This window comes from Brachyspira sp. G79, assembly GCF_002379365.1.
Lineage (GTDB): Bacteria > Spirochaetota > Brachyspiria > Brachyspirales > Brachyspiraceae > Brachyspira.
The window spans coordinates 2,386,745-2,444,415 of record NZ_JQIU01000008.1 but is presented as its reverse complement, the minus strand read 5'-3'; the positions used below and the strand labels follow the sequence as shown (position 1 = coordinate 2,444,415).

The 57,671-nt window shown below is 27.7% G+C and carries 39 protein-coding genes, 4 tRNA genes, 3 pseudogenes and 1 CRISPR repeat array (1 of these 47 cut by a window edge); of the genes and pseudogenes, 26 read left to right on the top strand and 20 right to left on the bottom strand.

Annotated elements, in window-relative coordinates:
- The 6 genes and pseudogenes from KQ44_RS12185 to KQ44_RS12160 all read right to left on the bottom strand — a co-directional run.
- Window positions 1-316, bottom strand: the 5' portion of a protein-coding gene (locus KQ44_RS12185) for a sodium:alanine symporter family protein (RefSeq protein ID WP_096737633.1). Its footprint begins 1,058 nt before the window's first position; only the first 316 of its 1,374 coding nucleotides appear in the window; the start codon lies at window positions 314-316; its stop codon lies off the left edge, out of view.
- A gap of 80 nt (window positions 317-396) precedes the next feature.
- A pseudogene (gene alr / locus KQ44_RS12180) lies at window positions 397-1,505 on the bottom strand (alanine racemase).
- 169 nt (window positions 1,506-1,674) lie between these two features.
- Complete coding sequence (locus tag KQ44_RS12175) at window positions 1,675-4,548, bottom strand: methyl-accepting chemotaxis protein (protein WP_096737632.1); 2,874 nt, start codon at window positions 4,546-4,548, stop codon at window positions 1,675-1,677.
- Window positions 4,549-4,670: 122 nt separating this feature from the next.
- On the bottom strand, window positions 4,671-5,519 hold the full coding sequence (flgF, locus tag KQ44_RS12170) for a flagellar basal-body rod protein FlgF (RefSeq protein WP_096737631.1): 849 nt from the start codon (window positions 5,517-5,519) through the stop codon (window positions 4,671-4,673).
- A gap of 20 nt (window positions 5,520-5,539) precedes the next feature.
- Window positions 5,540-6,817: a UDP-N-acetylglucosamine 1-carboxyvinyltransferase gene (gene murA / locus KQ44_RS12165; protein ID WP_096737630.1), complete on the bottom strand. Its 1,278-nt coding sequence runs from the start codon at window positions 6,815-6,817 to the stop codon at window positions 5,540-5,542.
- 368 nt (window positions 6,818-7,185) lie between these two features.
- Window positions 7,186-8,793: a peptide ABC transporter substrate-binding protein gene (locus KQ44_RS12160; RefSeq protein ID WP_096737629.1), complete on the bottom strand. Its 1,608-nt coding sequence runs from the start codon at window positions 8,791-8,793 to the stop codon at window positions 7,186-7,188.
- A gap of 204 nt (window positions 8,794-8,997) precedes the next feature.
- On the opposite strand from KQ44_RS12160, the gene KQ44_RS15235 reads away from it, so the two are divergent.
- Window positions 8,998-9,495, top strand: coding sequence for an AAA family ATPase (locus KQ44_RS15235; protein ID WP_240516635.1), 498 nt, complete (start codon window positions 8,998-9,000; stop codon window positions 9,493-9,495).
- Window positions 9,496-9,680: 185 nt separating this feature from the next.
- Complete coding sequence (locus KQ44_RS15230; RefSeq protein WP_240516634.1) at window positions 9,681-10,070, top strand: hypothetical protein; 390 nt, start codon at window positions 9,681-9,683, stop codon at window positions 10,068-10,070.
- A gap of 106 nt (window positions 10,071-10,176) precedes the next feature.
- Here the strand turns inward: KQ44_RS15230 and KQ44_RS12150 are convergent, their stop codons facing one another.
- From KQ44_RS12150 to KQ44_RS12120, 7 genes are all read right to left on the bottom strand, one after another.
- Window positions 10,177-11,352, bottom strand: coding sequence for a hypothetical protein (locus KQ44_RS12150; RefSeq protein WP_096737628.1), 1,176 nt, complete (start codon window positions 11,350-11,352; stop codon window positions 10,177-10,179).
- A gap of 77 nt (window positions 11,353-11,429) precedes the next feature.
- Window positions 11,430-11,503, bottom strand: a tRNA-Arg gene (locus KQ44_RS12145).
- 45 nt (window positions 11,504-11,548) lie between these two features.
- Window positions 11,549-12,274, bottom strand: coding sequence for a hypothetical protein (locus KQ44_RS12140; protein WP_096737627.1), 726 nt, complete (start codon window positions 12,272-12,274; stop codon window positions 11,549-11,551).
- 242 nt (window positions 12,275-12,516) lie between these two features.
- Window positions 12,517-13,227 carry an outer membrane beta-barrel protein gene (locus KQ44_RS12135; protein ID WP_096737626.1) on the bottom strand — a complete coding sequence of 237 codons (711 nt, stop codon included), beginning with the start codon at window positions 13,225-13,227 and terminating at the stop codon, window positions 12,517-12,519.
- 91 nt (window positions 13,228-13,318) lie between these two features.
- Window positions 13,319-13,394 (bottom strand) — tRNA-His (locus KQ44_RS12130).
- 81 nt (window positions 13,395-13,475) lie between these two features.
- Window positions 13,476-13,549, bottom strand: a tRNA-Arg gene (locus tag KQ44_RS12125).
- Window positions 13,550-13,551: 2 nt separating this feature from the next.
- Window positions 13,552-13,625 (bottom strand) — tRNA-Pro (locus KQ44_RS12120).
- A 152-nt stretch (window positions 13,626-13,777) separates the two neighbouring features.
- Between KQ44_RS12120 and KQ44_RS12115 the strand changes: the two genes are divergently transcribed.
- Together KQ44_RS12115 and KQ44_RS12110 are read left to right on the top strand one after the other, a co-directional pair.
- Window positions 13,778-15,718, top strand: coding sequence for a fructose-1,6-bisphosphatase (locus tag KQ44_RS12115; RefSeq protein ID WP_096737625.1), 1,941 nt, complete (start codon window positions 13,778-13,780; stop codon window positions 15,716-15,718).
- A gap of 362 nt (window positions 15,719-16,080) precedes the next feature.
- Window positions 16,081-17,925: a methyl-accepting chemotaxis protein gene (locus KQ44_RS12110; protein WP_096737624.1), complete on the top strand. Its 1,845-nt coding sequence runs from the start codon at window positions 16,081-16,083 to the stop codon at window positions 17,923-17,925.
- A gap of 115 nt (window positions 17,926-18,040) precedes the next feature.
- On the opposite strand, the gene KQ44_RS12105 is transcribed toward KQ44_RS12110, so the two are convergent.
- Together KQ44_RS12105 and KQ44_RS12100 are read right to left on the bottom strand one after the other, a co-directional pair.
- Entirely contained in the window at window positions 18,041-18,364 is a 324-nt protein-coding gene (locus tag KQ44_RS12105; protein ID WP_020004673.1) for a cell division protein ZapA, read from the bottom strand.
- Between the two features lie 24 nt (window positions 18,365-18,388).
- Entirely contained in the window at window positions 18,389-19,447 is a 1,059-nt protein-coding gene (locus KQ44_RS12100) for a hypothetical protein (protein WP_096737623.1), read from the bottom strand.
- 115 nt (window positions 19,448-19,562) lie between these two features.
- Between KQ44_RS12100 and KQ44_RS12095 the strand changes: the two genes are divergently transcribed.
- From KQ44_RS12095 to KQ44_RS12085, 3 genes and pseudogenes are all read left to right on the top strand, one after another.
- Window positions 19,563-20,708 (top strand): hypothetical protein, encoded by a 1,146-nt coding sequence (locus KQ44_RS12095; RefSeq protein ID WP_096737622.1) that lies wholly within the window; start codon window positions 19,563-19,565, stop codon window positions 20,706-20,708.
- 130 nt (window positions 20,709-20,838) lie between these two features.
- A pseudogene (locus tag KQ44_RS12090) lies at window positions 20,839-21,040 on the top strand (ATPase); the annotation flags it as partial.
- 388 nt (window positions 21,041-21,428) lie between these two features.
- On the top strand, window positions 21,429-22,256 hold the full coding sequence (locus tag KQ44_RS12085; RefSeq protein ID WP_096737621.1) for an EFR1 family ferrodoxin: 828 nt from the start codon (window positions 21,429-21,431) through the stop codon (window positions 22,254-22,256).
- Between the two features lie 208 nt (window positions 22,257-22,464).
- On the opposite strand, the gene KQ44_RS12080 is transcribed toward KQ44_RS12085, so the two are convergent.
- Together KQ44_RS12080 and KQ44_RS12075 are read right to left on the bottom strand one after the other, a co-directional pair.
- Window positions 22,465-23,118, bottom strand: coding sequence for a DNA-formamidopyrimidine glycosylase family protein (locus KQ44_RS12080; protein ID WP_096737620.1), 654 nt, complete (start codon window positions 23,116-23,118; stop codon window positions 22,465-22,467).
- A 129-nt stretch (window positions 23,119-23,247) separates the two neighbouring features.
- Complete coding sequence (locus tag KQ44_RS12075; RefSeq protein WP_096737619.1) at window positions 23,248-24,186, bottom strand: UDP-glucuronic acid decarboxylase family protein; 939 nt, start codon at window positions 24,184-24,186, stop codon at window positions 23,248-23,250.
- A 295-nt stretch (window positions 24,187-24,481) separates the two neighbouring features.
- On the opposite strand from KQ44_RS12075, the gene cas6 reads away from it, so the two are divergent.
- The 15 genes from cas6 to KQ44_RS12010 all read left to right on the top strand — a co-directional run bounded on the left by cas6 (window position 24,482) and on the right by KQ44_RS12010 (window position 48,046).
- A complete protein-coding gene (cas6, locus tag KQ44_RS12070; protein ID WP_096737618.1) occupies window positions 24,482-25,240 on the top strand; it encodes a CRISPR-associated endoribonuclease Cas6 in 759 nt (252 codons plus the stop codon).
- A 27-nt stretch (window positions 25,241-25,267) separates the two neighbouring features.
- Window positions 25,268-25,735: a hypothetical protein gene (locus KQ44_RS12065; RefSeq protein WP_096737617.1), complete on the top strand. Its 468-nt coding sequence runs from the start codon at window positions 25,268-25,270 to the stop codon at window positions 25,733-25,735.
- A 121-nt stretch (window positions 25,736-25,856) separates the two neighbouring features.
- Window positions 25,857-27,023 carry a Cas8a1 family CRISPR/Cas system-associated protein gene (locus KQ44_RS12060; protein ID WP_096737616.1) on the top strand — a complete coding sequence of 389 codons (1,167 nt, stop codon included), beginning with the start codon at window positions 25,857-25,859 and terminating at the stop codon, window positions 27,021-27,023.
- A gap of 22 nt (window positions 27,024-27,045) precedes the next feature.
- On the top strand, window positions 27,046-27,939 hold the full coding sequence (gene cas7i, locus KQ44_RS12055) for a type I-B CRISPR-associated protein Cas7/Cst2/DevR (RefSeq protein WP_096737615.1): 894 nt from the start codon (window positions 27,046-27,048) through the stop codon (window positions 27,937-27,939).
- Complete coding sequence (cas5, locus tag KQ44_RS12050) at window positions 27,932-28,672, top strand: CRISPR-associated protein Cas5 (RefSeq protein ID WP_096737614.1); 741 nt, start codon at window positions 27,932-27,934, stop codon at window positions 28,670-28,672. Before cas7i ends, cas5 begins: the two co-directional genes overlap by 8 nt.
- Window positions 28,669-28,899 (top strand): hypothetical protein, encoded by a 231-nt coding sequence (locus KQ44_RS15225; RefSeq protein ID WP_240516633.1) that lies wholly within the window; start codon window positions 28,669-28,671, stop codon window positions 28,897-28,899. Before cas5 ends, KQ44_RS15225 begins: the two co-directional genes overlap by 4 nt.
- Window positions 28,900-29,105: 206 nt before the next feature.
- A complete protein-coding gene (gene cas3 / locus KQ44_RS12045) occupies window positions 29,106-30,959 on the top strand; it encodes a CRISPR-associated helicase Cas3' (protein WP_240516632.1) in 1,854 nt (617 codons plus the stop codon).
- Window positions 30,960-30,963: 4 nt separating this feature from the next.
- Window positions 30,964-31,470 (top strand): CRISPR-associated protein Cas4, encoded by a 507-nt coding sequence (locus KQ44_RS12040; RefSeq protein ID WP_240516631.1) that lies wholly within the window; start codon window positions 30,964-30,966, stop codon window positions 31,468-31,470.
- 27 nt (window positions 31,471-31,497) lie between these two features.
- Window positions 31,498-32,490: a type I-B CRISPR-associated endonuclease Cas1b gene (gene cas1b / locus KQ44_RS12035; protein WP_096737613.1), complete on the top strand. Its 993-nt coding sequence runs from the start codon at window positions 31,498-31,500 to the stop codon at window positions 32,488-32,490.
- Between the two features lie 6 nt (window positions 32,491-32,496).
- Window positions 32,497-32,781 carry a CRISPR-associated endonuclease Cas2 gene (gene cas2, locus KQ44_RS12030; protein WP_096737612.1) on the top strand — a complete coding sequence of 95 codons (285 nt, stop codon included), beginning with the start codon at window positions 32,497-32,499 and terminating at the stop codon, window positions 32,779-32,781.
- Window positions 32,782-32,881: 100 nt separating this feature from the next.
- Window positions 32,882-40,879: a CRISPR direct-repeat array (repeat unit 31 nt; unit sequence ATTTCTAATCTAACCATACTGGAATGTAAAT).
- A 367-nt stretch (window positions 40,880-41,246) separates the two neighbouring features.
- Complete coding sequence (locus KQ44_RS12025; protein ID WP_096737611.1) at window positions 41,247-42,431, top strand: cyclic nucleotide-binding domain-containing protein; 1,185 nt, start codon at window positions 41,247-41,249, stop codon at window positions 42,429-42,431.
- Window positions 42,428-42,937: a cyclic nucleotide-binding domain-containing protein gene (locus tag KQ44_RS15220; protein WP_240516630.1), complete on the top strand. Its 510-nt coding sequence runs from the start codon at window positions 42,428-42,430 to the stop codon at window positions 42,935-42,937. The genes KQ44_RS12025 and KQ44_RS15220 overlap by 4 nt, the downstream gene beginning before the upstream one ends.
- A gap of 23 nt (window positions 42,938-42,960) precedes the next feature.
- Window positions 42,961-43,593, top strand: a complete 633-nt coding sequence (locus KQ44_RS15215) for a cyclic nucleotide-binding domain-containing protein (RefSeq protein ID WP_240516629.1) — start codon at window positions 42,961-42,963, stop codon at window positions 43,591-43,593.
- Between the two features lie 269 nt (window positions 43,594-43,862).
- Entirely contained in the window at window positions 43,863-46,637 is a 2,775-nt protein-coding gene (locus tag KQ44_RS12015) for a TreP protein (RefSeq protein WP_096737610.1), read from the top strand.
- 293 nt (window positions 46,638-46,930) lie between these two features.
- Window positions 46,931-48,046 carry a cell surface protein gene (locus tag KQ44_RS12010; protein ID WP_096737609.1) on the top strand — a complete coding sequence of 372 codons (1,116 nt, stop codon included), beginning with the start codon at window positions 46,931-46,933 and terminating at the stop codon, window positions 48,044-48,046.
- Between the two features lie 505 nt (window positions 48,047-48,551).
- Here the strand turns inward: KQ44_RS12010 and KQ44_RS14335 are convergent.
- The 3 genes from KQ44_RS14335 to KQ44_RS12000 all read right to left on the bottom strand — a co-directional run bounded on the left by KQ44_RS14335 (window position 48,552) and on the right by KQ44_RS12000 (window position 53,050).
- A complete protein-coding gene (locus KQ44_RS14335; RefSeq protein WP_013114021.1) occupies window positions 48,552-48,647 on the bottom strand; it encodes a MetS family NSS transporter small subunit in 96 nt (31 codons plus the stop codon).
- A 23-nt stretch (window positions 48,648-48,670) separates the two neighbouring features.
- Entirely contained in the window at window positions 48,671-50,176 is a 1,506-nt protein-coding gene (locus tag KQ44_RS12005) for a sodium-dependent transporter (protein WP_096737608.1), read from the bottom strand.
- Between the two features lie 1,023 nt (window positions 50,177-51,199).
- Window positions 51,200-53,050 carry a methyl-accepting chemotaxis protein gene (locus KQ44_RS12000; protein ID WP_096737607.1) on the bottom strand — a complete coding sequence of 617 codons (1,851 nt, stop codon included), beginning with the start codon at window positions 53,048-53,050 and terminating at the stop codon, window positions 51,200-51,202.
- A 202-nt stretch (window positions 53,051-53,252) separates the two neighbouring features.
- On the opposite strand from KQ44_RS12000, the gene KQ44_RS11995 reads away from it, so the two are divergent.
- From KQ44_RS11995 to KQ44_RS11980, 4 genes and pseudogenes are all read left to right on the top strand, one after another.
- Window positions 53,253-54,245 (top strand): hypothetical protein, encoded by a 993-nt coding sequence (locus tag KQ44_RS11995; protein WP_096737606.1) that lies wholly within the window; start codon window positions 53,253-53,255, stop codon window positions 54,243-54,245.
- Window positions 54,238-55,533, top strand: a complete 1,296-nt coding sequence (locus tag KQ44_RS11990) for a replication-associated recombination protein A (RefSeq protein WP_096737605.1) — start codon at window positions 54,238-54,240, stop codon at window positions 55,531-55,533. The genes KQ44_RS11995 and KQ44_RS11990 overlap by 8 nt, the downstream gene beginning before the upstream one ends.
- A gap of 218 nt (window positions 55,534-55,751) precedes the next feature.
- On the top strand, window positions 55,752-57,032 hold the full coding sequence (serS, locus tag KQ44_RS11985) for a serine--tRNA ligase (protein WP_096737604.1): 1,281 nt from the start codon (window positions 55,752-55,754) through the stop codon (window positions 57,030-57,032).
- A gap of 308 nt (window positions 57,033-57,340) precedes the next feature.
- Window positions 57,341-57,607: pseudogene (locus KQ44_RS11980) on the top strand (PD-(D/E)XK nuclease family transposase); the annotation flags it as partial.
- Window positions 57,608-57,671: the final 64 nt, after the last annotated feature.

Below are 57,671 nucleotides of genomic sequence, written 5' to 3'. Positions count from 1 at the left end.
CTGCAAACCACATCCAAAATAAAGCCCCGGGCCCACCCGCTACAATAGCAGTGGTAACTCCTGCAATATTTCCTGTTCCTACAGTACTAGCTAATGCTGTACTAACTGCTTGGAAAGGGGTAATATTATCGTCTGAGTCTTGTTTTTTTGCTAATGCTCCGAAAGTATGTTTTACCCATAAAGGAATTTTGGTTATTTGTAAAAAACCTGTCCTAATACTTAAGAAGATTCCTGTTCCTACAAGTAATGTAAGCATTACAGGACCCCAGACAAAACTATTAATGATGCCGTTAATTTTTGCTATCATTTCTACCATAATACTCTCCTTTTTTTAATTAATTTATTTTTTTATATATTTTTAGTATAACTCCTTGTTAAAAATATTATTATTTTTTATCAACCATTTTTATAAACTCTAGTAACTCTCTCTCCTATATTAACTAATACTTCATGACTTATACTGTCTATTCGTTTAGCCAAAGTATTTGCATTAAGCCTTTTATCATTACCAAATATCAAAACTTCATCTTCAGTTTTGATATCATTATTACCTATATCTATAATGATAGAATCCATACATACTCTTCCGCGTAAAGGATAATATCTGCCATTAATTTTTACCTCCCAATTATTAGATAATTTCCTTGATACTCCATCTGCATAACCTATTGGCACAACCGCTATATTAGTATCTCTGTCAGCTGTCCATGTCATGCCATATGAAATACTTTCCCCTTTTTTATTTTTCTAATTAAAAGCACTCTTGATTTCAAATTGAGTATAGGTTTAATACCCAAATCATAAGAGTCATCACAAATATATCCATATAATATAATACCAGCTCTTACCATATCAAAATATGTATTTTTATATGATACCAAAGCAGCAGAATTGGCAGTATGAGCATTATTTATTACTATCCCATTATTTTTTAAAGTGCCTATTACACCATTAAAAATCTCTATCTGTCTTTTTGTAAATTCAATGGAATAATCATCATTCATATCCGCGGCTGCATAATGTGTATTTATACCTTCTATACTTAAAGTACTGTAAGATAAAACTTTTTTAGCCAAGTCCAAAACGTCTTCAGGTCTTGCCCCCATTCTGTTAAGTCCAGTATCTACTTTTATATATAATTTCAAAGAACCGCCGTATTTTTTTAAATATCTGTCATAATACTCCAAACATTCGTCATTACTTATAATAGGAATTAAATCATACTTACATGCTAATTCTGCTTCATATTTAAAATGCTGAAACAGGACAATTATAGGAAGTTTAACTCCTGCTTCTCTTATTTTTATACCCTCTTCTACTGTGGCAACTCCCAAAGCATCTGCCCCAAATTTTTCTGAAGCCTTTGAAATCTCTGCTATACCATGCCCATATGCATCAGCCTTTACTATATTTAGTAATTTTACTCCGTTTGCTATAGAACGTATAATTTCAATATTGTTCTTTAATATTGATAAATCCACTTCTGCTATAGTATAATTAGACATAATTATTTTCCAAACCTTATATTTTTTAGTATAACTATTTTTTTTATTTTGTCAATTAAAGTAATTTTTAATCAGCAATTATTGTGATTTTTTTCTATTTAAAGCATACAAAAAAGTGAGATATTATATATAATATCCCACTCTATAATATATAATATTAAAATATTGATTACATTGTAAACATTTCAGGATTTTTATAATCGTCCTTTAGCATCTGTAAAACATCTTCATCACTTTTAAACTCTTCGTTATCTTTTTTAAATTCCTCTTCAAGACTTTTTAACTCCATATCCATTTTCTTATCTACTGAAATGTCCTCACTATCATTAGATTCTTTATTATTTTCTTCCACATTATCAGCATTAGTAATAAATTTGCTCATAAGATCATTAAACTTACTGAATATTTCATTTAACTTACTTGTAGCATTATAAAACTCTTTATTTCCCTCAACAGTTTTTACAGAAAGCTCATTCAAAAAGCTCATAGCATGTACAACTTCCTTTGCCCCAGAACTATTTGCTTCAATAATATCAGAAACTTCTCTAGTAATCTGGTCAAGCAAAGTAATTTGGCTATCCACAACATCACCACTATTCATCTGTTCTTTTACACTTTCTTTTACACCTGTAGTAATATTATTCAAATGCCTTATAGTTTCAAGTATATCTCTTCCGCCAACTTCAAGCTCGCTGTTTGCTGTATTAATCTCAGAAACAACTCTAGCAGTATTTTCTGACATATCAAGTATATTATCCAAAGACTTACCACTATTGCTTGCAAGTTCCACAGTCTCTTCTATTCTCTTTGTAATAGCTTTAATGATGTTTGTAATAGATTTAGTATTATCAGCAGTATGCTCTGCTAAAGATCTAATTTCATCAGCAACAACAGAGAAACCCCTTCCTTGTTCTCCAGCATGTGCTGCTTCAATAGCTGCGTTCATAGCTAGAAGGTTAGTCTGTTCAGCAATACCCTGAATAACGTTAACAATCTCCTTAATTTGATCAGAACTCTCCTCAATACCCCTTACAGCTTCAATAACCTCATCTACTGTATCACCGCCATCATGGGCATCAACAAGCAATTTTTTTGAGAAACTATCTGCCTTATTAACACTTTTAGCAACTGAAGTAATATTTGATATCATCTCTTCAATAGAGGCAGAAGTCTGTTCTACTGCTGATGACTGACGCTCCATATTATCATTAATTTTATAAATTGTTTGTAATAATTCTTCTACAGCAATAGAAGCCGATGAGAATGCATGTCTTTGCTGATCTGTTGAACTTGTTACATTCTGTATAGAAGTAATGATATTATTAACACTAGCTACACTCTCAGTAATGCTTGAGCTTTGATCATTAATTCTATTAGTATTCTCATCTATAACTTTCTCTATTACTTTTATCTCATCAAAAACTTTATAGCTTTCCTGTTTTAATTCCCCTATAAGATTATCCAAACTTGATAAAAACAAATTAAAATTATAAACCAAAATACCTACTTCATCATTATTTTTTGAAGGTATCCTTTTTCTTAAATCTCCATTTTTACCTATAAGCTCTCTTGTAGAGACATTTGCTTTGCTTATAGATATTAAAAGAAGTTTTAATATAAGCAAATATATAACAAATAATAATATAAATAGACATATATGAATAGAAGTATACCAGAATATATCTCTATCTATACTAGATTCTTTAATTATACTATTGATATCTTTATAAAATAAACCAACTACATTAAGGTCTGGTATATAAGAAGCTATAACTATAGATCTATTACCATCTATAGGAACTATAGGAAATATTTGAAAAACTTTAGTTCCAACTGCACCTTCAAAGTTTTGAATATTTGTACTTAATTCTAGTGATGATGATAATATAGAAGAAGAACTTTCTGCTATATATCTGCTGTCAGAACATAGTATTATATCTTTATTTTCTAATCTATACAATAAATGAGACCATTTAGAGAGTATATCATTATTTTTTATAAGTCTGGAAACACCTGCTATATTATTTTCAGCTATAAAATATCCAATATTATTTCCAAATAATTTTAATTTAACATAATACGAAATAAATATATTATTTCTGTCATATACATTAACATTCAAAACCATATCATTATCTTCAATATCGCTTTGAAGGAAATTATGCATATACAATGCATCAGAACTTCTAGTTGTATATCTATCTGTACCAGCTTCTTTAGCAACAGTTACAGAATAAGGTAAATCTGTATTAAGATAATCGGCTTCAATATTTAATGAAATGTTATCATATATATTTTTAAGAGTATTATTAAAATATGTAAGCCTATTAAGAAAGTCTGTCTGTATTATTTCTTTACTTATAATATCTCTGCCATCATACATATTTAAGATAAACTCTTTATAAGCATTCATATCATTTTTTATATTATTATTAAAGGAATTAATTCTACTGTCCAAATATAATACTTCATTTAAAGTATCACTGCTAACCTTATTAATATATGAGCTTTCTTCTAATGTTATATAATTTAGCAGGAATGCAAATATTAAAATAGAGAAGAACATATATACTATAAAGCCTAATTTTGCTATAAGAGGTATATAAAAAGTAACAACATTCTCTTCTAATTCAAAATTATGAGAAAATATTTTAAATATAAGCATAAACACACATGCCAAAAGAGACGCATTAATAGTAGCAGCAAATATGGCCATTATAGTAGTATAAAGGAAAAGTTTGTTAATAATAGAGTAAATACCAATTTCTACTATACTTCCAGCTAATGAAACTATAAAAAATACTAGAATTAGTCTAAGTGCCAATTTTACTTCTATATTGGATTTCCATCTTTTTAAATATTTAAAAAAGAAAATAAAGGAAACTATAGCAAATATTATTTTTATTCCATAAATCTGCGGAATTTCTTTATATATAAAAAACAAAATAACATTCCAAACTACAATATCTATTAATAAGTAGATTGGAATAGTAAAAACTTTAATTCTGCTTATAACATGTTGTTTAATTTTATCTACACCCATAATATCCTCTATTTTCAAATAATAATATAGAAAAAAACACTTCTATACAGAATACTATTATATATTATCATTTATTTTTTATCAAAGTTTATTTACCAAAAAATGAGGTCTATATATAGAGATTATACTCTTCCTACTTCATTTATTACTCTTCCTACCAAAGTATCATGTGTGGATATAGTTTTAGAGTTTAACTCATAAGCACGCTGTACTTCTATCATTCTTACCATTTCATTTACTGGATTAACATTGCTCATCTCTAAAAATCTTGATAATACTTTAGGTCTGTCTACTCCTTTTTGTGCTATATAGGCAGGACCGCTTATATCCGTATCTACCCAGAAAGATTCCCCTTCTTTCTTTAAATATCTTTCATTATCAAAACGTACTATTTTTAGAGTATCAAGTATCTCTTCATCTTCCCATTCATTATCATTAAACTGTACAAACGTATTGCCGTCCTGATATCTTCTATTAATACTTACTCTGCCGTCTTCATCTATATTAAAGTTATTAGTTTTTATCTGTATATATCCGTTTTCACCCATAACTTTATAGCCATGTTTAGTTACAAGATAATGATCTTTATCTATCAAAAAACTGCCATTTCTCGTATATCTTTCACCATGAGGTGTTTCTACAGCAAAAAATCCTTTATCCCCCAAAGCTATATCAAGCTGATTACCAGTTTCTCTTAATGAACCTTGTTCCCATTCTGTGAAAACTTCATTAACTTCCACACCTGTTCCCATTCTTCCAACATAAGGTCTTACATCAGTAGAACCAAGCGGAAATATTACCACTCCGTCATCTTCAGTTCTTGCTGCCATCATCTCTGGAAAAGATTTGAAACTTACTGTATCTCTTTTAAATCCAGGTTTATCAACATTAGCCAAGTTATTAGCTACAACATCAAGTCTTGCCTGTTCGGCCATCATGCCGCTTGCACCTGTATAAACGCCTCTTACCATTTTATAATCCCCCTAATTTATTATAATATATCGTCTTTTTCTCTTTTTGTATCTATATTAATAGTTTTTAATTTTTCTTCCAAATTTTCATAGCCTCTTTCTATATGATAAATCCTATGAACATTTGTAGAGCCTTCAGCTATAGCACCAGCAGCAACCAAAGCAGCACCAGCACGCAAATCGCTTGCCTGTACATCAGCTCCTGAGAGTTTTTTTCCGCCATGAACCACTATATCAGAAGTATTAAGCTCAATATCTGCTCCCATACGTACAAGCTCTGGAACATGGCTAAATCTGTCTGGATAAATACCCTCTATAAGTTCGCTTTTACCTTTAATTGTACAAGCTAATGTTGTATATATTGCCTGCAAATCTGTTGGAAATCCCGGATAAGGCAAAGTTTCTACTTTAAAAGGCTTTAATTCTCTATTAGATGCATCAATCTCTATAGTAGTATCTGTAGTTTTTATATCGCAGCCTATATCTGAAAGCAAATCAAGTACAAAGCTCAAATGTTTAGGCTCTGCATTTTCTAATTTTAACTTTCCTCTTCCAGCTGCTGCTATTGCTAAAAAAGTACCTGTTTCTATTCTATCTGGTATAACTGTAAACTCAGCACCATGAAGATAATCAACTCCTTCTATAGTAATAGTATCAGTACCTCCTCCTGTTATTTTTGCTCCCATAGCATTAAGCAAATCTACAAGATTAACACATTCAGGCTCTTTTGCAGCATTTCGTATAATAGTAGTACCTTTTGCCAAAGAAGCCGCCATCATAACATTGTCTGTTCCCAACACTGTAGGTCCAAACTTACCAGATAAATCCATATCAGCACCTATAAGATTATTTTCTACCTTAGCGTCAATATATCCTGCTGTTATATCTATTTTAGCTCCTAATGCCTCCATTCCCATTAAATGCAAGTCTATTGGTCTTGGTCCAAAAGCACATCCGCCTGGATATGATACTCGGCAATGCTTTCGTTTGGATAGGAGAGGCCCTAATACTATGATAGAGCCTCTCATCTTTTTTACAAGTTTATAAGGAGCTTCTTCACTTTTTCCGTTATGAGATATTATTACAGTAGTATTATTCTTAAAATCCACTTTCTTACCTAAAGGCTCTAATATATCTATTAGAACATGAACATCAACTAAATCGGGTACATTATGAAGTATTACAGGCTCATCTGTTAAAATAGAAGCAACAAGCAGAGGTAATGATGCATTTTTAGATCCTGATACCTTCAATACTCCCCCAATATTATCTGAACCTTCTATAACATATTTATACATATATTTTCCGCCTTTAAAGAATAAAAATTCTGCTTTCTATATATTCGGTATTATACAAAATTGCTTAATAATTTTTGTTCATATATTATGTAAATTATTAGGTATTTATGATTAAAAATTGTAAAAAATATTATAAATATTTCTTGCTTATTTCTATATTAAATTTGTTTCAAAAGTACTTAAAAAGTATAAGATATAATGTTTTATATGTTGTATAACTTCATTATTTTAGTATATAAATACGCATCTTTTGCTTAGTAGATGCCTTACTATGGAATGGAAAAATAAGCGGGTACGTACCTGCACTTCGCAGGATAGTACCCGAAAATATTAAAAACATAAAAAATAATTTTTGACAAACTTAAAAATTATTTATCTAACTTTGCATAGAAGAATTTATGAGATCCTAAAGGATCAAAAACAACATCTGATAATTTTTTACTAATTATAATAGGATCAGTATAAAAATAAATTGGTATTAATCCCATATCATTCATAAGTATATCTTCAGCTTCATGCATAGCTTTCATTCTTATATTTTGATCTATAGTAGACATAGCTAATTTTAATTTATCATCATAAGCCTTATTTGAATATCCTCCGTTATTTTGAACACTGTAGCTTAAAAATACTCCCAAAAAGCTCATAGGATCATTATAATCAGCAATCCAACCATGACGGGCTATAACAAAGTTTTTATGTTGTCTTGTGTCTTGGAAAGTAGCCCATTCTTCCTGTGATATAGTAGAGTCTATACCCAAACCTTCTTTCCACATCTGCTGTACGGCTTCAAATATCTGTATATGTTCTCCAGAATTGGATTTAAACTCTATTACTGGGAAACCTGCTCCATTAGCATATCCTGCTTCTTCCATAAGTTTTTTAGCCTCTTCAAGATTTTTCTGATAATCTTCAGCTTTTACACTATAATAATCGCCTCCTACTTTTCTAAAATCTCCATTATCAACATCGCTTACTCCACTAGGAACCCAAGCACTTGCAGGAAGCTGTCCGCCTCTTGTTACTTGTTCTGTCAAATAGTTTCTGTCTATCGCTAATGTTAATGCTTTACGCACTCTTTCATCTTTTAATGCCTCATTTGTGATATTAAGACAATAATAATATGTACCTAAGTATGGTGAGATATGCATTAAGCCTTCGCTTTTTAAGTTTTCAATATCTTGAAGCGGAGGATTATTAGCAAAATGTATAGAGCCTTCTTTTATACCAGCAACTGCTGCTGTACCGTTTTGCATAAGGATAAACACCAATTTTTCAGGTATTATGTTCGATGCATTCCAATAATTAGTATTTTTTGACATTATTAATCTGTCATCAGTTCTTCTTTCTATCATCACAAAAGGACCGTTTCCTATATAAGTTTCAGGAGATAAAGTCCAGTTATCGCCGTTTTCTTCTATTATATCTTTTCTAATAGGGTAGAAAGTAGGAAATGCTGCAAGCTCTAAAAAATAAGCTGTAGGGGCATTTAATTTCACTTCTAAAGTATTTTCATCTATTGCTTTTACCCCTAATTCAGAAACTTCTTTTTTACCAGAATTAATATCCATAGCATTTAATACAGGTTCAAACTGATAAGCATATTCGCATGCTGTTACAGGGTCTACTGCTCTTTGCCAAGCATAAACAAAATCTTTGGCTGTTACTTTTTTGCCGTCTGACCATTTGGCATTATCTCTTATATGAAATGTATAAGTTAAACCATCTTCACTTATATCCCAGCTTTCAGCAACACCGCCTACTATTTTATTATCCTTATCTCTTGTAGCTAGTCCTTCAAAAGCATGCTGAATATAAATACTGCCGTCAACTGTAGAGTTTAAAGCAGGGTCTATAGTTTTGGGTTCTGGACCAACATTAATATATATTGCTCCTTCATCAGTTTTATTTCCGCCGCATGATAATACAAATATCATTAGGGTAAAAGAGAGTATTAATAATAATTTACGCTTCATAATAATGTCCTATGATTTTTTTATTTATAGGAAATTATATTTTATATAATATATTAGTCAATGATTTTTTGAATTAATATTATTACATTTAATATTTATAAAAATAACCTGTACACAACCTTGATAATATTATTAATAATACTTTACAAAATTCTTTTATTTTTGTTATTAAATTATGAACAAAATAAACAATAATAAATAATTATGCTAAAAAAATTTACTATTTCAAATTACAGATCATTTTATGATGAAGCAGAACTTAATTTAACCGCTGATAAAGATACTATTTATACAAAAAAAATAAATAATGAATATATATCAAAATTATGTATTCTTTACGGTTATAACGGATGCGGTAAGAGTAATCTGCTTAATGCTTTAAAATATATTTTTTATTCCAACAATGGATATATAGCATCAAGTGATGACAGCATAAAAAGGCTTTCAGATCCAAATATGATTTATGGTAAAAATAAGAATAGCCGTTTTTATTTGGAGTTTTATTCTTATGATGATTATGAAATATGCAGCTATGAACTAGTATTGGATAATAGTAATAAAGGAATAGATTTAGAAAGATTTACAAAAAATAATGCTATAATATTTGAAAGGAAAAAAAATACTATATCGGACGGACTATTTGATTATGATGATAGTATACCAGACACAAATACTTTTTTAAGTTTTTTAATAATAAATTAAATAATATAAATGAAAAAGCAGACAGATACAGAGAGGAAATTAATTATTATATATCATTATTTAAGAATCTATGTTTTTTATTTCCATTTACAAATGAGGCAGATTTTTCTTCTTATGCCATAATAGAGATCTTTGAATATTTTAGTAAATATAATATATGGGATACTTATAAAAAATTACTTTATATGACGGATATTGATGACTTAAATATAGTTGATAGTATAAATGCAAGCGAGTTTTCTTTTATGCTTGATAATAAGAGATTAGTTTCAAGTCATGACATTTACAGCAATGACTTTGACGAGGTAGAGTCTGAGGGAAGTAAAGTATATGCTATTAATTTGATATATATATTAAGCTCCATTATAAACGGTACATTATCTATAGTTGATGAGTTTAATGGAGTGCAGTCTGAATTATTGGAGTTTACTATCAGACTATTTAAAAAAGGGGCATTTAATAATATAGAGAGAGAAACTTCACAACTTATACTATCAACCCATGATATAACACTTATGAGTATTGATGATACTGAACTTTTTAACTATTTTTTAATTAATAAAAAAATAATATGACAAGTATATATAGAACTGATGAACTTAAAAAAATTAATAGAAGTTTAGATATTAGTAATTTAGAGAAAGAATATAGAAAAAACCATCTTGGAATATCGAGATAATATTAGAATTTGTATATATAGAGTGATCCTCTATTATCATAAAGTGCTTCAGAAGAATTAATTTTAAAAGCGGTATTGCAGTCTTCTATTGACTTATCAAAATATTTTTTATCTCCTGAGTTTTTATATTTATTGAAATAAATAGCACTTCTGTTGTTTAAAGCGTAAATATTATTAAAATCAATTTTTATAAGCTCATCATAATCATTTAAAGCCCTTTCAAACAAATTCTCATCTCCGCTTATCTTATATTTTACAGAGTATAAAGTAGCTCTATTATTAAGAAGTTCTGGATCTAAATGATTTGAAGACAAGGCATCATTAAATATTATCAAAGCAGTTTCATAATCATCTTCTAATTTTTTAAGTTCATATTTTATGGAGTATAGTATAGCTTTATTATTAGATACATTTTCATTATGATTATATAGAGACAAAGCATATTCAAAATATTTGTCAGCTTTTTTAAAATGTTCTTCTTCATTATCTCTGCTGTATATTTTAGTATGAAGTACTCCAGCCCCATTTAAAGCCAAATAATTTCTGTCATCTAACTGAAACATTTTCTCTAATATTTCCAAAGCCTGTTCATCTCTTGAACTTTTAATTTCTTTAACAAGATTTTTATACATAGCCTCAATTTCTGCTTTAATATTATCGCTTGAAGATGAATCTATTACATTATTTATAGATTTTACCTGAGGCTTATCAACAGTTTTATTATTATCGGTTACCGAACCTGCATTTACATTACCGCTGCTTACAAAATTATTATTTGTAAAATTAAGTACTAATGTAAGTATAAACATAAGTACTGATATAAATAAAAGTCCGTAAGTAGTATTTCTTATATTTGTTCTGATTGTATAATCTATTGAAAATTTAAGAGAATTAAAATGAGGAGTAACCCCTAATCTTACCTGTTCTTTTACAAGGTTAGTAAATTCATTTGCTATAGCATAATTGTTTAACTCATCTTTAAAGTAAAGTGTCATCATATCCATGTATTTGCTTTCCATTCTTAAAGAGAGTGAATTGGTAAAGTTTTCTAATTCTTTATTTATTCGGTTTTTAGTTCCGACACTGTATACATTAAAAGTAACTGAGAATATTAAAAGTATTATAGGGAATAATATTAAAATAGCAAAATTAAATTTTTTTAAAGTTTTTTCTTTCATTCCATTAATACCTTTATCTCCATATAATAATTAATTTTATCACAATTTAAGAAATAATCAAATATATATTTTATAAACGCGTCTGAGAGGACTCGAACCCCCAACCGACGGAACCGAAATCCGCTGCTCTATCCAATTAAGCCACAGACGCTAATTATGTATTTATATACAAGTATCGGCAATTATGCACTATAGTTTACAATTTAGGAGCAAACCTCAAGCCAAACTGCAAACCTATATCAAATGTATCAACTTTTGTTTCATATGTATCATAGAAATAAGAACTGTAAACAATATTTTTCTTATTAACACTGAAATCATATCCTAAATAAGCACCTACATTAAAAGCAATTTTATCATTAAAATAAATAGAGTATTCAAATGTAACTTTTAAATAAGGTATAACATCGCTTTCTAACAGTTGATTTATATCATCTCCATAAAGATTTTCATTATATGATACAGTTGTTTCAGTACCACTAGAAGTTCTATCAGTTCGTTCATATTTGTGTGTTAATGCCAAAGGTATTTTAGCACCAATACCTATACCCAAAGAAAAAGCCCCAAAATTAAATTTAGGAAGCACTCCAAGCTGAAATCCATGTATATATAAGCTGTCAGTTATATTAATAGTTGTACTTAATACTGATGAGGAACTAAAAATTTTATAGCTGTCATAACTATATCCTATATCACCAAGTATACTAAAAGCCCATTTGTTAAAGATAAACATATATCCAAGTTTCACATTGACACCTGAATCGAAACCTATTTTTGCAGAAATATCATCTCCTGTACCTCCACCAAAAGACATACCTACTGGTACATTCACTATAGCTTCAAAACTTCCTTTTGCAAAAGAATATGAACTAAATACTAATAAAGCACATAAGACTAGTGAAATTTTTTTTATATATTTCATAAAATACCTTAATTAATATATTAATAATATACTGAAATTTTTTAAGTTTGTCAACTGGAAGCTATGTTATTATTTTCATTTAGGAACTATTTTTGTAAGTGCCAATATGAAATTAGTAATAAATAGTACTAATTTGTTTTATATGTAGGACAACATATTTTTATTTATAATAATTTAAATTTGGTATTTTGTATTTTTATAATGAAGAATGCTCCACTATAAAGTCAGACTAAATTAATTTTTTATAATTTAGGAGCAAACCTTAATCCTAACTGCAAACCTATATCAAAGCTGTCAATCCCAGTATACTCTCCGTCTATAGTACTTTTATTAGCCAATCCGAAATCATACCCTAAATAAGCCCCCACATTTAGAGCTATTTTAGAAGTGAAGAAGAAAGAATAATCAAAAGTAAGTTTAATATATGGTATTACATTTTTATCATAACCATTTTCTATATCATTTCTATTTAATTTTGAACTTATAGTTGAACTATCCTTAATCCCTAATATTGTATAATCAGTTTTTACTTCATTAACTGCAGATATAGGTATTTTTACACCAGCCCCTAAGCCTATAGCAAATTGTCCTATATTTATTTTAGGCAGTATTCCTATTTGAAAGTTATGAGTATATATACTTCCATATACTTCCATTTTATTATTATTATTTATTCCTGAAGACATATACATTCTATAGCTGTCATAACTATATCCAATCTCCCCCAAAATACTAATACCTATCTTACCCAAACCGATCATATAGCCAAGCTGAGCAGTTATACCAGAATCAAAACCAGCTTTTCCTTTTATTGATTCTACATCATTATAAGTTCCAACGGGTATTCCTGCGGATAGTCCCAAAGGCACATTTACTATGGCTTCAAAACCGCTTGCAGCAAATGCGTTGATACTACTTGTTATTAGAAGAAGTATTAGAATTATTTTTTTCATATAAGACCTCTGTATAAAACAATTATTATACATATGGTACATTAATGATAGGGAAATATCAAGAACAAATATAATTTTTTGAGAAAGATAAGGGCGAAAGACGGGACTTGAACCCGCGACATCCAGATCCACAATCTGGCGCTCTAACCAACTGAGCTACATTCGCCATTTAAACATTAAAAAGAGTTATTATTTTTATCATATAAAAAACTATAAACGCTGACAAAAGTGATAAAGACGTTTATATACGCGCCAGACAGGAATCGAACCTGTAACCTACTGCTTAGAAGGCAGTTGCTCTATCCAATTGAGCTACTAGCGCATTCGGGATGGTGAGACTCGAACTCACAACCCCCTGCTCCCAAAGCAGGTACGCTAACCAATTGCGCTACATCCCGTAAACTTTTATGTTTGATTATTATATATCAATATAATTTTTTGTCAACATATTTTATACATTTTAATTTATTTTAAGTTTAATTATAGATTTTATATCTTTTTTGGTATATAATACTCTTATATAGTAAAAGCATTTCTTGGAGGTATTTTTATGAGGGATAGAGATTATTTAGAATTATTATCGCAAAAATATCCTACTATAGATGACGCTTCTGTTGAAATTATAAATTTAGAAGCTATTTCAAAACTTCCAAAAGGAACAGAATATTTTTTAAGTGATATTCATGGAGAATCGGACGGCTTTGATTATCTGCTTGGAACTTCTTCTGGGGTTATACGTGAAAAAATAGAGATTCTTTTTAGAAATACTTTGCCTGAGCATGACAGAGTAGAGCTTCAAATATTAATTGTAGATACAAAAAATGTGGTTAATAATAAATCATCTGAAAAAGAATTTGCTGATTGGTGCAGAATTACTATATATAGACTTATTAGAATATGCAAACTCGTTACAAGTAAATATACAAGATCCAAAATTCGTAAGAAAATGCCTTCAAACTTTGCATACATATTAGATGAACTGCTTCAAACTGATTCTGAAGAAAACAAAGAAAATTACTACTTCTCTATAATAAATTCCATTATAGAAGTTTCTGCAGCTGATAAATTTATATCCGCACTTTGTCAGCTTATACGCCAATGCAGTGTAGATAGACTTCATATAGTAGGAGATATTTATGACAGAGGGCCCCACCCTGATAAAGTAATGGAAACTATAATGACTTTTAATGAAGTTGATATTGCTTGGGGTAATCATGATATACATTGGATGGGGGCTGCTAAAGGAAGTTTGATTTGTGTTGCTAATGCTGTACGTTTGGCTATAAGATATAATAATTTTGATTTGCTAGAATACAGCTATGGAATTAATTTAAGGTCTTTATCCTCTTTTGCAAATGATGTTTATAAAGATGACCCCTGTGAAGTATTTAAGCCAAATACATTAGACAAAAATATTTATGATGAGGTTGATAAAGATTTGGCGGCTAAAATGCATAAGGCTATATCTATAATACAGTTTAAATTAGAATGTCAGCTTATAAAAAGACACCCTAATTATGGAATGGATGACAGAATACTGCTTGATAAAATAGATTATGATAAAGGGACTATTACAATAGAAGGAAAAACTTATGATCTTAAAGATAAAAATTTCCCTACTATAGATAAAAATAATCCTTTTGAGCTTAGTGAAGGTGAAAATACATTAATACAAACCCTAGCATTCTCTTTTGCAAACAGCCATACTTTACAAAGGCATATTAATTATATGTATGCTAAGGGAAGCATATACAAAATATTTAATGGAAATCTTCTTTATCATGGATGCATACCTACAAAAGAAGACGGTTCTTTTGATGAGGTTTATATAGATTCTCAGTATTTGTCTGGAAGAAGATATTTAAAACAAGTAGAAGATAAAGTAAGAAAAGCATTTTACTGTGAAGTAGGAAGCGAGGAACAGCTAAATGCACTTGATTACTGCTGGTATTTATGGTGCGGACCTAAATCCCCTCTTTTTGGGAAAAATAAAATGACTACTTTTGAAAGGTATTTTATAGATGATAAAGAAATACATAAAGAAAGCTATAATCCATATTATTACTATGTAGATAAAAAAGAGTACTGCGAAAAGATATTAAAAGAATTTGACCTTGATATTGAGATGTCTCATATAGTTAATGGACATGTTCCAGTAAAAACTCATAAAGGCGAAAGCCCTATAAAAGGAGGCGGACTTCTTTTAGTTATAGATGGAGGACTTTCAAAGGCATATCATAAAAGCACTGGAATAGGAGGATATACTTTAATATCAAATTCAAATATGATGATGATCGCTGAGCATAGACCTTTTAATGAGGTTGTGGAATCTGGATTTAAATTAAGTCCTAGGTCTATAATTGTAGAGCGTTTTATAAGACGTATTACAGTTGGCGAAACTGATATAGGTAAAGAGCTTTCAAAGCGTATTGATGATTTGCATGAGCTTTTATCAGCATACAGAAGCGGTATAGTAAAAGAAAAAATGTAATTTAATAATTGGTATATACCTAAAAACTATAGTTTGTCAAGCCGTCATCAAACAACTATATGAACAGGCTTATTTTAATATAAAAAATAAAATAACACAATATATAAAACATTTATATAATAATTAACATTCAATAATAAAGCTGACAAATCGCATATTAATAAACTTAAGTGCTATATAACATATAAAATTAATGATAATTTTACAAAAAATATTTATTTTTTAAAAAAATCAAAAAAAAATTATAATTCTTATTGACTTTGATAATTTTATTGTTAAATTAATTTTGTATTTCTTTACATACAGGTGTAATAGATTTCATTGAAAAATAAAAAATATTATATATAGAGGTTTTCCACACCATGAAAAAAATTCACAGTTTATCATTTAAAGTACCAATTATAATAAGTTCTATTATTTTTATTACTATAGCTACTTTAGCTATAATCTCAATATGGTCTTCTTCAAGAGCTATAAGGAAATCTGCTTTAGAAGGATTCCAAGCTACAGTATCAGGATATTCTTCTATGATAGATATGGTTATGCACGAACAGCTTCTTGCAATATCTACATATGCCCAATCTGGAGCAGTGATTAATGCGGTATTAAATCCTTTAGATGAAACTATAAAAGCAGAAGCAATAAAAAGACTAAAAGATTTCGGCTCTGTTAATACATACTCTATTAATATAGGCGTAGCAGATATTAACGGAAATATTATACTTGATAATGTTAATCCTAAACTTGAAGGCGTATCTATAGCAAGTGTTCACCCTGAATTATTTAATAGAATGAAATCTAATAACTATAATTATACTTATGATAATGCCACAAGTGTATCATCTACAACAGGCGGTCAGGCACTTTTACTTTGCGGAGGATTAAGAAACTCAGCAAAAGAACTTATTGGTATTATATATATAAATTTAGACTTAGCTAAAGTAAATAATGACTTTATAGGCAATCTTAATATAAACGGACGCATTACAGTTGCAAATAATGATGGAAACGTAATATTATCATCTGACAAGGAAAGAATAGGAGATAAACTTCCTGATGTTTATAGCGTAATAAAGACAAGTCATACTGGAATTATAGAATCTTATGATAATGAAGGAAGTCAAGGCAAACGTTCTGCCGCTTATGAAAATATACATACTATGCCTTGGTCTGTGATATTTGCTAAATCAGACAGTGAAATATACAAAGAAATAAAATACACTATTATACGTACAGCAATTATAGGTACTTTATTTATAATAGTATGTACTTTAATAATAGCATTATACATAAAAAGCATAACAAAGCCTTTAAATGAGCTTGTATCTATTTCAAGAGAAATTTCAGATGGAGATTTAACTTCAACTCATAGAAATATAAATCGTAAAGATGAATTAGGAGTTTTGGCTAATTCTTTCTTTGATATGAGAGATAGACTATCTGATATAATAGTAAAAGTGAGAACTTCAGCAGATGAAATAAGAATGAATGCCAAAGAGCTTTCCCAAGGCAGTGCAGACTTATCAAAACGTACAGAAGCACAGGCTGCAAGTTTGGAAGAAACTGCTTCATCTATGGAACAAATGGCTTCTACAATAAAATCATCTGCAGATCAGTCTATTGAAGGAAATAAAATGATGATAGATTCAAGAACTTCTATTCAAAATGCAGGAGAGATTATACTAGATACAACAAAAAATATAGAAGAAGTTTATGATGCAAGTACAAAAATAAAAGATATTACCAAAATAATAGAAGACATTGCTTTTCAAACTAATATACTTGCTTTGAATGCCGCAGTAGAGGCAGCAAGAGCTGGAGAACAGGGAAAAGGATTTGCTGTTGTAGCAAGCGAGGTTAGAAACTTGGCTCAGACTACTCAGTCATCTGTTAAAGATATTACGGATTTAGTTGATAATGCATATGATAAAATTAATAAAGCAACAGAATCAGCAAGAATATCTCAAGAAATATTCAGTGATCTTCAAGGTAAAATAGAAAATACAGCTAAAATTATGCAAGATATAAGTTCAACTGCAGTAGAGCAGCATGAGGGTGTAGAACAGGTTAATAAAGCTGTTACTGATATGGATACTGTAACTCAGCAAAATGCTGCTTTAGTAGAACAGGCTTCTGCTTCTTCTACATCTTTACTTAATCAGGCTGTAGAATTGGTTGATGCTATGAGTTTCTTTAAAGTAAATTAAGTAAGCAATCCGAATTTAAATAAAATATTTTTCATTGTTTTAAAAATAAAAAAGGCTTGCATTTTCCTGCAAGTCTTTTTTTATTTGCATATTACTAAAAAATTATATTATAAAATTATTCTTTAGAATTTTCTTTAGTTTCATCTATAAGTTTAATTAATTTATTTGATCTTGAAGCTATACTTTCTTTTAAAGCTAATAAAGTATCTTTTCCAGCCTTACTGTTAGCTATTTCTCTTTTAAGTAGGTCTGCTATATTAAGACAAGCAAGTATCGCTATAGTATCTCTAGGGTAATTTGAACCATAATGCTCTGCTATATCATTCATACTCTCATCAACAAAATCAGCAACTTCTTTTAAATATTCAGCATTCTCTTCGCTTGATTTTATATTAAGAGTTCTGCCATATATTGTAACCTCTAAAGTATTATTATCCATTTTATCTACCTATTTTCTACAGAATTATTTTGATTCATTATCAAAGAAGAACTCTTCCTCATCATCATCGCCAAACATATATTGATCATCTTCGTTTATATCAAACTCATAATTATCTTCTTTATTCTCATTACCCTCATTATCTGCATTATCATCACTGCTTTTGCTTGCTTCTTCTTTTACTTCTTCTTTTACACTTTCTATCTCTTCGTCCCAACTCGCATCAGAAGCATTTGAAAAAGGATCTTCCTCTTCTGTAACTTTAACAGCAGATACTTCTATTTTTTCTTTAACTATTTCTTTTGCATCTTCTTTAATAGATTCTTTTGAATGATTAGGTACTTCGCTTTCCTTATACTCTTCATAATAATCAGAATCATTGCTGCTGAAAGGATCTTCTTCTTCAGTATTTTGTACTTCTTCTACTTTAATCTCTTTAACTTCCTCTTTTTTTATTTCTTCTGGTTTTGACTGCACTGCTTCTTCTTTAACTTCTTTGATTTCTTTAACTTCTTTAATTTCTTCAATCTCTTTTACTTCTTTATTATTTTTAATAGCTGTATTTGCAGTATGATGAGCTTTTTTTAATCCAGCATTTCTTACACTGTCTATTCTGTCTATTAATATACCTAGTTTTTCTTCTAATTCTTTATTTTCTTTTGTAAGAGTTTCTATAGTTCTATTTGCTGTTTCTAGTAATTTTTTTATGCTGTCATTTTCTTCTATAAGTGTTATAGAATCTTTTTCAGTATTTTCCAAATTTGATTTTAATGTATCTCTTTCTCTTTTAGTAGTTTCTAATTCTATTCTTGCTGCTTCAAGCTGTTTTATAAGATTTTCTCTTTCTTCTCTTATAGAATTATAATTATCATTTGCATTTCTTTTATCAGCTTCTAGTATAGTTTTCTCTTCTTTAAGAGAATTAAAATTATCTTTAAGCTGATTTAATGAATTAGTTAAATCTTCCTTTTCTTTCCTTAACTGATCTATAGTCTGCAGTAATTCTTTATTATCAAATGAAATTATTTGATACTCATCTAAAAAATCCTTTAATTTTTCCTCTAAAATATTAAATTCTTTCAATTTTTAACTCCCCAAAAAACTATTAAAAAATTATATCACATATAAATTCAATTGTCAATTTTTTATTTATATGATAAAATGATATTATAATATTAAAACAAATAAAAATAATTATATGAAAAATATTTTAAGATTTATAATTTTTAACTTAATTATTATAAGTTATTCAGAAGTATATGCACAATCTCCATATACAGAAAAAGATCAGAGATTATTAAAAGGCATAATAACAGTTTGGCCTTATATAGGGATAGAACCTATAAGACCTACAGAAAGTTATATGCCCATTGATTATATACATGAAAGCTATAAAAGAGAGACTGCTTTAAAAACTTCTTTTTCTTCAAGACTTTTATATGAACTTTCTACTATAGAACTTCATATGGATACACTAATCGGAGTAAACTTAAAAGACGGTCATTTCAGTATGCCTAATATGTACTTATCAGTTGGAAAAACATTTAATTTTGATTGGTACTTTTCGGCAACTCCTTTTGCAACTATGACTGCCAAATTTGATGTATTTGATAAAGACAATGCTTCAGGAAGTATAGGATTATATGATGCTGGAATAGAGACTGTTACATTAACTAGAATACTTCTTTCTTTTAGAATGAAGGCTGTAAATGATATTAACGGCTCTACATTTATGCTGCTTCCTTCAGTTTATGATAGTGAATCTGCCGCTTCTCAGCCGCATTGGTATTTGCCTAGAGTAAATAATGAAATGGGTTTTAGAGCTGGACTTATAGGATATTATTATGAGATATCATATTCTCAAGGGTATTCAAAAGATTCAAATCCATTGGCTGTACTTCTTAAAGTTCATGGAGATTATTTCAAAGCTCAGTTTTTATATCAGTACAACAAAAAAAATTCATTATCTCCCGAAAGATTTGAAACTCATTATAATAATATTAATAACTATGACAATAAAACACATCATCTCGTGCAGCTCTCTGCTATGGGAAAACTCCCTCTGCTTGACAGACAATTATGGATTAATATGCTTGGAGAATACACTTGGAGAGACAATGATGCCCATTATTTAAGATTTGAAATAGGGGCTGAATGGAAAATGCTTAATCTTGCTTTAAGACCAATGTTTTATATACCTGTAAATAAAGATGAAAAGTTTAATAGTAAAAAAGACTTATTTTGTTTGGAATACAGTGCTTATATAAAATTTAACCCTATATATTTCGGATTTCAGGGTTCTACAGATGGCAGATATTATATAGCTATGAAGGCTGTATTTTAATACCAATAAATTGTATTTTTATAAAAATTCATTCTTATAAAAGTTTAATTAGCATTTTTGGGCTTATTTTACCAAAAAAACTTGTTTAACTAATATTTATTATTATAATTTTGGAGTATAATATAAACGAATGAATGATTATTTTGCACGCTATCTTTTAGGTTCTCTTGGCAATGAGGATATACTTGAGAATATAGTAAATGCCGTACTTGATGTAAAAGCCATTACAAATGACAGTAGAAAAGTTATTATAGAAATACAGCTTTCTGGAAATATAGACTTTTTGAAATATACATTATATATCTAAGAACATAGTAAGCGAAGTGAAGAAAAAGAGCCTTATGATATAAAATGCATAAGCTAATAAAAAATGTATGAATGCTTTATATAGCGAATATGAGGTTTATAATGAGAACTTTTTTATAATGTCAGAATTTAATTTTAAAATAAGCATAAAGAAGGAATAAGATTAGAACAGCAGAAGTTTTAACCATGCTACTGCAAATATTATTAGTGAAAATATAGGTTTAATATAGAAGAACTAAAAGGCTTTTTCAAAAAAATATATTGTTACAAATAGATATTTTAATTAAATAAATAAAAACTTAAATTAAGAACAAAAACTACTTTTTATTTTTTTACTACTTTACTATTGACATATAAAAATAAATTTACATAATATATATCATACAGTTAAAATACTTGAAGGGAGTATATCATATGTTTGTAAATAAAGTATATTCAATATATTACAGTGCAACAGGCACAACACAAAAGATAGTTTCTTTTATAGGAGAAAATATTGCAAAACAGTTAAATGTTCCTTTTGAAAAAATCAATTTCTCTTTACCAAAAAACAGAGAACAAGTATTGGAGTTTAAAGATGGAGAGCTTGTAGTATGTGGAAGTCCTACATATGCAGGAAGAATCCCTAATGTTATGCTTCCTTTTTATAAAAATAATATTAAAGCAAATGGGGCTTTGGCTATACCAGTAGTTTTATACGGAAACAGAAATTTTGATGATTCTTTAATAGAGCTTAGAAATACTATGGAAGATAATGGCTTTCATACAATAGCTGGTGCTGGATTTATAGGAGAGCATGCATTTTCATATGTACTTGCCGCACATAGACCCGATGAAAAGGATATGGAAATAGCTTTAACATTTGCAAATAAGGCTGTTGAAAAAATAAAAAATAATGAAGAAATACCTTCTGAAGCTATAAAAGTACGAGGAAATGAACCTATACGTCCTTACTATATTCCTAGAGATGAACATGAACATGCTATTGATATACTTAAAGTAAAACCAAAAGTAGATACTTCTAAATGTACCAACTGCAAAACTTGTGCTCATGTATGTCCGCTTGCTTCTATAGATTTTGATGATATTACTAAATATGTAGGTAAATGCATAAAATGCGGAGCATGCATAAAAAAATGTCCTGAACATTGCAGATATTATGATGATGAGGGATTCTTATACCATCAGCATGACCTTGAAAAACAGTTTGAAAGAAGAGCTGAGCCCGAATTGTTCTATTGATTTTAAATCAATAAAATTTTGAAACTTCCTATGATTATAATATATTAATGAAAAATACCCAATGGATTTTTATTTATTCATTGGGGTATTTATTATTTTTATGATGATTAATTAAGTGTATTATTGCAAATATTAAAAATATAATTATATTTGTTTATTAAAAGATATAAAAAATTATAAACAAATAATTTTGATACTATAAAATCTATTATTCTTCAGAAATATCGCTATCCTCTTCTTCTGTATTTCCAGATGCCTCTCTTAGAACCTGCTTTATAGCATCAAATATTTCTCTAGCTTTGACCTTAGTTATTTCTGAAGTTTTAGTTTTTTTAGTAATGGAAGATTTTTTTAATATCATATCTCCATATACATTGCCTATTCCACTTAATATTAGAGGATTTTTTATTAATTTCTCTACAGTAGTATCATTATCAGCAAGTAATTGACAGAATAAATTATAATTAAACTGCTTAGTAAGAGGGTCGTATCCTATTTGAGGCATTGTAGTAGAATCTTTCCATATAGGTATTATTTTAGTTATTTCTTCTTTATTCTTACTGTCATCTACAACAAAAAAGTTCCCATGATCTGTTTCTAATTTAATGATACTGTTATCATATGTATCATCTTCTGTAAGTACAAAAGAACCATTAGGACCTAAATCTACAAGCATAGCATCTTGAGAAAATTGAAAATGCATATAACCGCCGTATCTTAGAACATCTATAATCTTCTGCCCCTCTATATCTTCCATTTCTTTATATTGTTTATCTATAGCTACTATTTTATTAATATAAGAATAGCAAATCTCACCTTTAATAGAGTTTATCAATGTAATTAAATTTGGTAGTTCTTTCATTTATGATCATTCCTATTTATATTATGTTTACTTATATTTTAGCATGAAAGAAAAAAAAATCAAATTTACAATCAAATAGCAGTATGATTATAAATTTGATTTACATATTTTTATATATAATTTAAAATCTTATTTATTTTTTAAATAGTTATCAAAATACTCAATGGTTTTTTTAAGTCCAGCTTCTAGTTTATAATTAGGAGTCCAATTGAGTTTTTCTTTAGCTAAAGTTATATTAGGCTGTCTTTTTACAGGGTCATCTTTAGGAAGGTCTTTAAACACTATTTCAGATTTTGAATTAGTCATGTCTATTATCTTTTGAGCAAACTCTAAAACTGTCATCTCATAAGGATTACCTAAATTAACAGGCCCTATAAAGTTTTCACTGTTCATCATTCGTACAGCCCCATCTATTAAATCATCACAATAGCAGAAACTTCTTGTCTGACTTCCATCTCCATAAACTGTTATATCAACATTTTTTAATGCCTGTATAATAAAATTAGATACTACCCTTCCATCATTTTCATTCATTCTTGGTCCATAGGTATTAAATATTCTTATAATTTTTATATCAGTATTATACTGTCTATGATAATCCATCATCAAAGTTTCAGCACTTCTTTTACCCTCATCATAGCAGCTTCTTATTCCATTAGGATTGACATGTCCCCAATAACTTTCCTTCTGCGGATGTTCTAAAGGATCTCCATACACTTCGCTTGTTGATGCCTGAAGTATTCTAGCATTGCAGTTTCTTGCCAAATCAAGCATATTAAGTATTCCAAAAACACTGGTTTTAAATGTATGTACTGGATTTCTTTGATAATGTATGGGAGAAGCAGGACATGCAAAATTATATATTTCATCACATTCTATATGTATAGGCTCTGTTATATCATGTCTTATACTTTCAAAATTTTTATTATCTATTAAATGTTTTATATTTTCATTAGAACCTGTAAAAAAATTATCAATAGATATTACATAATTTCCTTCTTTTAATAATCTTTCACATAGATGCGAACCTAAAAAACCAGCTCCGCCTGTTACAATAATTCTTTTCATTAAATTATTCCTCTTAATATATTTTTACAACTATAATATAACAATATATAAATATTTCAATAAAAAAACATAATGAAAATATTTATTTTTATTATAAAAAATTATTTTGTTTAATAAAAGTATTTTCAACACTATAATCTTACAAAATATGAACTATATATTGATTACAAAACAAAAATACAATATATAATAAATTATACTGTATTTTTTATTGACAACAGCAATTATTTTTACTATATTAGTTACTGATATTTTAAGTAAATAATAACATATTAATGACTTAAAGGATATTTTTATGCGTATAAATCTTAATTTTGAACTTGAAAATAACATAATAAGCAAAGAATACAGATTAACAATCATAAGCTTCATTAAAAATGCATTAAAAATTTATTCACAAAATACATACGATATACTTTATAAAGATAACACAAAAATGAAGGCATTTACATTCGGAGTATTTTTGCCTGATGCTAAAATCAATAATGATAATATAGAACTTTCAAGCAGATATATAAATGTAACTTTTTCTATATTTGATAATCAATTATTTATAGAGCTTTATAATTCTTTTAATAATATGCTAAATAAAAAATATCCTAAAGATGAAAATACAAAAAGCCAAATAATTATGACATTAAAAAAAATAACTATGCAAAATGAAAAGCCTATAAAACAAAATAAAATAATAATAAAGTTTTTAAGCCCATTAGTATTACGCGATCATAACAGAGAGACAAATAAAGATATATATGTAACATTCAAAGATGATAATTTTAATGATATTCTCAATCAATCAGTAGAAAGGCTTGCAAAAGAGTTTGATTTTGAAAGCTCTCAAATAAAATTGACCCCATTAAATCTAACAGACAGTAACGGTAATATTATACAGGAAGAATCTAAAACAACAGCAGTACCTTTCAAAGAATTGTTAATAAATGTCTCTTACGGCAAATTCTGTTTGGAAGGCAACATTAACCTACTAAACAATCTCTACAAAACAGGTATAGGCAGCAGAAGAAGCGAGGGTTTCGGACTATTTGAAGTTTTATAATATTTTTTTATTTAAGGAATTTTTATTATGACAAAAACAAAAAAATATAGTCAGCATGAATTAAATTTAGAATATAATCAAAATAATAACATTGAAGAAGAATATTTTGAAATTAATCTTGATACTTTTCTTTTTAATGCAGGAGTTATAGGTTTTATTGAAGTTTTAGAAGAAGTTAATGCTCATAAAGGTACAAGTTTAGATGACAAAAAAGATTTTTATTATGAAGGGCAAACTTTATTTGTAAGAAAAGAGTTTTTACTTAATACTGATTTATCTCAAATGTACATTGACACTATGATAAAAAAATTTTCAGATAAAACTAATATATCAGAAAGCATTAAAAAAATAGATATTATATTAAATGACAAAGATACTAATAAAGATTTTAAAGATGATATAAAAAATATAATAGATTATTTTTCAGCAGCAAGTATAAAAACAGGTTTAGATACTTTAGTAAAAAAGCGGTATCTCAATAAATATACAAAATAATATAGAAAAAATAAAAGAAATAATAAAATTAAAAAATACTAATACAGAACATATTAAAAATTATTTAAAAGAGATAAAATCAGATTTTGAAAATAGCAAAGAAGTAAGAGATACTCTTTTAATGAAAAATATAATGTATACTAAAATAAATCCTTTTTGGGAAAATAAAGCCTTTTTACTTCCTGCCAATTCTAAAAAGGATATAAAAGAAATGTTTTACAAATCTTTTGAAGAACCTTTAAAAGAATTAATTACCAATAAGAAGAAGTTTAATTATAACTGCATAGTATGTAATGAAAGTATAAATAGAGATATTGATACTACTTTTTTATTTGAGGTTGGTGTTGATACTAATAGAAAAAAATCCGCCTTTTGGAATTATAATGCTGACAGCTTTATATGTGCTTTATGCAATTATATATATGCATGCTCTCCTTTAGGTTTTATAGATATGTCTAACTTAATGCTTTTTGTTAATCAAAATGACAGCATAGAAACTTTAATAAATATGAACAAAAAAATAGATTTTGCAAATAATGAAGATAATAAAACATACACAGTATATAATGAAATAATTAGAAGAATACTTTCAGAAAAAACTAAAGAGTTAAAATCTATTCAGGTTATAGTAAGAGATAAAAATCACTATTTATTTAACACCATAGGTAAAGATTCTCTTCAAATTATTGAGTCAATGAAAAAAGAATTAACGAATATATCAAAAATTAAAGCAATAAAAATTACAGATGATTACTATATTGATATTTATAGAGAATGTTTGGAAAATATTTTTAATTTTAGAAATCAATGGAGCTTAATATTTAAACTTCTAAAAATAGAAGATAATAAATTTATATTAAATACAATATTTAATATACTAAAAATACAAATAGCAAAAGATATTATATTTTTGAAGGAGGATAATAATATGCAAAAACAATTTGATTTAGCATATATAGCCTATAAAAACGGCAATGAAATAAGAGCTAAATTAATTGGGGCAAACAGCAGTGCCAATTTAAATAGCGAGCAAAATAAAGAAGCTGATAATAAATTGAGAGGTTTAGTTTATCAGCTAATAAACTATGTTCATACTTCAAACAGAGATTTATTTTTAGGGAATATCACAAGACTTTATGCTGGAATGAATTTAAGCATACCAAGTATATTTCTAAATATTTTTAAAAGTGATGAAGAGTTTAAAGTAATAGGAAATGCTTATATACTAGGACTTAAAGGTTCATTCTATGATGATGACAGCAGTAAAAATAATAAAAAAGATAATTAAATAATTCTAAGGAGAATAAAAAATGGAAAATAAAGGTTTAACATTAAGTATAATATTTGAAGCAGAAAGTGCAAACTATGGAGAGAGTTTTGGAAATATAAGTTCATTAAAAAAATTAAGCAGAGGAGACGGCAACAGTTACAGCTATATATCAAGACAGGCATTAAGATATAATATTATAAATCAATTAGGCTGGGATAATACAAAAGTTTCTAATGCTGATAAAGTTGTGCAGTTTGAAAAAGATGCTTCTATAAAAGAATATCCAGAAATAGATTTCTTCGGATACATGAAAACAGGAAAAAACAGTGTTAATGGTTCTTCAAATACTAGAAATGCAGTTGTACGATTGAGTAATGCTGTTGCTTTGGAAAGTTATAATTCTGATTTGGATTTTCTTACTAATATGGCACTTGCTAAAAGAGGGGCTATGGATAATGCTATTGCTCAAAGTGAGATACATAAGTCATACTATGCATATACTATTACCATTGATTTGGATAAAGTGGGAATAGATGAAATTATAAAAGATAAAGAAAATAACAAAGAAACACAGGAAATAGATAATAAAGAAAAAGCAAAAAGAGTTAAAGAACTTTTAAAAATATTAAAAACTTTATATAGAGATATAAGAGGAAGAAGAGAAAATTTAAGTCCTTTATTTATAATAGGCGGAGTTTATAATATTAAAAATCCTTTCTTTGAAAACAGACTAAAAGTTAATAAAAACAATTTGGAAATAAAAACTATAAAAGATGTTCTTGATTTGGACAGCGAAATAAAAAGTAACACTATATGCGGATTGGTAGATTCAATATTTTCAAATACTGAAGATATAAAAAAAGAGTTGGATGCAAAAACTGTATCATATTTTATAGACGAATTATCTAAAAAGGTCGACGAATACTATGTATGACAATATAACAAAAGCAATAAAAATAGAATGCTATCAAAATATGCCAAATTATAAAAGACCGTCAAGCATACAATTTCAGGAAAGTTTTAAACTTCCGCCATACTCTACAGTTATAGGAATGATTCACAAAGTTTGCAGCTGTAAAAGCGGAGAATATATGCCTATGAAAGTAAGTATTCAAGGAGAGACAAAGAGTTCGCTAACTGATTTATATACTAGGTATTTTTTTGGCATAAAATATGACCCTCAAAGACATCAATTAAAAGTAAAAAATCCTGATGGAAGTTTTGACGGGATTACTAAAGGACTTGGATATGCTGAAGTGATAGTTGATGTTAATTTAATTATTCATATTGTACCTGAAGATGAAAGTTTATTTGATTTTATATTAAAAGGACTTAAAAACCCTTGTGTATATCCAGCTTTGGGGCGTCATGAGGATATTTTAAGAATTGATAATGTAAGCATTGTAGAAACAGAAAAAACTGATGTTATAGAAATGTTTTATGATGCTTATATGCCTTATAGTATGATTGATAATATAAGAAATAATGAAGAGCTTATAGGTACTGTTTATAATTTGAATAAGGTTTTTGATATTAATAAAAAAACTAATATACGTTATTGGAAAGAAAAAGTTAAGGCAAAGTATATAAATAAAGGAAGTGTCATAACTTTTAAAAAAGAAGTTATTCAGGAAAAAGAAAGTAAATTAGGTTTATTTTTAGCATGATTAAAAAAGAAGATTTTTTGGCAAAAAGCAATAAATATAATAATTCTTATAATACAGAAAGTATTGAAAAACATACAAAAAATCTTATAAGGCTATTTGAAGATTTTAATACTTTGTATAAAAAATATTTTACTGAAAAAGAATTAGAGCTTATAAAAATATCATTAGAAACTCATGATTTAGGAAAAATGAATTCAAGATTTCAAAAAAAATTTACAAAAGTATAGATAAAAATTTTGAATTTGATGAATATAATAATGAATTAGAAAAATTATATAAAGAATTAAATATTGATGAAGTTCCGCATGGAATTTTAAGCTGTGCTTTTTTAAATATTAATGAACTTGAAAAGAAATTTTCTGAAAATGAAATAAAGGCATTAGCAAGTGCCGTTTATAATCATCATACAAGAAAGGCTTTAAATAATAATGGCTTGGAAATAAGTGCATCTGATATAAAAAAAATAATTGAAAAAGATATTTCATTTTATAAACAATACTATGATGATAAACTTAAATGCAAATATCTTGGCGTGTCTATGAATGTTATAAAAGAAAATTATAATCCATCATATGATATTTGGAAAAATTATATTATTATAAAAGGAATGCTAAACAAAATAGATTATGCGGCTAGTGCTTATGATGATTATATAGAGATAGAAAGCGATGATGCTTCTAAAAAAGTGTTATCGAAATTTGAGCCTAATGAGTGCCAAAAGTATATGCTCAAAAATAAAGATAAAAATATTATAGTTATTGCTTCTACTGGTATTGGTAAAACTGAAGGGGCTTTATTATGGGCTGGTAAATCCAAAACTTTTTATACTCTTCCTCTTAAAGTTTCTATTAATGCTATTTATGAAAGAATAAAAAATAATTATTATGATAAAGAAAAAGTAACTTTCTTACATTCTGATAGTATTAATGATATGCTTGATAATGATTTGTCTATTGATGATGTGCTTGATAAATATAATAAAAGTAAAAAATTATCATTTCCTTTTAGCGTTTGTACTATTGACCAGCTTTTTTATTTTGTATTCAAATCTTTAGGTACAGAAATTTTCCCTGCTACTTTGAAATACAGCAAATTAATTATTGATGAAATACAATCATACACTCCAGAAATAATAGCTTTTATAATTTACGGTCTTAAAGTGATAAATGATATAGGCGGTAAGTTTTGTATAATGACTGCTACTTTTCCTCCTATAGTAAAAAAACTGATGGAAGAAAATAATATTAATTTTGAAATGCCGAGTAAAGCATTTATAAAAAAAGATAAAAATGGGGAGAGTATAAAAAGACATTTTATAAAATTCATTGATGAAGATGTTTTTAATTATGATAATATAATAAAAAGTGCTGAAAATAAAAAAGTGCTTGTAATATGCAATACAGTAAAACATTCACAGGAAGTTTATAATATTTTAAAAGAGTATAATATCAAAAATATTAATCTTCTTCATTCAAGATTTCTAATGAAAGATAGAAAGAAAAAAGAAGATGATATAAAAAACTTTTCCCCAAATGATAACAGCAAAAGAGAAGAAACTTTCGGTATATGGATATCAACTCAAATAGTAGAGGCAAGTCTCGATATAGATTTTGATGAGCTTCATACTGATATGTCTTCAGCCGACAGTATGCTTCAAAGAATGGGTAGAGTTTATAGAGATAGAGTATATAATAACAATGTGCCTAATATATTTATTTATGATACTAGAGATGGATACGGCAGTGTATATGATAAAGAAATATATAATCGCTCTGTTGATTATATAAAAAGCTATGATAATAAAATATTGACAGAAGAAGATAAACAAGACTTTATTAATAAAGTTTATGATGAAGAAATATTAAAAAATAGTAATTATCTCAAACAAATAAAAAATACTTTGAAACAAATAAAAGATCTTCCCCCCGCATCTATAGATAAAGGTGATTGTGAGAGGCTTTTTAGAAAAATAGATAATGTTACTGTTATGCCGTCAAGTATTTATAATGATTTGATAAATGAGGAAAATAATATTATAGATGAATATACAAAATTACTTAATATGGATAAACTTAGTAAAGAGATGTATGAAAAACTATTAAAGAAAAAAAATGAACTTCTTGGCTTTACAGTACCTATAAAAACTTATAAAAAGATAAAAAATTATTGTGGTATTGAAATAAATTTAAATAGGAATAAAACGAATAGAATATTTATTGTAGAATTGGAATATAATAAAGAATTAGGACTTCTTGATAAAAAAGATAATTCTATTCTTATGGATTAGTTTTATGATGATGAGAGAAAATATAAATTATGTAACAGGTACAATTTATTCATATAGTTTTTTATGTATGAGAAAGGTTTGGCTTTCATATCATAATTTATCTTTTGAGGGAGAAAGTGAGCTTGTGAAGATTGGAAAGTTTATTGATGAGAATACTTATGCTAATCAAAAACATAATTTTATGATAGATAATAAAGTTAATATAGACTTTTTAAAAAATAATGTAGTGCATGAAATAAAAAAATCAGACAAAGAAAAACAAATGGCTATTAATCAAATAAAATATTATTTATTTATATTAAAGCAGTACGGATTTGATGATATAAAAGGAGAATTAAATATACCGTCAAAAAGATACAAAGAAGAAGTAATCCTTGAAGAAGGAGATGATGAAAAAATTTTAGAAAGACTTGATACTATAAATAAAATTATCAAAGGAGAAAATATACCAGAGATTATAAATAAAAGTGTTTGCAACCAATGTGCTTATTATGAGTTTTGTTATATATAAAAAATATAAATTAATGGAGTTATTTTTATGAGTAAATCTTATTATTTATTTTCAAGCGGGGAGCTTAAAAGAAAAGATAATACGCTTCAGTTTATCAAATCAAACGGAGAGAAAAGAGATTTGCCCATACAGATAATTTATGATATATATATTTTTTCTGAGGTTACAATAAATACTAAACTGCTTAATTTTTTATCACAGATTGGTATATGTGTGCATTTTTTTAATTATTATGAGTTTTATGCTGGAAGTTTTTATCCTAGAGAAAAATTAGTTTCTGGAGATTTACTTGTTCATCAGGTTATGCATTACAGTGATTATGATAAGAGGGTATTGCTTGCTAAAAAATTTGTTTATGGAGCTTCTGATAATATATTAAGAAATTTAAAATATTATGACAATAGAGGACGTGATTTGAAAGAAGAAATTGAAAGTATAGAAAAATTAAAATCAAGTATAGATTTGTATTATAATATTAATGAGATAATGGGAATAGAAGGCAATATTCATAAAGTTTATTACAGCTCTTGGAAAAAAATTATTAATCAAGAAATAGATTTTGAAAAAAGAGTAAAACGTCCTCCAGATAATATGATAAACTCACTTATAAGTTTTTTGAACTCTGTACTCTATACAAAGGTGTTATCTGAGATTTATAAAACACAATTAAATCCTACTATAAGTTATTTGCATGAGCCTTCTGTAAAAAGATTTTCATTATCACTTGATACAGCAGAAATTTTTAAGCCTCTAATAGTTGACAGACTTATATTTTCATTATTAAATAAAAAGATGATAAGCGAAAATGATTTTGATAGAGACAGTAATTTTTTAAGACTAAAAGATAAAGCATTAAAAACAATAATGGAAGAATTCGAAAAAAGACTTACCGCTACTGTTAATCATAGAAGTTTGAAAAGAGATGTATCATATAAGCATTTGATTAGATTAGAACTTTATAAAATCTCTAAACATTTGCTTAATGAAAAAGAATATAAACCTTTTGTAATATGGTGGTAAGAAACAATGTATTTAATATTAGTTTATGATATACAAACAGATGACGAAGATGGTGCTAGAGTTGCAAGAACAGTTTTTAAGACTTGCAAGGCATATCTTAATCATATACAAAAATCTGTCTTTGAGGGGGAGCTCTCAAAAGTGCAGTATTTGGAATTAAAAAATAAGCTCTTTGACATTTTAAGAAAAGAAAAAGATTCTTGTATAGTTTTTAAAAGTCGTAATGAAAAATGGCTTGATAAAGAGTTTTTGGTAGAAGAAGGCATTGACAAAACATCTAATTTTATATAGAATATATCTATTGTCGAAGCATAATTATTATAAAATTCTACTTAATCGACAGAAGATTTTTGATAAAAATATATTTATTAACTGTTTTTTCATTATGTATTTGTGCATTTAAGCAAATTAAATATGTAAATTAGAAAAATAGTTTTGGATATACGGATTTCTAATCTAACCATACTGGAATGTAAATACTACAAGTCCGGCAGATTTCAAAAGGCAAGCGTATATTTCTAATCTAACCATACTGGAATGTAAATAACTCTAACAAGTTACGATTTGTAACACAATCATTAATTTCTAATCTAACCATACTGGAATGTAAATATCGTTACTGTATTCTGCTATTGGTATTTTTGGAGGATTTCTAATCTAACCATACTGGAATGTAAATTTTGAAAAACAAATTCTCTAGTAAGTGTTGTAATAAATTTCTAATCTAACCATACTGGAATGTAAATAAGTAGTAGCGGTGAAAGGTTTGCTATGGGCGGTCATTTCTAATCTAACCATACTGGAATGTAAATCTGACATATCGCTTTTATGTTTGCTATACACAAATACATTTCTAATCTAACCATACTGGAATGTAAATTATCTTGACTAGCTATTAATAAATCATTTAATGTAGATTTCTAATCTAACCATACTGGAATGTAAATGTTTGGGCTCAATCTGATAATGACCAGTCTATCGATATTTCTAATCTAACCATACTGGAATGTAAATATATTTTGACTTGATTTTAATATCGGCGATTGACACATTTCTAATCTAACCATACTGGAATGTAAATTGCTTTACAAATGTATCAACTTGTTTTACTTCACTATATTTCTAATCTAACCATACTGGAATGTAAATGCATTAGCAGATTGACCGACAGCATTCCATTTACTAATTTCTAATCTAACCATACTGGAATGTAAATATTCCATAAGCTAGCTATAAAACAACCGAGTTCTAAATTTCTAATCTAACCATACTGGAATGTAAATTTTAACATACAATTAGACCAAGTATTTATATTATCTATTTCTAATCTAACCATACTGGAATGTAAATGAAATAATGGTCAAAGACTTACAAGACATTCAATTAATTTCTAATCTAACCATACTGGAATGTAAATATCACTAGCTCATTTTTTTATATTTACTATTGACAAATTTCTAATCTAACCATACTGGAATGTAAATAACATAGAATTGTTTGAAAAGATACGTATAAATGTAGATTTCTAATCTAACCATACTGGAATGTAAATTTATATTATAAAGTTAAATATATTTTATAAAACTTTATTTCTAATCTAACCATACTGGAATGTAAATATAATGCGACAACGATTAAGCAACTTAATACAGCAAATTTCTAATCTAACCATACTGGAATGTAAATAAATTAAAACAAGCTCGCTTGAATGCATCAGAAAATATTTCTAATCTAACCATACTGGAATGTAAATTTTTATCTTTATATCTGTTTTGTCTTAATTCACCGCATTTCTAATCTAACCATACTGGAATGTAAATGCATTTATTGATGAGGTGGGTTTAAGAGTTGGTTTAATTTCTAATCTAACCATACTGGAATGTAAATAAAATAGCAGGCACATTCTTTTTATTTTTTAATAACATTTCTAATCTAACCATACTGGAATGTAAATGTACTGCAAAATAGTCAACGTAGTATTATTGATATATTTCTAATCTAACCATACTGGAATGTAAATTACACTTCATTTAATATATTTATATCTACTCTAGCGATTTCTAATCTAACCATACTGGAATGTAAATTTACGTAATGAAAAAGATGCAGAGTTGTGAGGCTGAATTTCTAATCTAACCATACTGGAATGTAAATACTATAGTTTATAGTTATAAAAGAACTTCTGATTTTAATTTCTAATCTAACCATACTGGAATGTAAATAGTTCTAATTCACTTAAATATTTTAATGTAATAGTTATTTCTAATCTAACCATACTGGAATGTAAATGCTGTACTAATTTCAATATTTATATCTTTTATAATAATTTCTAATCTAACCATACTGGAATGTAAATGCTGTACTAATTTCAATATTTATATCTTTTATAATAATTTCTAATCTAACCATACTGGAATGTAAATACTGCTAAAATTGCAGATGATGATTTATTAGCGATTATTTCTAATCTAACCATACTGGAATGTAAATTTAAGTCATCATAATACAACATCTTTATGAAATCTTATTTCTAATCTAACCATACTGGAATGTAAATTTATATCGTGTATAGATTTTACATTCTCTATAGACAATTTCTAATCTAACCATACTGGAATGTAAATAATTTTTTCAAATATTTTTCAGTCATAAATTACCTCTATTTCTAATCTAACCATACTGGAATGTAAATAAACAATGTATATGTTTTACATTTTTGCTTTTAGCAATTTCTAATCTAACCATACTGGAATGTAAATATTTCAAAAAATATTTTTAAAGATAATGAAATATCAATTTCTAATCTAACCATACTGGAATGTAAATAAGACCGACACCGTACACTTCATTTAATATATTTATATTTCTAATCTAACCATACTGGAATGTAAATGTTATACATATGTTATTAATCATTTTTTACACTCCCATTTCTAATCTAACCATACTGGAATGTAAATTGAGATGTTAGAAAATCTTACAATGCAAATGCATCAATTTCTAATCTAACCATACTGGAATGTAAATGCATACAACTTATTTTTACTAAAAATATTTATTCTTAATTTCTAATCTAACCATACTGGAATGTAAATTTAATGGCTGGTGCTAACTTTAATAATGATTGTGTATTTCTAATCTAACCATACTGGAATGTAAATGATGATGATACTCATTATACTTTTTGTTTTAATGAAGATTTCTAATCTAACCATACTGGAATGTAAATTTTACATTATATACCTTTAACAAAATACAAGATGTAATTTCTAATCTAACCATACTGGAATGTAAATTTACAAAAATTAATGAATGCTTATACTGATTACTTAATTTCTAATCTAACCATACTGGAATGTAAATCAAAAACAATCTAGTATATACATATTTTCTTTACAATTTCTAATCTAACCATACTGGAATGTAAATCTAAAATCATTATTATTTTTCCTTGCTGATTTATTTATTTCTAATCTAACCATACTGGAATGTAAATAGATTTTGTATTAAATATATTTCAACTATATTATTAATTTCTAATCTAACCATACTGGAATGTAAATGACGGTGTATTGAGTACAATATATAAGTCTAAAGGATTTCTAATCTAACCATACTGGAATGTAAATAACTATAACAGATAAATATTTAGCAATGCTTATTGAATTTCTAATCTAACCATACTGGAATGTAAATTAAACTAGATAGACAATTTGATAGAGAATTAATTTAATTTCTAATCTAACCATACTGGAATGTAAATGCATCTATTAGATATATATTACCATTATTGATTTTATATTTCTAATCTAACCATACTGGAATGTAAATACTTATAATAGTGTAGTACCTAAAGAATGGTTGTTAAATTTCTAATCTAACCATACTGGAATGTAAATTACCTTTTTGTCTTGAAGTAAAACCACTCGTAAAATATTTCTAATCTAACCATACTGGAATGTAAATATGTATCAATTTATGAGAGAAGATTATAACGACGTAATTTCTAATCTAACCATACTGGAATGTAAATTTATAGTACATACATGATTAATCAAGTATTAGAAGCATTTCTAATCTAACCATACTGGAATGTAAATATTTTAGTAGGGCGTTCGTTCGGTACTTATAAAAGATTTCTAATCTAACCATACTGGAATGTAAATAAATATGATAATAGATTAGAACTGTCTTCAGTATCTATTTCTAATCTAACCATACTGGAATGTAAATGCTAGTGAAAGTGATTTAGGTGGTGGTGCATAATGCATTTCTAATCTAACCATACTGGAATGTAAATCTTTATATTTTTTATTAAATAATCTATCATATCTTATTTCTAATCTAACCATACTGGAATGTAAATTATTATTATTTAATCTAGTTATAAGCTCGTTAAAATATTTCTAATCTAACCATACTGGAATGTAAATTAGTATCATAATCATGATTACAAGCTAATTCCATATTTCTAATCTAACCATACTGGAATGTAAATGTTCTTACATAAAGACTTTAATCTTTTTAGTCTTTTATTTCTAATCTAACCATACTGGAATGTAAATTTTCCTAGAGTTAAAACAGGTGGCAAGCCTTACAAAATTTCTAATCTAACCATACTGGAATGTAAATTATATTGCTAAAACTGAAAATGCTGATGATGAGGTTATTTCTAATCTAACCATACTGGAATGTAAATCTGTAATAATACTCATCGCTTTCTGATATTTCATTAATTTCTAATCTAACCATACTGGAATGTAAATACTGTATTAATAAACTAAGATAACATTGACAGTCATATTTCTAATCTAACCATACTGGAATGTAAATGGCTCGCTTATTAAAGGCATAGGACGTAGTGCTTTAGATTTCTAATCTAACCATACTGGAATGTAAATCGTTTTTATTATATGTACTAGTTATCATTGCTAACCTATTTCTAATCTAACCATACTGGAATGTAAATTCGTATGACAAGAGAAAAAGAGGGCGGGCAATTTGAATTTCTAATCTAACCATACTGGAATGTAAATATTTTTTAAGACGTGCTTATTATTTTATCTACAACGATTTCTAATCTAACCATACTGGAATGTAAATTTTAGGGGATATAGCATGACAAAAAAAATAATAAAAATTTCTAATCTAACCATACTGGAATGTAAATAGTAATAATTTACAACCGCCGTTATATGCTTTATAATTTCTAATCTAACCATACTGGAATGTAAATGAAGGTGTACAAGGTATCAAACAAGCTAAATGTGAATTTCTAATCTAACCATACTGGAATGTAAATCATCAGGAATTAGAAAAATTATTAAAGTCTATTATTATTTCTAATCTAACCATACTGGAATGTAAATTTGCTATCATATGATAAAAGTATGCTATCTATTGTATATTTCTAATCTAACCATACTGGAATGTAAATATATTCATTGACTTTTTAGCTTCTATTTCCAGTTTTATTTCTAATCTAACCATACTGGAATGTAAATAGACCTTGAGACATAACACGAAAAGGTCGCTCGCGAATTTCTAATCTAACCATACTGGAATGTAAATTGTAATATAAGTTTTGGGACTTCAATTTTATATGCATTTCTAATCTAACCATACTGGAATGTAAATTTTTTAAGAGAGACTATTTTATTGTCTTTTATCCAGATTTCTAATCTAACCATACTGGAATGTAAATTTTATTCCTCCTCATTTATAACATCATCTATATATATTTCTAATCTAACCATACTGGAATGTAAATGCTATTGCAATAAACCCAGCTGCAATTCCTGCAACTGATTTCTAATCTAACCATACTGGAATGTAAATTCAACCCAGGTGTGCTCACAAGAGGAAGAGGACGCAATTTCTAATCTAACCATACTGGAATGTAAATAGTCGTCTTTTATGGAAAGATTGGGAAAAGTTTATTATTTCTAATCTAACCATACTGGAATGTAAATTAATTCTTTATAAATATTATATCCTTTGCTATCATAATTTCTAATCTAACCATACTGGAATGTAAATAATTTTTTTATATCAGGGCTGTAGTCCATATAAAAAATTTCTAATCTAACCATACTGGAATGTAAATACAAGAGCTGTGGCAACGATCTGAACTATTTCAGATAATTTCTAATCTAACCATACTGGAATGTAAATTGAATAGGTATACTAGGACTAGTTCCTTTTTGCCTGATTTCTAATCTAACCATACTGGAATGTAAATGAAGATTATAAAATTAGATGTAAAGTATGTAGTTGTATTTCTAATCTAACCATACTGGAATGTAAATATGTTAACTTGATTTTAATATCGGCGATTGACACTGATTTCTAATCTAACCATACTGGAATGTAAATATACTTCAATTAAACTTGTATAATTTCTTTCAGTTCATTTCTAATCTAACCATACTGGAATGTAAATTTTAGTACAGCTTTATCATCTATTTTTTTTATCACATTTCTAATCTAACCATACTGGAATGTAAATTGTTATTACAGTAACGGTTTTTTAGCAAAAAAGTTTATTTCTAATCTAACCATACTGGAATGTAAATCTTAATCTTATTATAAATCAAATAAATATATTGTCAATTTCTAATCTAACCATACTGGAATGTAAATATAATTTATTTAAACATTTTAAGTCTTTACAAGTCCATTTCTAATCTAACCATACTGGAATGTAAATCCATATTTTTAATCCTTCAAATAATTATTTAAACGAATTTCTAATCTAACCATACTGGAATGTAAATACTAGCATTTCTTCTGCTCAACAATCTCTCAACATAATTTCTAATCTAACCATACTGGAATGTAAATTAAGTATAACCCCTTTATTTTTTTATATATATAAGAATTTCTAATCTAACCATACTGGAATGTAAATGTTATTGTTTGATATACAGTGTCTTTTTTTAAATCTATTTCTAATCTAACCATACTGGAATGTAAATATACCTAAAGAAACGAGACGAAAAGGTGCTTCTCGTTATTTCTAATCTAACCATACTGGAATGTAAATTGCGGTCGTTGTTACGCTTGTCGTACGCGTTTATCTATTTCTAATCTAACCATACTGGAATGTAAATATTGTTCTTAATGTCGAGTTTTTAACGAGTATTCCTCATTTCTAATCTAACCATACTGGAATGTAAATATTGTTCTTAATGTCGAGTTTTTAACGAGTATTCCTCATTTCTAATCTAACCATACTGGAATGTAAATTTGGTAAAGTTCTTTTTATAAAAGTCTATTTGACTAATTTCTAATCTAACCATACTGGAATGTAAATTTAGCAACACAGCCGACTGATGACTTTGAGTTTGAAAATTTCTAATCTAACCATACTGGAATGTAAATCTGTAAATGTAGGGAATAGAACAGCAGGATCAAAAATTTCTAATCTAACCATACTGGAATGTAAATTTGCTTCTAATACTTGATTAATCATGTATGTACTATAATTTCTAATCTAACCATACTGGAATGTAAATATTGTGTATTAAAAGATTTTTCTACAATTTGATTTTGATTTCTAATCTAACCATACTGGAATGTAAATATTTTTTTATTGATATTAGCGACCTCTTTTTCGGCTTATTTCTAATCTAACCATACTGGAATGTAAATATATATAATATATTCATTCTATACTCCTTAAATTGATTTCTAATCTAACCATACTGGAATGTAAATTTTGTTAATTGATATTATTAGAAAACTCAAATTAAATATTTCTAATCTAACCATACTGGAATGTAAATTGCTCTTTGGCCTGCTTCATTTATCCAAGGATATTTATTTCTAATCTAACCATACTGGAATGTAAATCTTCATAACGTTATATACACTCATCATATATGCTCCATTTCTAATCTAACCATACTGGAATGTAAATTTAGTCCAAACACGTCGTTATAATCTTCTCTCATAAATTTCTAATCTAACCATACTGGAATGTAAATTCGTTTGACAAGGGGGAACGAGGGCGGGCAATTTGAATTTCTAATCTAACCATACTGGAATGTAAATGTCTATATATATCCTTGGTATTTTCGCTTTAAATACATTTCTAATCTAACCATACTGGAATGTAAATGCTGACTTCAAGAGACAAGCATACGGATGGATAAGATTTCTAATCTAACCATACTGGAATGTAAATGCATACAACTTATTTTTACTAAAAATATTTATTCTTATTTCTAATCTAACCATACTGGAATGTAAATAGACAATGTATATGTTTTACATTTTTACTTTTAGCAATTTCTAATCTAACCATACTGGAATGTAAATGTTAATACATTACAAACGACATGTCCTGCTGACTTCATTTCTAATCTAACCATACTGGAATGTAAATTTAAAATTACAAGAAGAACTAAAAAAATATGATATAGTTACTATTATAAACATAATATAATATTTATAATTAATAAATACATAATATATACTGCTCTTAAAAATCACATTAATTTTTTATATTGACATAATAAAACAAATATATTATAATACAGCCGTAATTATAATTTATGGTATAGAAATGATCGTGTTATCCGTTATCCGTTATCCGTTATCCGTTATCCGTTATCCGTTATCCGTTATCCGTTATCCGTTATCCGTTATCCGTTATCCGTTATCCGTTATCTATCTATCTATGATACTGTTACTGTAACATCATTTTTAAAAAAATACAATATATTATTATTATTATTAAGGGGTCTGTAAATATGATGATAAATTATAATAAAATTAATTTCAAAAAATCATCAACACTATTCATATCTGGACAATATCCAGACGGAAAATTTTACATTATAAACAAAGGCAAAGTAATATTTGAAAGTTATTTTGCTGATAATTTCAAATACGAGCATAAAAAAGGTGATATAATAGGAATAGTAAGTGCTGTTATGGATGAGCCATATTTCTCAACTTCTAAAGTAATAGAAGATACTGAAGTAATAGAAATAGATGTAAGAGAAATAGAAAAAATAGACAATGTAGAATTAATGAATAAAATATATAAACATCTAATAAATACAATGGAAGTTTGGATAAAAAAATATTATTATTTTTTATCCAAGTATTCAAAAGTTGATTCAACAGTAAAATTAAATATTATTGATGTATTCAAAGCATATAAAGATAAAGGATTTTCAGATGCTGCTTTAAAAATATATAAAAATAATACAAATAAAATAAACACAAAAGAAATAAAAACTATAACATCAAAAATAGAACCTATAGAAAGTCCGCAGGAAATAACAAAAGGAGTTTTTAATTTTAAAAAAGGAAGCTGTATATTTGAAGAGACAAGCCAAAACAATTATATATATATGATAAAATCAGGAGTTGTTGGAGTATATAGTTATTTTAATCACAAACCAATAACGAGAATGATATATTCTGATAATGATATTTTCGGATATAAAGATTTATTAGGTAAAAAAATAATAGCGACTACAGCAATTGCAATAGAAGATTCTATTATAAAAGTAATGGATAAAAAAGAATTTGAAAGTATGATAATTGAAGACAAAGCGGTGAGAGTTTATTTAATAAAAATGATGTCGGCAAGGGTATACAATACAATCGCAAGAATTAAAGCTGTTAATATTAATAATGTAATACTAAAAATTTTAACTGTAATAGAAGGATTGATAAAATTAGAATTAATGTTTAAAAGAACAAACTATATATCATTATTTCATACCATAGATGATATATTAAGTATGGTATTTATAGATTACACTGACTATGTTGAAAGAGAAATAAAGAGAATAAAAAGCATAAAAATTACGAATGAAAAAAATGTTGTAATAAGTAATATTAATAGCTTTTTCAAGGAATATGAAATATATCTTAAAAGAAACTCTGATAAAATGAATGAAGATTTTGGAGATGAAATATGATAAAGTATAATAAAATAGAATTTAAAAAATCATCTATAATATTTATATATGGAGAAAATGCTAAAAATTGTTTTTATATAATATCGAAAGGGAGTGCTGTTTCATATAATTATTTTTCAGAAAACTATAATATATATCATAAAAGAGGACATATTATAGGTTTGATTAATGCTGCTATAAATATACCATACTTTGAAACCGTAAAAGCAGAAGAAGATACGGAAGTTATGGAAATTAATATAAATGAGTTAGACAAGATAACAAATACTAATTTAATAAAAAAAATATATGATCATTTGACAAATGTAATGGAAATACGCTTAAACCAATATTTCTACGTTTTCAGCAAAGAAAAAAATATACCATTAAAAAAAGAAAGCAATATATTAAAAATCGCAGAAATATATAAAAATAACGGATATGATGATGCCGCTTATAAAATGTACAATAAATATATAGAATTAAATGGGCAGAGTGAAGAAATAAAAAAATCATCTCTAGAATAAAACCATCTAATACAGCAAGTTTAGTGATAGATGGTATATATAAACTAGAAAAAGGAACTTGTATATTCACAGAATTAGAAAGCTCAGATAAACTCTACATAATATTGTCAGGTAAAGTAGGAATATATACTATGTTCAATTCCAAAATCATTACTAGAACAATATATACAGATAATGGAATAATCAATGGATACAATTCGCTAGAAAATAATAAAATACTTCTTACAACTGCAGTAACTCTTGAAGATAGTATAATAAAAATATTTGATAAAAATGATATGCTAGAACTTGTAAAAACAGATAGAGAATTAAGGGTACACTATATTAAATTTCTTTCTATGAGAATATATAATATTATGCAGGCTATAAATACTTTCAGTGTAAATAATATAGTAGGAAAAGTACTGCTAATTTTGGAAAGTTATATAAAAATGGAGACACTTTTTAAAGAAACTAATACAATAAATTTAAAATATAATATTTATGATATATTAAGCACTATAGGGGTAGAAGAAACAGAATATTCTTTAAGAGAAATAAAAAAAATAAAAAGCATAGATATAGATAAGAACGGAAATATAATATTTCCAGATATAAAGAAATTCATGAGGGAATATAAAAAGTATAAAAATAGAAACTCAAGTAAAACTGAATGATAAATTAAAAAAATAATTGTGTTTGATTGCTGAATATTTTATTTATGCTTTACATTATTTCTAAATAAAATCTATATGAGAATATAATTAATAAAATATATTTTATTAACATATATGATTTTTAAAAAATTAAAATTTTAATATATGTATATTATTCATTAATAGAAAATAAATAATAAAAAATACATAAATGAACAACATATCATTTAGTTTATACTTTACGCACTGGAAAAAAACAAAAATTATAATATACTATTATTTAATTATTTATGAAAAAGTATATTTTATTTCTTGCCTTAATATTTACTATAAACCTGAATCTATACACGCAGGTTTTTAAACCATTTAGAAAGTTATATAGCATACAAACAGAAAAGTTTGAAATTATTTTTCCTATAGAGTCCAGAAGAACTGCTGAAAACCTTGCCAAAGTCGCTGATGATATATACGAAAAATACTCTAAAATTTTAAATAGCACAGTAAGAGGAAAAATTCCAATAACCATAACACCTGATTTTAATATGTTTAATTCGGCAGCAATGATAATACCTAATTCAAGCCTTATACTTTATGATACCAATTTGGACGAAAATTTCACTAGTTTCAGCAATAACTTTGAAACAGTATTTATACATGAACTCACTCATTTACTAACGATGGCATCAGAAAATACTGGGCTTGCTACAAAAGTTATGGGGAACTGGGCTTCTTTTGTGCATATCAACGCAATGCCTTTTATGATAGAGGGTGCTCCTGTAAGTATGGAAAGTTATACAGGTTTCGGGCGTGCTAATGATCCGCTTGTTAAAGAAAGGTTAAGACAGGATATTTTTGAAGGAAATTTTAGAACACCTATTCAAGCCTCTTATGTATGGACAAAAATGCCGTACGGGAATGTATATTATGAATATGGAGGACTATTCTCAAAATATTTACAAGACAGATTCGGAATGGAAAAGTATAATGAGTTTTGGAATAGAATGCAGACAAGACTTCATTTTTCATTTTTGGTTTATAATTCTGGAGTTTACGGAGCTTTTAAAAAAGTATATGGAATAAAATTTACTGAAATATGGTCAGACTTTCAAAACTATTTGGTACTTACAAATATTAATCCAAGCGAAGAATTAAGAGTAAATGATAAAGAAACTTTTATTAATGATATTTCCTCATACAATGACACTTTATACTATATAGACGGAGATATTGGGGCATTGTATTCATATAAAGAAAAGAGAAATAATGAAAATAATAAAAAAGATTTGAAATTAGAGTTTTTAATAGATAGAAGCTCTGAAAGTTTGGATATATCAAAAGACGGAAGTAATGCACTGATAGTATCATATATGTTTAATGGAGGACTTTATAAATACATTGTAAAAGAATATGATTTAAATAAAAAAAGAAGAACAAAAAGAAAATGGTTTGACCTGCAGTATGCAAGATATTTTAGAAATGGAATTGTAGGAATATCAAAAGATTTGCATAATTCTGTTTTAGTATATATTAATGAGAATAATGAAAAAGAAATTTTATTACAAGCCAATGATAATTTTGGATACAGTTCTCCAGCAGTTATTGATGATAATAATATAGCATTGATAGTTACAGATAACGGAATAAAACATATAGCAATATTTAATTATAATAACAAAACATTAAAATATATAGATACAAAAGATAACACTCTTAATTATGTACGTTATTTAAAATACTCAAATAATAAACTTATTTTTTCATACAATAATAATGACAGATTTTATAAACTAGGTGAAATTGATTTAAATAATAATAGTATGAAGCTATACACAAAAGACTATTCTGGAGGAGTATTTTCTGCTGTATATGCTGGAGAAAGTATTTATTATAAAGGCAGATTTTCAGAGTTTGACATGCTTATGAAATATACAGACAATTCATCTATAATAAAAAACTTCACATATAATGATAAAACGATTAATAAATATGAGTTTACTCCTCAAATGGAGCTTAGCAATTACAATGCTTTTAAATATTTTAAGCCTTGGAGCATGTGGGTGCCTCTTCCTCAAATCAATGAAACTTTCCCTTTTCTTGTAAACGGACTTGGAATATTATCTGTGGTCTCTTCACCTTCTGCGAATAATTTGGCATTAATATGGCTTGGGTACGATATACCTTCTAATTTTCTGCAAACTGAACTCACTGTTACTTCTTTTAGTATGCTCTATCCTTTATACTTTGGTTTTAAAAGCGATGTAGTATATTCTACATACAATTATTGGAGATTAAATACATACCTTGCTATGCAGTTTTTGATTAATACAGAAAGCGATAAAGTGCATTTCTTATTAGAGCCTTCAATATCTGGTGCTTTATTTTCAGAATTTGTAAATCCTCAAACTAATACATCATCAGCATTTACTTGGAAATATTCTTCGTATACTTTTAATATTTCTCTCAAAGCCTCAATGATATTTAGAGTACAAACCGATAAGCCATACAGAGATGATCTAGTTGATATAACTATATACCCCACATATTCCATAAGATATAATAAATTTGCTATAGACTTCAGTACAAAGTTTCAAACAAGATATGTTCCTATAAGAGCAAGTTTTTATGGTTCTTATGCCTTCGGCACAAATACTGCATTTGACGGCTCTTCTACAGTATTTGGAGCTAGAGAAGTAAAAGCCCCAGAAGAGTTTTATGCATACGTACAAAATAAAAAATATAAAAGCAGTCTTCTTTTGGGTGGCGATTTTGAACTATTAGGATATTTGGATTCCAAGTTTAATTTAAGCCATATATATTTTGATAATTTCTTTGCCTCGCTTTCATATAGATATACATATTATGCAAGCGAATATATGCATTCTATTGCTGTAAAAGCAGGATTTGATGCAAGTATCCCTGTATCAGGATATCAGAATATAGTTACAGGAGAGCCTTATTTACTTTTAGCTTTAAGACTTCCTACAAGTATTGATAAAAGTGTAATTCAAAACTATCCAACTTTAAATGATATATATGTGGGTTTTGGTTTTCAAATGTCTTGGTAAAATCATATTACATAGTTTTGCAATAATAGTCCTAAATAGTACTAAAATACATAACCGTACTATACTATAAACCATTAGAAAACAGTAATGCAATTTTATAAATTTATATTTTTTGTATGTAATTATCTAATTGATGGAATATTTTTTTTATAATTTTTATTTAAAATATTGACTTTTTATAAAAATTATGTAGACTAATTAGTAGAGGATCTTTATGGTGTCTATTGAGTTACTTAAGCAATCTCTCAGTAGGCACTGTCAAAAGACTATAAAAATATTTAGGAGAATCAAAAATGAAAAAGGTTTTATTAACCGCTATGGCTCTTTTAACCATAGCAAGTACCTCAGTGTTTGGTATGTACGGTGTAGACGGCAATGACTGGATTAACTTCCTTGTGCATGGCAATCAGTTCAGAGCAAGAATGGATCAGTTAGGTTTTACACTTGGCAATGACACTATTAAAGGTACATTAGGTTTCAAAGCTGACGGCGGCTGGATGGGTCAAATTCTTTCTGGAAATAACAGCGATATTCAATTAGATGCTACATTATCAGCAGGTATAGGATACACTTCTGATATGTTTGGTATTGGTGTGGGATACAACTTTACTTACATAGATAAATATTTACAGGTACATACTCCTACATTAGTATTTAATGCTTTAAATGACAACTTGAGAGTAGCAATACCTATACAGGTTGCAGTAACAGATAACGACCATGGTCTTGGTACTAAATTTACTGGTGTAGGTTTTAATCAGATAGAATTAAGATATTATACTGGAATAGATGCATTTAATTTAATAAGGGTAGATTTCAATTATAAAAACGGTACTTGGGAAAATGCTTTAAACAGTAAAAGTATTTATGAAGTATTTGGTATGCAGTTAAGATTATACTTCTTGAATACTCAAGTAGGTAATGTAACTGTTAATCCTTATATCAGAATAGATTATCACCAAGCATTAAGAGGAACAGTATTAAATACTGATTATTTGACAATAGGAGACATGTACAGCGGTCAAAGTGCTTATGCTATAAGTGAAAATACTGCTCAGTCAGATATATATGATGTTAGTCCTTTCTCTTTGTCTATCAAACCTGTATTATCTTTGGCAGCAAGCAGCGATGTAGTGTCTCTTTATTTTGAACCTGCTATAGGTTATAAAGTAACCTCAGAAAAACGAAAAGGTGCATCACAGATAACAACTCATGCATTAACTTGGGCTGCTTATGCTGAAATGTATGTAAGACCTGTTCAAGACTTAGAATGGTACTTTGAGATGGATGTTAATGGTAATGTAACTGGTAAAACTGGTGCTGTTGCTAATCAGGATCTTTCTCCAGTATTATTTGAAACTACTACTGGTATTACTTGGTATCTTCCTTCCTTCGGTGCAAATGAGTAATTTTGCTAATTCATAAAGGTTTTATTTGGGGGCTTAAACTTTGACAGTTTAGGCCTCTTTTTTATATATTTGTATGCATATCTATGAATTAAAAATTATTTCATTAAAGAGAAATTCCATTAATATTAGCTCCTTCATTATTAAAATCATTGTAATTTGTTTATGAATTAACATAGTTTTGAAATTTAAAACTTCATCATTAAAAAATATATCATTTCTAGATTTATCCTCTGCTTAAAAACTTTATTTAAAGTTGTTGATAATATATTTTACAGAAATATAGAAATTGAGAAAATAAAATTGTTTTAGTACACAATTAAAATTTTGAGTTTATAGTTTTTTTATTCAACTTCTTCCTGCCTTTGTTAATGTTGTACAATACTCATAACTTTATATAGTTCAAAAGAAGCAGTCTTTTATAAGATTTATTTAAGATTTATTTGTTTCATATAAAAAGGCATAGACTAATAAGTCTATGCCTTTATCAAATATTAATTTTTGTATATTACATTTTTCTTAAAGCTATACTAAGAAAGAAAGCAAAACCTCCCCATATAGCTAGCAAACTAAGCCCCATAAATATAGCAGAATCTATTCCCATAATTTTATCTCCTTTATTTAGTTTTATTTAGATTGATGAGTTATATTAGGCTGTCTGTCTTTAAACTTAGCAAATAATATACCCACTATAAATGCTATAACAGGCATAGACCAGCCCAAAGCAACTAAAGCCCAAGTAGGATAACCGCCATAAGGAGTTTTGAAATCATTAATTAATTTTAATGAAAGCATCACAGCTAAAAATATAGGAGTTAAAAACTTTAAGCAGAAATCCCACCAAACACCAACTTTAAACTCACTTACAGTGTTGATAGTTTCTTTAAATGAACCAAGTTTATATACCCAAGCAACTAATATAATCTCTATAAGTCCGCTTACTACAATATTATAATTGTTTACAAAGGCGTCCACTATATCAAGTATAGAAAGTCCGCTTCCAGTAGCATATACCATAGATATAGCACCTTGTATTACTATAATAATAATACTTACTTTTTTTCTGTTGAAATGGAATTTATCTATAAATGAAGATATTACCACCTCAGCAAGAGAAATAGCAGAAGTAAGACCAGCAAATGCAAGAACCAAGAAAAATACTAATCCAAATACTCCGTTTAACCCCGGAAGAGAGTTAATAGCTTCTGGAAATACCATAAATGCCAAACCTATACCGCCGCTTCCAGCTACTTCAGCAACCTCTTTTCCTTGAGAATGTGCCATATAACCTATTATACTAAATACTGTAATACCTGCAAATAAACTGAAACTAGTATCAGCAAAACCTGTCATAAATGCATTATTTGCTATATCAGAATCATCTGGAAGATAGCTTGAATATGTAATCATTATACCAAAAGCAACAGACATACTATAAAATACTTGTCCATAAGCATCTATCCAAATCTTAGGATTAGTAAGTTTAGAGAAATCAGGTTTGAACATATAATCAAGACCTGCCAAAGCACCAGGTAAAGTTATACCTCTAATGAGAATAATTACAACTAAAACAGCTAATAAAGGCATAAATATTTTATTAGCTTTTTCTATACCATCTTTAACACCGCCTATAACAGAAATAAGTATTATAACCCAAACAATAACAAGAGGTATTGCAACACCAATATTAAAATTACTTAATGAAAAACCGCTTTGAAGTTTTAAATATTCATTTGTAAAAAATCCAACTGTATCAGTTCCCCATTTTAATCCCTGAATAGAAAAAAGTCCATATGATAATGACCAAGCAATAATAACAGAATAATAAACAACTATTGCAAAACATGTAAATACCTGAAGCCAGCCTAACCATTCCCAAGACGGATTAAGTGCCTTCAAAGCACCAGGAGCACTTTTATGAGTTTTGTGTCCTATAGAAAACTCTAATATCATTATAGGTATACCAGCTGTGAGCATAGCTATAAGAAAAACTATCATAAAAGCTCCGCCGCCATTAGATGCAACCATATACGGGAAACGCCATATATTACCCAAACCAACAGCAGAACCTATTGCAGCAAGTATAAAACCTGCTCTTGTTCCCCATTGTCCTCTGTGATGATGATGACTCATCTTTTTTTCTCTCCTTTATTTTTTTCATTATATATACTAAATTTATATAATATATGAAAACACTTTAAATATCAATACTTTGTATAGAATTTTTTTATTTTGTTTTTCACATAAAAATAGATAATATAAATATATCTTTGTTTTATATGGCATAATATTGTTCTTTGTATTTCTTGCTTAAAAAATTATCATTTATAGTCTTGTTATGTGTGTGAGGTAATTAGATTGTAAATAAAAGCTGTATAATATTTTTTCTTCAGCACTGCTTATAAATTTCTTAAAAAGATATATCTATAAAATTTATAATTAAAAATAATTTATGAAATAAAATTATATATTTTTGGCTTATTATGCATAAAAAATTTGTTTAACTAATATTTAATAATTTGGGAATATATACCTAAACAACTATAATTTGTCAAAAATAAAATTATATTTTCTTTTTAATATCTGGGGCTTTTCTGCGAATCACACAGTTGTGCCAGACCACACTTCTGCCTATGGCGTGCAGCAAAAAGGCTATATATTATCTAAATTCAGTAATTTATCATACATGTAATACTTAATTAATACGATTTGATAATAATTTCAATACTTGCACTTTCGCGAAGCGTATCCGAGCTTGTCGAGGATATAAGGTTATTTTGGCAAATCCCGCAGAGCGAAGGCAGGAAAAAGAACAACAAAAAATTGACAAACTTAAAGAATTTTCAGTATATCTAATAATATAGTAAGTGAAGTAGAAGAAAAATAGCCTTATAATATAATTAAGGCGGTTAATAATATCATGCCTAAAGTAATTAATAAATACGAACGCTTTATATCAAGTGAAGATGATATGGAAGTTTATAATGCTAGAGATTTTATAAATATTATTTAGCGAGAATACTGAACTTAGTATAAAAGAAATAACTATTAACATCCATAGATCAACTTTTTCAGTTTTAAATAAGTATTAATAAAAAAAGAAGGCACATATTATTAAAATATATGCCCACATTTATGAAGATATTTTAAGATATTTTATAGTTTAAAGAAATTCATAGCATCTTGTAACGAATTAGCCTGCACAACCAAATCTTTTGAAGCAGCTTCTGCCTCGCTTACTAACGTATTATTAAGCTGAGTAGCACCATCCATTTCTGAAACAGCCCTATTAACTTGTTCTACTCCAGACTGCTGCTCTACGGCTGCTGAACTTATTCCTCTCATTATATTAGCTGTTTCATCTATTTTAGATTTTAAATCTTTAAATATTTCTTGTGATTGTCTTGCTGTTTCTGTAGCTTTATTTATTTTATCATAGGCATTATCTACCAAATCTGTAATATCTTTTACTGATGACTGAGTAGTTTGTGCTAAGTTTCTAACCTCACTTGCTACTACCGCAAAACCTCTTCCTTGATCTCCAGCTCTTGCTGCCTCCACCGAAGCATTAAGGGCTAATATATTGGTTTGAAATGCAATGTCTTCTATTATTTTAGTAATATTTCTTATTTTTGTACTCGCTTCATAGACTTCTTCTATATTGGAAGTAGTTTGTATAATAATATCTCCTGCTTCATCTATAGAAGATTTTGAAGATATCATCATATCATTACCAGTTAAAGAATATTCAGTAGAAGATTTTATAGTGGAAGCCATCTGTTCCATAGAAGCTGCTGTCTCTTGAAGACTTGCTGCCTGCGATTCCGTTCTTTTAGAAAGCTCCATATTTCCAGCAGCCAATTTTTCAGAAGCATTCATTATACATACAGAGGCATTATTAACTTCTTTAATAGTTTCTACTAATTTGTTTCTCATATTATTAAAACTTTCGGCAAGAAGTCCTATTTCATCTTTTCTAGGCTTAATTTTTCTTTGAGAAGTACTCAAATCACCTCTTTCTATTTTTTGTGCCTCATTTACAACTATAGAAAGCGGCTTGGTTATAGAACGTATAAATATATTAATAAATACAGCTATAGAAGCTATAGTTATTATACCAAATATAATACCGCTTATCACAGCATTTTTATTTTCTGCAAATATTTCTTCTGAAGTCATAGTCATAGAAGTAATCCAAGGAACATATTTCATTTTAGTGTAAGAGCCCATCATTTTATGCTCATTAGCAGTATATGTAACTACACCCTTAGATAAATTATTATCAAATACACTTTTATAAACTGAAGGAGCATCTGTATTAACTTTATTGTAGTCGGTATTCATTACTACTTTCAAATTAGGAGTTATTACATCCAAACCGCCAGTCTTTCCTAATTGTATACCTTCTATATAGTTTTTATAAAATTCTCTCCAGTTAAACACAGTATATAAATATCCTACATCTTTATTGCCGTTTTTTACAGGAGCAGCAAAAATAAAAGATAATTCTCCATTAACCTCGGATGCTGCAAGTTCATTACCATAGCTTACACTGCCGTATCCATATTGTCTATTTTTTAATTTATTCCATATATCAATATTACTGTCTGTGAATTTAGTTCCTATCCATTTTGGATAATCGCTGTCAGCTATTATAATACCATTGTTATCAACTATTCCAACATGTATAGCACAGGCATTTTTTTCTCTGAATGTTTTTAATGTAGCATTTAATCTGTCTGTTGTAGTATAATCTTTGTACTCAAGATATTCTCCTACTATTGGCACAGAGGCATAAGTTTCTAATAGATAAGACTGCGTTCTAAACCAAGCATCGAATACTGATGAATAACCTCTTACTGTTGTTTCAAAACCTTCAAATCTGCTTTTAGATATTCCTTTTCCAGCTATTGTAAGGGAAATTATTAGAAGTATTGTTATTAGTATGGTTGTAACAATACAAAGAATTATAGGCACTTTAAATGCCAGACTATTGAATCTTCTCATTTTTATTTTCACTCCATATACAATCAATAATATTACAGAATGTAATATAATAATTATTTTCATATCGTCAATAATTTTTTGTATTTGTCTTTCCTTATATTAGTTTTTATACTTAAAAAGTCGTTATTAAAAAATTATTAAATCCGAAAATCTAAAATAATATAGAATTTATTAAAATAATTTTTATTTACGGTGCAAAAACATGAATATATTTATAAACGGTAAAGAATTATCAGTAATGCTTGAAAATGAAAAAAATGCTTATGAAATATTAAAACCAATAGAAAGTTGGTGCAATTCTAATGATTTTTTAATAAATAAAGTTAATATAGACGGAAGAGAATTGCAGCCGTACATAGACGAAGAATATGAAACTATAGCTATAGATAATGTTCAGAAAATAGAAGTGGAGGCATTAAGTCATGCAGAATATTCTCTTTATTCTATTATGTCGATTATAGAATATTTGCAGAATGTTTCAAATACGGAAAAAATAAACGAAAAAGATATCCTTGCCTTAAAAGACGGAATGCTTTGGGTACTTGATTCAGTGCCTAGAACTATATTCTTATTTAATATGAGTTTGGAATCATATAATATAATACATATATTAAAAATGCTTGAGGTAAAATTAGAAAGATTAAACAGTATATCAGAGAGTTTAGATAAAGTTAATGAGTTTTTTAATGATGATTTAAAGCCTTTTTTAAATGATAAGATGATTCCTGCTATGGAGCTTGTCGTAGAAGAGGCAAAAATAAACACTATTGCATTATTTGCAAATAATATAACAGAAAGCAATGTTTTATACAAAGTTGGAAGCCTGCCTAAATTCTTACCTCTAATTTTAGATATATTAGATTCTATAGTTAATAAACTTCAGTCTGGAAATGATAAAGAGGCTTTTATATATGCTGAAAAATTTTCAAGAATAGTGAGTTTTTCATTCAGTATACTTTCAAATGCCGCTTCGCTTTATTCTATAGACTATTCTCAAATTTATCTGAACTCCGTATCTCTTTCTGATGCTATCAGTGATTTTAATAATATGATGAATAATGTGCTTGATGCTTTTGCAAATGAGGATTATATATCTATAGCCGATTTGCTTGAGTATGAAATAAAAGATAGAATAGAAAATATTATGAATTATATACCATTAGTAGAGGAATATATTGAAAAACTCAATGTTTGATTTTGAAGAAGATATTAATTCTTTCAAGCCTATGGCTGAGAGAATGCGTCCTCTTTCAATAGAAGAAGTTTTCGGACAGAAGCATATACTCGGCAAAGATAAAACTTTAAGAAAAATGATAGATAATGATAAAATTACTTCTATGGTTTTCTTTGGTCCTCCTGGTGTAGGTAAATCTACAGTTGCCTCAATCATCGCAAAAAAAACTAAAAGCGAATATATCAAACTTAATGCTGTGCTTTCAAATGTTTCTGAAATAAGAGAAGCTATTAAAAAAGCCGAGAAAAATTTAGAAAACAGAAAAAAAACTATCCTTTTTATAGATGAAATACATAGATTTAATAAAAGTCAGCAGGACGCACTTCTTCCAGCTGTAGAAAACGGTTCTGTAATACTTATAGGAAGCACCACTCAAAATCCATACTTTTACCTTAATAATGCACTTCTTTCTCGTATAATGCTTTTTGAGTTTAGAAATCTTGATGATAATGATATAAGAGAAGCTCTCTTAAAAGCCATTACTGATAAAAGAGGTTTAGGCGAAGATGACGTTGCTGTAGAAGATGGGGCTGTCAGTTTAATAGTACGATACTCTCATGGAGATGTAAGAAAGGCTTTTACATATCTTGAGGCCTCGTATCTAGCTACGCAAATAGATGAAACTAAAGAAAAACTCACAATTACAGAAGAAATAGTAAAAGATGTTACAAGCAAGCAGGCTATGACATTTGATGAAGATGAACATTATAATACAATAAGTGCTTTTATAAAAAGTGTAAGGGGAAGCGATCCTAATGCCGCCGTTTACTATTTAGCAAGAATGCTTGAGGCGGGAGAAGACCCTAGATATATAGCAAGGCGTTTATGTATATTAGCTTCAGAAGATATTGGGCTTGCCGAGCCTAATGCTATGAATATTGCTGCCTCTCTTGTAAGTATTATTGATTTTATAGGTATGCCTGAAGGACGCATTCCTTTAGCTGAAGTTACCATATATTTGGCTTTATGTCCTAAATCAAACTCTGCTTATAATGCTATAAATAAGGCTATTAGAGATATAAGAAACGGAGAGCTTTATTCTATACCTAATTATTTAAAAGATAATCACTCGGCGTCATTTGATAAAAAGAGTAATGAAGAATATAAATACCCTCATGAATTTCCTTATCATATAGTAAAGCAGGACTATTTAGAACATGGCATAAAAAAAGAGTATTATGAGCCTGTTGATATAGGCGAAGAACGCGAGCTTAAAAAACGCTATGAGTGGATTATAAAGCATATATAATTTTTTCTGATTAAGTCTTTTAGTATTATGATGTATTAAAAATTTTTAGTTTGTCAATTTTTTATTTAACTTTTATCAAAATAGACTAAAAAAATAAAATATAACTCTATTTTTACTTATTATAATTGTTTAGGCATATTATAAATTTTCTCAAAATACAATTTACTATTTTTAAATAAGTAGTATAATTATATAAATTTTATTTAAGGATTTTTATTATGATAGATGTAAAATTAATAAGAGAAAATATTGAACTAGTAGAAGAGAATTTAAGAAAGAGAAGAAGTAAAGTATCTTTGGATAAGTTAAAATCATTAGAACATGAAAGACTTAATTTATTAAAAGAAGTAGAACAGGACAGATCTAAAAAAAATGAGGCTTCTAAAAAAATCGGCGAATATATGAAAGCAGGAAATAAAGAAGAAGCTGAAAAAATAAAAGAAGAGATGAAAACTTTTACAGAATCCTTAAATAAAAAAGAAGAAAAATTAACAGAACTTGAAGAATCGGTTAATAATGAAATACTTTATCTGCCTAATATGCTTTCAGAAGATGTACCTGAAGGCGATGATGAGAATGCAAATAAAGAGATTATCAGATGGGGAGAGCCTCGTAAATTTGACTTTGAAGTTAAAGATCATGTTGATGTGGCATTAGGTCTTGATATACTTGATATTGAAAGAGCTGTGAGAATGGCTAGAACTCGTTTTTCTCTTATGAAGGGCAAAGGGGCAGCTTTAGAGAGAGCATTGATTAATTTTATGCTAAAAAAACACACTTCTGAGCATGGCTATACAGAGTATGTGCCTCCTATGCTTGTTAATTCAAGAACTATGACTGGTACTGGTCAGCTTCCAAAGTTTGAAGAGGATTTATTTAAAACTACTGATGATCCTGCTTTATACCTAATACCTACTGCTGAAGTTCCGCTTACCAATATATACAGAGAAGAGATTATACCAGAGAATATGCTTCCTATATACGCAACAGCCTATACTCCATGCTTTCGTTCTGAGGCAGGCTCTTACGGACGCGATATGAGGGGACTTATAAGACAGCATCAATTTGATAAAGTGGAGCTTGTAAAGGTATGTGCTGCTGACAAATCTAAAGAAGAGCATGAAAAAATGCTTAAAGATGCTGAAAGTATTTTGCAGGCTTTAGAACTTCCTTATAGAGTTGTAGTACTTTCTTCTGGTGATATAGGTAATGCTGCTTACAAAACTTTTGATATAGAAGTGTGGCTTCCTTCACAAAATACATATAGAGAAATATCAAGCGTGAGCAACTGTTGGGATTATCAGGCAAGACGTATGCAGATGAGAACTAGAAGAAACGGTAAAACAGAATTAGTACATACTTTGAATGGTTCTGGTATTGCTGTTGGAAGAACTTGGATTGCTATACTTGAAAACTATCAGCAGGCAGATGGAAGTGTTATTATACCAGAGGCTTTAAGAGCATTTACTGGTTTTGACAAGATAGAAAAGTCTAATTAATACATCATATAAATAATTTTAGTAAATAAAAAAATAACTAATAAAAAAGTGCATATCTTAAACAAGGTATGCACTTTTTTATTGCATTGTAAGTAACAAATTAGATTAAAAAGTATATATTGGGGCGGGTGGGCGGGGTAATCAGATTTTTAATAAATAGTACATTATATTTTTTATAGAGCATATCTTTTATTAAAAAACTTATTTACTATTTCTTATAAAAAAATTTCTTTTATAGGCTTATTTCGCATAAAAAACTTGTTTAACTAATATTTATTATTATAATTTTGGAGTATAATATAAACAGAATGAACGATTATTTTGTACGCTATCTTTTAGGCTCTGTTGGCAATGAGGATATACTTGATAACATAGTAAATGCCGTACTTGAAGACTTAGGATTTGAAACTGTACACAACTTACAAATAATCAATCCTCACAACTTACCAGAAAATATTAACTTAAAAGAATCCGTACTTGATGTAAAAGCCATTACAAATGACAAGATAAAAGTGATTATAGAGATACAGCTTTCTGGAAATATAGACTTTTTGAAATATACTATTATATATCTAATATATATCTAAGAACATAGTAAGCGAAGTGAAGAAAAAGAGCCTTATGATATAATAAGTGAAG

Excerpts from the sequence above, each read along its gene's own strand:
- KQ44_RS12115 (WP_096737625.1), top strand. The coding sequence starts at position 13,778 with ATGAGGGATAGAGATTATTTAGAATTATTATCGCAAAAATATCCTACT.
- flgF (WP_096737631.1), bottom strand. The coding sequence starts at position 5,519 with ATGGTAAGAGGCGTTTATACAGGTGCAAGCGGCATGATGGCCGAACAG.
- KQ44_RS15235 (WP_240516635.1), top strand. The coding sequence starts at position 8,998 with ATGCTAAAAAAATTTACTATTTCAAATTACAGATCATTTTATGATGAA.
- KQ44_RS12025 (WP_096737611.1), top strand. The coding sequence starts at position 41,247 with ATGATGATAAATTATAATAAAATTAATTTCAAAAAATCATCAACACTA.
- KQ44_RS12110 (WP_096737624.1), top strand. The coding sequence starts at position 16,081 with ATGAAAAAAATTCACAGTTTATCATTTAAAGTACCAATTATAATAAGT.
- cas1b (WP_096737613.1), top strand. The coding sequence starts at position 31,498 with ATGAGTAAATCTTATTATTTATTTTCAAGCGGGGAGCTTAAAAGAAAA.
- KQ44_RS12175 (WP_096737632.1), bottom strand. The coding sequence starts at position 4,548 with ATGGGTGTAGATAAAATTAAACAACATGTTATAAGCAGAATTAAAGTT.
- KQ44_RS12085 (WP_096737621.1), top strand. The coding sequence starts at position 21,429 with ATGTTTGTAAATAAAGTATATTCAATATATTACAGTGCAACAGGCACA.
- KQ44_RS11990 (WP_096737605.1), top strand. The coding sequence starts at position 54,238 with ATGTTTGATTTTGAAGAAGATATTAATTCTTTCAAGCCTATGGCTGAG.
- KQ44_RS12065 (WP_096737617.1), top strand. The coding sequence starts at position 25,268 with ATGACAAAAACAAAAAAATATAGTCAGCATGAATTAAATTTAGAATAT.
- KQ44_RS12000 (WP_096737607.1), bottom strand. The coding sequence starts at position 53,050 with ATGAGAAGATTCAATAGTCTGGCATTTAAAGTGCCTATAATTCTTTGT.
- KQ44_RS12105 (WP_020004673.1), bottom strand. The coding sequence starts at position 18,364 with ATGGATAATAATACTTTAGAGGTTACAATATATGGCAGAACTCTTAAT.
- serS (WP_096737604.1), top strand. The coding sequence starts at position 55,752 with ATGATAGATGTAAAATTAATAAGAGAAAATATTGAACTAGTAGAAGAG.
- cas5 (WP_096737614.1), top strand. The coding sequence starts at position 27,932 with ATGTATGACAATATAACAAAAGCAATAAAAATAGAATGCTATCAAAAT.
- KQ44_RS14335 (WP_013114021.1), bottom strand. The coding sequence starts at position 48,647 with ATGGGAATAGATTCTGCTATATTTATGGGGCTTAGTTTGCTAGCTATA.
- KQ44_RS12005 (WP_096737608.1), bottom strand. The coding sequence starts at position 50,176 with ATGAGTCATCATCATCACAGAGGACAATGGGGAACAAGAGCAGGTTTT.
- KQ44_RS15220 (WP_240516630.1), top strand. The coding sequence starts at position 42,428 with ATGATAAAGTATAATAAAATAGAATTTAAAAAATCATCTATAATATTT.
- cas2 (WP_096737612.1), top strand. The coding sequence starts at position 32,497 with ATGTATTTAATATTAGTTTATGATATACAAACAGATGACGAAGATGGT.
- KQ44_RS12015 (WP_096737610.1), top strand. The coding sequence starts at position 43,863 with ATGAAAAAGTATATTTTATTTCTTGCCTTAATATTTACTATAAACCTG.
- KQ44_RS12140 (WP_096737627.1), bottom strand. The coding sequence starts at position 12,274 with ATGAAATATATAAAAAAAATTTCACTAGTCTTATGTGCTTTATTAGTA.
- cas6 (WP_096737618.1), top strand. The coding sequence starts at position 24,482 with ATGCGTATAAATCTTAATTTTGAACTTGAAAATAACATAATAAGCAAA.
- KQ44_RS12095 (WP_096737622.1), top strand. The coding sequence starts at position 19,563 with ATGAAAAATATTTTAAGATTTATAATTTTTAACTTAATTATTATAAGT.
- murA (WP_096737630.1), bottom strand. The coding sequence starts at position 6,817 with ATGTATAAATATGTTATAGAAGGTTCAGATAATATTGGGGGAGTATTG.
- KQ44_RS15225 (WP_240516633.1), top strand. The coding sequence starts at position 28,669 with ATGATTAAAAAAGAAGATTTTTTGGCAAAAAGCAATAAATATAATAAT.
- KQ44_RS12080 (WP_096737620.1), bottom strand. The coding sequence starts at position 23,118 with ATGAAAGAACTACCAAATTTAATTACATTGATAAACTCTATTAAAGGT.
- KQ44_RS12075 (WP_096737619.1), bottom strand. The coding sequence starts at position 24,186 with ATGAAAAGAATTATTGTAACAGGCGGAGCTGGTTTTTTAGGTTCGCAT.
- KQ44_RS15230 (WP_240516634.1), top strand. The coding sequence starts at position 9,681 with ATGACGGATATTGATGACTTAAATATAGTTGATAGTATAAATGCAAGC.
- KQ44_RS12010 (WP_096737609.1), top strand. The coding sequence starts at position 46,931 with ATGAAAAAGGTTTTATTAACCGCTATGGCTCTTTTAACCATAGCAAGT.
- KQ44_RS12060 (WP_096737616.1), top strand. The coding sequence starts at position 25,857 with ATGAAAAATATAATGTATACTAAAATAAATCCTTTTTGGGAAAATAAA.
- KQ44_RS12150 (WP_096737628.1), bottom strand. The coding sequence starts at position 11,352 with ATGAAAGAAAAAACTTTAAAAAAATTTAATTTTGCTATTTTAATATTA.
- KQ44_RS11995 (WP_096737606.1), top strand. The coding sequence starts at position 53,253 with ATGAATATATTTATAAACGGTAAAGAATTATCAGTAATGCTTGAAAAT.
- KQ44_RS12135 (WP_096737626.1), bottom strand. The coding sequence starts at position 13,227 with ATGAAAAAAATAATTCTAATACTTCTTCTAATAACAAGTAGTATCAAC.
- KQ44_RS12040 (WP_240516631.1), top strand. The coding sequence starts at position 30,964 with ATGATGATGAGAGAAAATATAAATTATGTAACAGGTACAATTTATTCA.
- KQ44_RS12160 (WP_096737629.1), bottom strand. The coding sequence starts at position 8,793 with ATGAAGCGTAAATTATTATTAATACTCTCTTTTACCCTAATGATATTT.
- cas7i (WP_096737615.1), top strand. The coding sequence starts at position 27,046 with ATGGAAAATAAAGGTTTAACATTAAGTATAATATTTGAAGCAGAAAGT.